This window comes from Pseudomonas sp. GL-R-19, assembly GCF_019956375.1.
Taxonomy (GTDB): Bacteria; Pseudomonadota; Gammaproteobacteria; order Pseudomonadales; family Pseudomonadaceae; genus Aquipseudomonas.
The window spans coordinates 1-57671 of sequence record NZ_JAHBDJ010000028.1 but is presented as its reverse complement, the minus strand read 5'-3'; the positions used below and the strand labels follow the sequence as shown (position 1 = coordinate 57671).

Genomic DNA, 57671 nt, shown 5'->3' with positions numbered 1-57671 from the left:
CATCGTCCAGCGCCGGTTGCAGGGCGACGCTTTCCGGGGCATGCCGGTCGCGTCGGGCAAAGGCGCGCAAGTGGGCGATGATCGAGGCCATGCGACCGGTCAATTCGCTGATCAGCTTGAGGTTGCCGCGGGCATCGTCGGTGCGCTGGTGATCGAGCAGCACTTCGGCGTTTTCCGCGTAGCTGCGAATCGCTGCCAGCGGCTGATTGAGTTCGTGGCTGATGCTCGCCGACATGGTGCCCAGTGCCGACAATTTGCCGGCCTGCACCAGATCATCCTGGGCGCGTACCAGCTCCTGCTGAGCCTGTTCGCGCTCCAGCACTTCCTGTTTCAGGCGCCGGTTCAGGCCTTCGAGATCGCTGGTGCGCTCGGCGACCCGACCTTCCAGCTCGCGCCGGGCCTTGGCTTCGAAAGCAATGCGTTCGAGGTAATGGCGGCGGCGCTGCATCATCAGGCCGAGCAGCAACATCAACACCAGCAACGTTGCACCACCGATGGCCACCACCGTGCGCACCGGGCGGTCGATCAAGGTGCGCGGGGCCAGGATGCTGACGTCCCAGCCGGTTTCGGCGATCTGCTGGGTCTGGGTCAGCCAGGCATTGGGATTGAGTTTCAGCGGTTTTGGCTCGCGGGTTGGATAGGGTTGAATCGCGGTGATGGCTTTGCCTTCTTCCTCGTTCAACGGGCGGGTCGAGCGGAATCGCCACTCCGGTCGCGAGGTGAGAATGACCACGCCGTTGTGGTCGGTCAGCAGCAGTTGTTCCGGGGTTTTTCCCCAGAGGCTTTCGGTGTGGTCGAGGTCGACCTTGACCACCAGCACGCCGACGATTTTTTCGCCATCACGCACGCCGGCGGCGAAGAAGTAGCCGCGCTTGGCGGAGGTGGTGCCCAGGCCGAAAAAGCGCCCGAGCCGCCCGGCCATGGCTTCGCTGAAATACGGACGGAAGGAAAAATTGCGCCCGACGAAACTGTCGTGCTTGTCCCAGTTGGAGGCGGCCAGGGTCTTGCCGTTGGCGTCCATCAGGTACATGACTTCGGCGCCGGTCTGGGTGGCGATGTTTTTCAGCAGGCGGTTGGCGTTGCCTTGGGTGACGCCATCGTCCGGTGCGCCAAGAACGGCACGCAAGGCCGGCAGGTCGCCGAGGATCTGCGGCAGCACTTCATAGCGATGCAGGGTACCCAGCAGGTTGGCGACGTAGAGGTCGAGGGTCTGACGATTCTGACTGGCCAGCTCGCTGCGGTAGTAACGCTCGGCGAGATGCTGCAGCGGCCACAGCAACGGCGCCAGGCACAGTGCCAGCAGGGCCAGGCTGCGCCAACGGGGTCTGGGAGGGAGAGTCGGTTTCATGAGCAGCATGCGCCTGTGGGTACAGGCGCATTATGCCTAGGCTTGCCCGCCTTGGGTCAGGTGCATCTTGATAGGCGAGCTTCAGCCGGCCTTTCAGGCAAAAACGTCGGCGTCCTTGAAAAATACGCCGGCCTGATCTTTCGCCGACAGCTGCGGCGTGCCCTGCAGTTGCCAGTCGATGGCCAGGTCCGGGTCGTTCCAGCGAATGCTGCGCTCGGCGGAGGGCGTGTAGTAGTCGGTGGTTTTGTAAAGGAACTCGGCAAACTCGCTCAATACGACGAACCCGTGGGCGAAACCTTCCGGGACCCAGAGCTGACGATGATTGTCGGCAGACAGGCGCACAGCAACCCACTTACCGAAGTGCGGTGAGCTGCGACGGATGTCTACGGCCACGTCCAGCACTTCACCGACCGTGACGCGAACCAGTTTTCCCTGGGTATTTTCCAGTTGGTAGTGCAGACCGCGCAGCACGCCCTTCTGCGAACGGGAGTGATTGTCTTGAACGAATTCAGTGTCCAGTCCGGTGGCCTCTTTGAAGGCCCGGGCGTTGAAACTCTCATAGAAGAAACCACGTTCGTCGCCAAAGACCTTGGGTTCAAGGATCAGAACACCGGGCAGGTCGGTGGTCACTACATTCATGGTGGCTCTCCAGCAGTGTGCGTTGAATGGCCGCCATTCTTGCGCAAAGCGCCGACCGGGGCGAGTGCTCAAGTAAAAATCTACCGGCCTGTTCCAGCCCCTGCAAATGACCATTACCGGTTCCAGGGGGTTGCGTATCGCCCGAACCAGTGGCGATATAGGCGCCTAATAAAATTTCAGGGGTCGTTGTATGCCGCTCGCCACGTTGATTCATCGCGCCAGTTTGCCCAGCCCGCAGGTGTCTGCGGAGCAAGCGCTAGAGGTGCTGGAAGAACATTACGGGTTCAGCGGCAGGTTGCAGGCCCTTGGCAGCCAGCAAGACCTGAACTACCGCGTCGACAGCGAGCGGGGACGTTTCGTCCTGAAAATCTGCCGTGGCGACTACTCGGTACTGGAGCTTCAGGCACAACATGCCGGGCTCAGGCACTTGGGCGAGTACCCCGACGTGCATGTGCCGCGTGTTATCCCGGCGAAAAACGGTGCAGACCTGCTGTCGCTGGACGTGGGTGGCCAGGCCGTGCACGTTCGCCTGCTCGACTACATCGAAGGCCAGCCACTGACGAGCCTCGGTCATTTCAATCCGACGGTGGTGTCTGGCTTCGGTCGTCTGTGCGGTGAAATGGACCTGGCCCTGGCGGATTTCGACCATCCGGGTCTGGTGCGAACCCTGCAATGGGACGCCCGCCATGCTCACGCCCTGATCGCGCATTTGCTGCCGGTGATCAAGGATGAGGCCCAACGCAAACTGATCGTCGAAGCGTCTGCGCAAGCCGAACGGCATTTGCAGCCACTGCAAGACAGACTGCCGGTGCAGGCCATTCACATGGACATCACCGATGACAACGTGGTGTGGCAGCGCGATGCGCAGCGCCATTGGCAGCTGCAAGGCGTGATCGATTTCGGTGACCTGGTGCGCACCTGGCGCATTACCGATCTGTCGGTGACCTGCGCCGCGCTGCTGCATCATGGCGAGGGCGATCCGTTCTGTATTTTGCCGGCGGTACAGGCCTATCACGCGGTCAATCCATTGCAACACGAAGAACTGCTGGCGCTGTGGCCGCTGATCGTCGCCCGCGCGGCGGTGTTGGTGCTCAGCGGCGAACAGCAGGTCAGCATCGATCCGGGCAATGCCTACAGCCGCGACAACCTGGTCCATGAATGGGAGATCTTCCGTGTGGCCACGTCAGTGCCGTTGGCGTTGATGGAAGCGGCAATCCTCACGGCCGTCGGCCAGAACCTGCCCAGCATCGGCAGCGAAGGCTTCGCGCCGCTGTTGCCGAGCCTGGTGGGGCGTGAGTTCGCGCTGATCGACCTGGGCGTGCTCAGTCCGCATTTCGAGGCCGGGAACTGGGAGCAGGAAGGCGTCGATCAGCGCCTGCTGGATGAAGCCGCTGCGGCACATGGCCTGGCGGCCAGTCGCTACGGACAATACCGCCTGTCCCACACCCGCCCGGACAGCGCCACTGAACCTGACACTTGCCCGTTGCACGTCGAATTGCGCGTGCTCCAGGGCACAGCGGTCGAAGCACCGTTTGCCGGGGTGGTGCATCACCCGTCGGCGGGTGTGCTGCAACTGGACGGCCCGCAATTGAGTGTGCGGCTTTGGGGCGTCACGCCGTCGCTGCATAGCGGCGCGGCACTGGTCAAAGGCCAGGTACTGGGCTCGGTCAACGGGCCATTGATCGTACAACTTTGCCGTGGCGCGTCGATCAATGCGCCGTTGTTCTGTGCACCTTCGCGCGCAGCGGCGTGGCAAGCGTTGTGTCCATCGCCGGCAGCGTTGCTGGGGCTGGCCTGTGACGCCGAAGCCGAGCTCGACGGACCGACCTTGCTGGCCCGGCGCGACGCCAGTTTCGCCCGTACGCAAAAACATTATTACGTCGACCCGCCGCGCATCGAGCGCGGCTGGCGCAACCATCTGATTGACATGCAGGGTCGTTCCTACCTCGACATGCTCAACAACGTGGCGGTGCTGGGCCACGGCCATCCACGCATGGCCGCCGTCGCCAGCCGCCAGTGGTCGTTGCTCAACACCAACTCGCGCTTCAACTACGCGGCCGTGGCCGAGTTCTCCGAACGTTTGCTGAAGCTGTCCCCTGACGGTATGGACCGCGTGTTCCTGGTCAACAGCGGCAGCGAGGCCAACGACCTGGCGATTCGCCTGGCGTGGGCCTACAGCGGCGGCCGCGACATGCTCAGCGTGCTGGAGGCCTATCACGGCTGGACGGTCGGGGCCGACTCGGTGTCGACCTCGATCGCCGACAACCCCAAGGCCTTGAGCAGTCGCCCGGACTGGGTGCACCCGGTGACCGCGCCAAACACCTATCGCGGTGAATTCCGTGGCCCCGACAGCGCGCCGGATTATGTGCGCAGCGTCGAACACAACCTGGCGAAAATCGCCGAGCAGAATCGCCAACTGGCCGGTTTCATTTGCGAGCCAGTGTATGGCAATGCCGGCGGTATCTCGCTGCCACCGGGCTACCTGAAACAGGTTTATGCAATGGTGCGCGCCCAGGGCGGCGTGTGCATCGCCGACGAAGTACAGGTCGGCTACGGGCGCATGGGCGAGTTCTTCTGGGGCTTCGAAGAGCAAGGTGTGGTGCCGGACATCATCACCATGGCCAAGGGCATGGGCAACGGCCAGCCACTGGGCGCGGTCATCACCCGCCGGGAAATCGCCGAGGCGCTGGAGGCCGAGGGTTACTTCTTCTCGTCCGCCGGCGGCAGCCCGGTCAGTTGTCAGGTCGGCATGGCCGTGCTGGATGTGATGGAAGAAGAAAAACTCTGGGAGAACGCCCAGGTCGTTGGCGGGCACTTCAAGAAGCGCCTCGAAGCGTTGATCGATATTCATCCGTTAGTGGGCGCGGTGCATGGTTCCGGTTTCTACCTGGGCGTCGAACTGATCCGCAACCGCGAAACCCTGGAGCCGGCCACCGAAGAAACCACTGCACTGTGCGATCGCTTGCGTGAGCTGGGGATTTTCATGCAGCCGACCGGTGATTACCTGAACATTCTCAAGATCAAGCCGCCGATGGTCACTTCGCGCCAGAGCGTGGATTTCTTCGTGGACATGCTGTCGAAGGTGCTCGCAGAAGGGCTGTAAACACGCCCTTTGTGGGAGCGAGCCTGCTCGCGATAGCGGTCTTCCAGTCAAAAAAATGGTGACTGATATGGCCTCATCGCGAGCAGGCTCACTCCTACAGGGCAGCGTTGTGGTAGTTCGATTGATATCGGCTTTTTATCGATTGTTTTTGTAACTCTGGATGTAAGGCGCTTTAAAAGCCGATATTTATCGGATATAAAGTGGCCAGTCCACGGCGTGTACCAATGCGCTTCCATTTCTGTCAGGCATCAATGCCACTCCGGAGTCCTGAGCCATGACCACGTTGAACAGCACCCCTCGCGCCGACGGCTTCTACATGCCAGCCGAATGGGCACCCCAAACCCAGACCTGGATGATCTGGCCCGAGCGCCCGGACAACTGGCGCCTGGGTGGCAAACCGGCACAATCCGCGCATGTGGCAGTGGCCAAGGCCATCGCCCGTTTCGAACCGGTGACCGTGGCGGTTTCCGCCGGCCAGTACGAAAACGCCCGTGCCCGTCTGGACGTGCCGAATATTCGTGTGGTGGAAATGTCCAGCGACGACGCCTGGGTCCGCGACTCCGGTCCGACCTTCGTCATCAATGACAGTGGCGAAGTCCGTGGCGTGAACTGGGACTTCAACGCCTGGGGCGGCTTTGACGGCGGCTTGTATTCGCCGTGGAACCGCGACTCGCAGGTTGGTGGCAAGATCCTCGAGATCGAGCGCAGCCCGCGCTACCGCACTGAAGGCTTCGTGCTGGAAGGCGGCTCGATTCACGTCGACGGCGAAGGCACCCTGATCACCACCGAAGAATGCCTGCTCAACCGCAATCGCAACCCGCACATGAATCGCGCTGAAATCGAAGCGGTCCTGAGTGCGAACCTGGCTGTGGATAAAATCATCTGGCTACCGGATGGCTTGTTCAACGACGAAACCGACGGCCATGTGGATAACTTCTGCTGCTACGTGCGTCCAGGTGAAGTGCTGTTGGCCTGGACCGATGATCCACAGGACCCTAACTACCCGCGCTGCCAGGCGGCGATGAACGTGCTGCAAAGCAGCACCGATGCCAAGGGTCGCCCGTTCACGGTGCACAAAATGCCGATCCCGGGTCCGCTGTTTGCGACCGAGCAAGAGTGCGCCGGTGTCGATCCGGTCAATGGTACGCAGGAGCGTAACCCGACTGTTCGTCTGGCCGGTTCCTACGTGAACTTCCTGATCGTCAACGGCGGCATCATCGCGCCGAGCTTTGACGACCCGCAGGATGGCCCGGCGAAAGAGATCTTGCAGAACCTGTTCCCACAGCATGAAGTGGTGATGGTGCCTGGTCGCGAACTGTTACTGGGTGGCGGCAATATTCACTGCCTTACCCAGCAACAACCCGCACCACACAAGGAGTGAGTGCGGTCGTAACAGCTTGAGTTGATTGCGAAATTCCTCAAGCTGTCGATCAGCCACCAATGTTGCACGGAGCCCGCGGCCCTACAGGCCTGCGGGCTTTTTTGTATCCGCTTGGCCACACTTCAGAGACCTTGGCACAGCTCTTGTATCTCTGCTGTTGTACTCGGGGTGGGGAGGACTTCGATGTTCTGTCATAAACCTTGGATAAGTTAGCCGCTCACAAACCGGGAGAGAGCGCTGAAATGAACGCCGAAGTGAACATAGTGAGCGACAAGGCGTTGCATCCCCTGGCAGTAAATAGCGAATCGCTCCAGATCCTGGCGCACTGGTTCAAGTCCAATGGAATGCGTCAGATCAGCGAAACTGATCCGCGCCGGACAATGATCGAGCGTTACCCAGCTGGTTTATTCAGCGAGGCGGAACTGGATGCGTTGTGGGATGTAATGGAAGGATAAGAAGAACAACGGATTGAACAAAAAAAAGCGCTGCCGGGATGGCAGCGCTTTTTTTTGCGCGTGTTTTGTATGAACGACTGTAGGAGCTGGCTTGCCAGCGAAGGCCATCGGTCATGCACCATCAATGTTGAATGTGCAAACCTCTTCGCTGGCAAGCCAGCTCCTGCAAGTTTTGTAGTGTTCAGGTGACGGTCCCCCAGGCTACGCGGCGCCCGGCTCGTTCCTGCGGGAGCATTCGACCGATTCCTGAAACAGACTGAAAGCCGTTCCAGTGTTTTTCAGACATGAACTCAGGACTAATCTGCCGGCATCGATTTTTTGCCGGAGCCTTGCCATGATCCTCCACTACATCTACGACCCCTTGTGCGGTTGGTGCTACGGCGCCAAACCGCTGGTGCAGGCCGCCCAGGCTGTGCTGCCCGTGATTGCCCACGGCGGCGGCATGATGACGGGGGCCAATCGGCAAAAGGTTTCGCCACAACTGCGCAATTACGTGATGCCCCACGACCGGCGCATTGCCGAATACAGCGGGCAGCCGTTCGGTGAAGCCTATTTCGAAGGTTTGCTGCGTGATCACAGCGCCGTGTTCGACTCGGCGCCACCCATCACTGCGGTGCTGGCGGCCGAGCAAATGACCGGACGCGGGCTGGAGTTGTTGGGGCGTTTGCAAAGTGCTCACTACGCGGAGGGGCGTCGCATCGCCGACGAATCGGTACTGTTTGAACTGGCCCATGGCATGGGGCTGGACCGTCAGGCCTTCGAAAGCGCCTTCAGGGCGGCCGACACCGATGGACATATCAGGAAGAGCCGGGCTTTGTTGGCCAAGGTCTGCGGGCAAGGCTTTCCGACCCTGGCGCTTGAGCACAATGACCAATTCACCCTGATCGATATCGGGCCATGGCTGGGCAAACCCCAGGCATTTGCGCAGTGGCTGAGTCAGTCGCTGCCCGATCAGGACTCATCCAATTCCGTAGCAGTCTGTGGTCTCGAAGGCTGCGCTGATTGAATATTCCTGCCGCGTAAAGCAATTTTTTAGACGTTTTTTGCCTATTTAAAGACGATTCATGAAATTGACACATCATTGAGGGCGCAGCTACGATTCGACCCAACGCCTGTGGCCGACCGCCACGACTCAAAAAAAATAAAAGGCCCGCCGCGAGAAATCGTGGGTGGGCCTTTTTGTTTTCGCATTGAAATAAGAGCGCGATAGCGCCGTTTCGGCCGTTCGACACAGCGCGTATCAACCGTATTAAGGAAAAAAACAAAATGTTGAACAAGCGAATCAGCCTGATCGCTCTGGGGATGTTGAGTGCTACACAAGCCATGGCGAACGACCAGGCCGAATCCAAGGGTTTTGTTGAAGACAGCAGCCTCAAAGTGCTGCTGCGCAATGCTTACATGAACCGTGACTTCAAAGACGGCAACCCGGATAAATCCGAGTGGGGCCAGGCGGTCATCGGCACGTTCTCGTCCGGCTTCACCCAAGGCACCGTGGGTGTGGGTGTGGACGCTTTCGGGCTGTACGCACTGAACCTGGAACGCAGCGAAGACCGTAGCGGCGCGCAAGGCATCGACTTCTTCAAAAAGGGCGACAGCGGCCAGCCGGCTGACGACCTGTCCAAGGGCGGCGCAGCGATCAAGTTCCGCCTGTCCGGCACCACCCTGACCTACGGCGACCAGATGCCGACCCTGCCGGTGCTGAGCTACGACAACTCGCGCCTGCTGCCGGAAAGCTACACCGGCACCTTGATCACCTCCAAAGAGATCAAAGGCCTGCAACTGGACGCCGGGCGCTTCACCGCCGAATCGCGTAAAAGCGCTGAAGGCCGTGACAGCGGTGGCTTGAAGTCGATCAACGTATTGGGCGGTAGTTACCAGTTCACCGAGCAATTCAAGGCCGCGCTATATGCTTCCGACGTCGAAGACGTGCTGAAAAAACAATACGTGAACGCCAACTACGTGTTCCCGATCGACAAGGATCAGTCCCTGACCCTGGACTTCAACGGCTACCGCACCAAGCTGGAAGATTCCTACGTTCGCGAAAATGGTATCACCGGCGACGACAACAAAATCTGGAGCCTGGCGGCCACCTTCATCACCGGCCCGCACTCGTTCACCCTCGCGCATCAGCGCAGCACCGGCGACAGCAACCTGGGCTACGCCTACGGCGGCTACCAGAAAGACCAGGGTCGCGTCGGCGACGGTGGCAACACCATCTTCCTGGCTAACTCCTACTGGTCCGACTTCAACGCCGAAGACGAACGCAGCTGGCAGGTGGGCTACGGCCTGGACTTCAGCACCTTCGGTGCACCGGGCCTGAGCTACAACGTGGCCTACGTGCGCGGCGACAACATCACCACGTCCACCAGCGAAGGCGGCACCGAGCGCGAGATCTTCAACCAGATCAAATACGTCGTCCAAAGCGGACCGGCCAAAGACCTCAGCGTGAAACTGCGCAGCTCGGTCCTGCGCGTGTCGCAGAAGTCGAGCGAGTACAACGTCAGCGGCAACGAAGTGCGTGTGTTCGTGGATTACCCGATCGATATCTTTTGATGATCGGTTGCGGTGTCGAGGCCTGATGCAAGGCTGAGAATGAAGAAGCCCCGGTTGGTTCGGGGCTTTTTTGTGGCTCATTGTCCCGTCCTGAAACAGGTTTACACCTGTTTCAGGACGGGACAGCACACCAAAGTGGAATTATTCTGGCCGTTTAAATATAAAGCAGCTGGAATAATGGCAGCTAGCAGGTCTTCCTAAAGGAAATCAGCGTCACGAGAATGGTGTCTTTTTCAATGCCCCAATCGCCGCTCATTTTTTCCCTTAAGTGCTATTATTCTGGCAGTTATAGCGCCTTAATGAAGGAATATTGGCATATGGCCAAGAAGACAGCTCCACTCTTGCCCGCCGCTTCCAGACTACTTTCCGAGTTCGGCGAGCGACTGAAACTCGCTCGCCTACGCCGCAAACTCACAGCTAAACAAGTCGCTGAGAGGTCGGGCATGTCACTGACAACCTTGCGCTCTCTGGAATCAGGTGGCTCAGGGGTGACCATCGGCGCCTACCTGTCTGTCATGCAAGTTCTGGGTCTGGAAAAAGACTTGAACAAACTCGCGGCAACCGATGAGGTGGGGCGGCAACTGCAGGACGCACAACTCAAACCCAAGGCAACCTCAGTCAAAGACTCGAACCCACGAGTACGCCGAATAAGCGCAGTAAAAAAAGCCTCCCCAATACCTGAAAAAGATACTGGAGTGATTGAAAGTACCACCCACACAGAAGAGCTATCCGCTGATTTCCCCTTCAACACCCACTCACTTTCCAGTCTGTTGACCAAGAAAAAAGCCAAGCCCGGGACAGGTGAAAAATGACGCAGATTGCGGTGTATGCCGATTGGGAATCCTTGAATGGGCCCAGACGTCTCGGTTTCTTGCATGCCCGAAAGACCCGCTCCACGGACGTCTTCGAGTTTGAATACGACGCCGCTGCGTTAGCTGACCCCGAGTTGAACTTCACACCCCTGGACCCTCGAATCGGGCTCTATGAGGGTCGTCAGTTCCCGGGGCAACATCAAAGCCGATTTGGCGTGTTCGCTGATTCAAGCCCTGATCGGTGGGGTCAACTGTTGATGAAGCGGCGACTGGAGCGCGACATCCGCGAAGGCTTGGCTGCCAAAGGCAGCAAGCTCCACGAGTCGGATTTCCTGTTAGGCGTACATGATCTCTATCGGGTTGGCGCGATCCGCTACAAGCTCAATGACCAAGGCAACTTTCTCGATGATCGCGATGGCGTGGCCGCCCCACCCTTCATTGAGTTGCGGGCGTTGGAACAAGCAAGCCGAGCTCTGGAAAACGATCCGGACAACACCTCACTCGATGGCCGCGAGTGGCTGAGAATGCTGATCGCACCTGGAGGCTCACTGGGTGGCGCCCGCCCCAAGGCCAGCGTTGCAGACGAGCACGGTCACTTGTGGATAGCCAAGTTCCCCAGCACCCGCGACGACTATGACATTGGCGCTTGGGAACTGGTGGTGAATGCCTTGGCCAGTCATTGTGGCCTGCGAGTCGCGACCGGTATCGCCCGACGCTATGCCAGTGATCATCACTGCTTCATGGTCAAGCGATTCGATCGTACTGAACGGGGTGGCCGACTGCATTTTGCCTCAGGCATGACCATGACTGATCGCGTTGACGGTGACGATGCCTCCGTCGGCGCAAGCTACCTTGAGTTAGCCGAAGTGCTCATGGAACATGGCTCGCAAACCAACGCTGACCTTCGAGAGTTGTGGTCTCGGATTGTTTTCAACATCCTGGTCTCCAACACCGACGACCACCTGCGCAACCATGGTTTTATCCTTGATCCGGATCGTGGATGGCGATTGTCTGCCGCCTATGACATGAACCCGGTGGCCCACGCCGACGGCTTGAAGCTCAACATCACCGATACCGATAACGCACTGGATCTGGAGCTGGCCCGGGAAGTGGCAGAGTATTTTCGGGTCGGTCGTGCGGATGCAGAAAACATCATCGACAGCTTCAAGGAAGTTGTCAGCCAATGGCCAACACTAGCGGGGGCTTTGGGGCTATCGAAACGTGAGCAGGATAATATGGCGCCTGCATTTCGATTAGCGGAGCCTATGCAATGAACCTCGCCCCCAACCTCCCTGACGACCACTTGATGCAGCAACTCATGCAACTGCTGCATGAAGAACTCGGCTTCCCCGAACGCAAAACCATCAGCCTCGGCACCTCGATCAACTTCGACCTGGGTTGCAACGGCGCCGATGCTCAACACCTGATCGAAACCCTGGAAAACCACTTTGCCATCGATTTCGTGGATTTCGACAGCTATCGCTATTTCCAGCCCGACGGCTTTGACGTGAATCTAAAGCGAAAAGCCAAGGGTCGCGGCGAGAAGGTGCCATTGACCATCGGCATGCTCTACCGGGCCGTTCAGGCTCAGCGCTGGGACACGCAGGAGTTGGAAGGCCTGTAACGACGCGCACGAAAAAGCCGCCCCGAAGGGCGGCTTTTTCATTGCATCAAACCAACGCTTACAGCTTTGGACCAGCAGCCTTGATCGCGTCGCTCACTTCGAACTTCTTGAAGTTCTCGATGAACAGGCCGGCCAGTGCTTTGGCGGCTTCGTCGTAGGCGGCTACGTCGGCCCAAGTGTTGCGCGGGTTCAGCAGGCCAGTCTCAACGCCCGGTACGGCCACTGGCACGTCGAGGTTGATGGTGTCCAGGTGCTCGGTCTCGGTACCGATCAGCGCGCCGCTCTGGATCGCTGCGATCACGGCGCGGGTGGTCGGGATGTTGAAGCGCTTGCCGACGCCGTAGCCACCGCCGGTCCAGCCGGTGTTGACCAGGTAGACCTTGGAGCCGAAGCCGCGAATGCGCTTGATCAGCAGCTCAGCGTATTCACCGGCCGGACGCGGGAAGAACGGTGCGCCGAAGCAGGTGGAGAAAGTCGACTTGATGCCGCTGCCCGAACCCATTTCGGTCGAACCGACCAGCGCGGTATAACCGGACAGGAAGTGGTAAGCGGCTTGTTCTTCGTTGAGGATCGACACTGGCGGCAGCACGCCGGTCAGGTCGCAAGTCAGGAAGATCACAGCGTTCGGCTCACCACCGAGGTTCTTCTCGGAACGCTTGGCAACGTGCTCCAGCGGGTAGGCGGCACGGCTGTTCTGGGTCAGGCTGACATCGGCGTAGTCGGCGTGCTTGGCGTCATCGATGACGACGTTTTCCAGGACTGCGCCGTGCTTGATGGCTTTCCAGATAACCGGCTCGTTCTTCTCGGACAGGTCGATGCACTTGGCATAGCAACCGCCTTCGATGTTGAACACCACGCCTTCGCCCCAACCGTGCTCGTCGTCACCGATCAGGTAACGGCTTTCGTCGGCCGACAGGGTGGTTTTACCAGTGCCGGACAGACCGAAGAACAGGGTCACGTCGCCCTCTTCGCCGATGTTGGCGGCGCAGTGCATTGGCAGTACGTCGGCAGCCGGCAGCAGGAAGTTCTGCACCGAGAACATGGCTTTCTTCATTTCACCGGCGTAACGCATGCCGGCGATCAGCACTTTCTTCTGTGCGAAGTTGAGGATCACGCAGCCGTCGGAGTTGGTGCCGTCACGCTCTGGCACGCATTCGAAGTTGGCAACGTTGAGCACCTGCCACTCGTCACGACCCGCCGGGTTGTACTGGGCCGGGTTGATGAACAGGCAACGGCCGAACAGGTTCTGCCAGGCGGTCTGGGTAGTCATCTTCACGGCCAGGTAGTGCTCGGAAGCCGCACCTACGTGCACGTGGGAAACGAAATGCTCTTGCGCGTTGTTGAACGCCTCAACGCGAGCCCACAGGGCGTCGAACTTGTCGGCCGGGAACTTGCGGTTGATCGGGCCCCAGGCGATGGCTGCCTGGGTGCTTGGCTCTTCAACGATGAAACGATCGACTGGCGAACGGCCGGTACGGTGACCGGTACGAACAACCAGTGCGCCGGTATCGGCAAGCTCGCCTTCACCACGGTTGAGGGCTTCTTTAACCAGATCATCAACACTCAGATCGGTGTACACGGCGTTATTGGCTTGCGTCATGAGGTTCCCCGTCGGCCAGTGGCCGAGTGCTCCAAACGTTTTTGTAGTAGAAAGTCGTGCACTACTACCGCGAAAAAAGTGGGCCGGATTATGCCAGAAAAGCCCAAAAAGAGTAGGCCCCTCCTGTCGTAACGGCATTAATCCGGCGGCAGCCAGTGAATTCACCTGAGCTGAATCGTTTTAGTGACGAGTATCTGACGGCGTCTCGATGCCCGCACCGGCGAATAATTGAGTCACGTCGGCGGCATCGAACAGGTAGCGCTGGTTACAGAACTGGCAATCGATTTCAATGTTGCCACCGTGCTCGACGACCAATTGCTGCGCGTCTTCCATACCCAGACTGACCAGCGCATTGGCTGAACGTTCGCGCGAGCAGCTGCAGCGGAAGCGCAACTTCTGCACATCGAACAGACGCACCTGCTCTTCGTGGTAGAGGCGATGTAACACGGTTTCGTTGTCCAGGCCCAGCAGCTCATCGGCGGTCAGGGTGGTGGCCAATGCGGTGAGGTGCTGCCAGCTGGCAGCGCGTTCCTCTTCGTCTTTAAGGCGGTCGGCGGGCAGTTGCTGCAGCAACAGGCCACGGGCGCGACGGCCATCGGCGCAGAGCTTGATACGCGTGCCAATCTGCTGCGACATGACGAAGTAGTTGGTAAAGCAGTCGGACAACGTTTCGCCATCCAGATCGACGACGCCCTGATAGCGTCGGCCCTGTTTCGGGTCGACGGTCAATGTCAGCGAACCATCCGGCATCAGATCGGCCAGGGTAGCGTCGGGGGCAACGCGGTCCGCTTCGTAACGGGCCAGGCCACGGATATCGCGCTCGCTGGAGCACTCGATCATCAGCAGCGGGATCGGGCCTTCGGAGCGGGCCTGCAGGATCAACAAGCCATCGAACTTCAACGTGCCGACCAGCAACGATGCAGCCGCCATCAGCTCGCCGAGCAGTTGCGCGACCGGCTGCGGGTAGGCGTGTTTGGCCAGGACTTCGGCGTAGCTGAGCTCCAAGGAGACCAGCTCGCCACGGGTGTCGCTGTCATCGAAGATGAAGCGTTGGGTGAAGTCGTTATCCGGTAGGTCGGTCATAAGTCTGGGTATCTGAAGTGGTGACAAAAGTGATTACAGAATTCGAGGTTACGCCTTGGCCATAGCGTCTTGCTGTCTGGTTATGGCCTACAGGCCGGCGACTGTGTGCGCTTTACGACGAATGGCACTGCCAATGGCTCGTGCAGGGCAGGCGAACTACCCCATATGGCTACGCGCAAGCACAATTACAAGTCGTTGCCTGTTTGAGTGATCGACGGACCCGGTCAATCATTCGTTGCTGCTGCCACGAAACTTGAACAGATCCCGCCGCTGTTTCTTGCTCGGTTTGCCGTCGGTGCTCACGCCCAGAGCGCCCGCTTTGCGCTCGGCGGCGGCGTTTTCGCGCTTGGCGATGCTGGCTTCGGTTTCGGCGTACAGCATCTGTGCTTCCGGCGCGCCACGGCGCACGATCGACAGCGCCTGGACCACCACCGTGCGCTCGTCGAAACCAGTACGAATCACGAATTCATCGCCGATACGTGGTTCCTTGCCGGGCTTGCAGCGCTCACCCCGGCAATGCACCTTGCCGCTTTCAATCGCTGCTTTGGCCAAGGCCCGGGTTTTGTAAAATCGTGCAGCCCACAACCATTTATCGAGGCGGACTTTGTCGTCCTCTTCGTTTTTTTGTGCCATGGAATTTCCTCATTCTGAAATATTGGTGAACTGTACTACCGTTTCTGTCGTACCAAGAATTTCACCGGCCCGAGCTACAATGCTGACATTCCATAACCTCCTTGCGGGGCTGGAAATCCGGGCCGTAGATATCTGTCGCCTTTTAACCATTATTCTGCGTGAATACCGCGAATTCGGCCGCCTGCGGCCACCGCGGTTTCTACCGGTTGAGCAATTTTGAAGACATTTGACCATTTGACCGTTGTCGGTCTGCGCGAGTGGGTGGCGCTCCCTGATTTGGGAGTCGCCGGCCTTCGGGCAAAAATCGACACCGGTGCCAGCACCTCAAGCCTCCACGCTACCGAAATCGAGCCGTTCGAGCGCGACGGCGAGCAGTGGGTGCGTTTCACGGCACACCTGGGCACGGTAGTCCAGTTGCGTCACCGTCGCTGCGAAGCACCGCTGGTGACAAGGAAAACCATTAAAAGCTCAAACGGTCACGCGCAGGTGCGATACGTGATCAGCACCACCCTGGCCCTTGGTGATCGGGTCTGGCGGGTCGAGTTCACGCTCGCCTGCCGCAAGTCCATGCGTTATCGCCTGTTGCTCGGCTCCAAAGCCCTGATCCACGGCCAGTTGGTGGTCAATCCGGGCATCAAGTATGTACAAGACAAGCCGGTGTTCCCGGTATCTACCTCCTCCACAGGTGTTGCATGAAGATCGCTGTGCTGTCGCGGAACCCGCGTCTGTATTCCACCCGTCGTCTGGTCGAAGCCGGTACCGAGCGTGGCCATGAAATGGTGGTGGTCGACACCTTGCGCGCCTACATGAACATCGCCAGCCACAAGCCGCAGATCCACTATCGCGGCAAACCGTTGGAGGGTTTCGATGCGGTGATTCCACGGATCGGTGCGTCCGTGACCTTTTATGGCTGCGCAGTGCTGCGCCAGTTCGAAATGATGGGGGTATTTCCACTCAACGAATCGGTGGCCATTGCCCGTTCACGGGACAAGCTGCGTTCGCTGCAATTGCTGTCCCGTCGCGGGATCGGTTTGCCGGTGACCGGCTTTGCCCACTCCCCCGACGACATTCCCGACCTGATCGAAATGGTCAACGGCGCGCCGTTGGTGATCAAGGTGCTGGAAGGTACCCAGGGCATCGGCGTGGTGCTGTGCGAAACCGCCACGGCCGCGGAATCGGTGATCGAGGCATTCATGGGCCTCAAGCAGAACATCATGGTTCAGGAGTACATCAAGGAGGCTGGCGGAGCGGATATTCGCTGCTTCGTCGTCGGTGACAAGGTGATTGCGGCGATGAAGCGCCAGGCCAAACCCGGCGAGTTTCGCTCCAACCTGCATCGCGGTGGCAGCGCGAGCCTGATCAAGATCACCCCGGAAGAACGCATGACGGCGTTGCGTGCGGCGAAGGTCATGGGGCTGGCGGTGGCGGGAGTGGATATCCTGCGCTCCAATCACGGGCCGCTGGTGATGGAAGTGAACTCGTCGCCGGGGCTTGAAGGGATCGAGACCACCACCGGGAAGAATGTCGCGGGGATCATCATTGAGCATCTGGAGAAGAATGGTGGGCCGAATATGACGCGGACCAAAGGTAAGGGTTGAGCCTGAAAAGATCGCAGCCTCGCTTCGCTCGACAGCTCCTACAGAAAAATGCGATCCCCCGTAGGAGCTGTCGAGCGAAGCGAGGCTGCGATCTTTTCAGCCGTTAAACGGCATCCCGCGGCAGCAGCAACCCCAACGGCAACCGCACCCGCGCTTCCAGCCCACCGCCCGAGCGGTTACGCAGCTCAACGTTGCCGCCATGCATCGAAGCAATCCGCTTCACGATTGCCAACCCCAACCCGGTGCCCTTGCCACCCCGAGCACGATCCCCCCGGGTGAACGGGTTGAAAATCGCCTCCAGCTCTGACGGATCGATCCCCGCGCCACGGTCCATGACACTCAGGACCACATACGGCGCACTGGTATCCCCGGACACATATGCCGCCACTTCCACCCCGCTGCCGGCGTGATGCAGAGCATTACCGATCAGGTTGTTCAGCAGCCGCTTCATCGATACACGACGCAGCGGGAACGGCTGGATCGGCTCCAGGCGCAAATGCACTTTCTCTTCGTTCTGGTTGTACGGCGCGGCGACTTCACGAACCAGATCGCTCAGGTCCACTTCTTCCACCGACTCATCACGTCCGTCACGAATGAACGCCAGGAACTGGTCAAGAATCGCGTCCATGTCTTCGATGTCACGGATCATGTCGTCCGTCAGGTCACTGTGGTCGCCCATCAGCTCCAGGGACAGGCGCAAGCGGGTCAACGGCGTACGCAAGTCGTGGGACACCCCGGCCAGCATCAACTCGCGTTCGCGACCGGCCTGCTCGACGTCTTCGGCCATCTGGTTGAAGGCGCGGTAAACCTCGGTCATCTCACTCGGCGTATCGCTGATCGGCAGGCGCACGCTACGGCCCTGGCCGAGTTGCCGCGCGGCATACACCAGACGCTTCAAAGGTTGATTGAGCTGGCTGACGAAGATCCAGGCCGAAGCGGTGGACAGCAGGCCAATAGCGAGGAACCAGCCGAGCACGTTCCAGATTTTCTGGCCGCGCAACGGATGGGGATACAGCGGCACTTTCAGCCAGCCTTCACCCAGGCTCGGGGCACGAACCCACAGTGCCGGGGGAGAATGCATGCGTAGTCGCACTTCGGTGTCTGGCCCCAGCTCGGTCTGCATCTGTCGCTGGTAAATCTCACTGTATGGCCAATGTTGCTCGCCTTCAGGGACACCGGCGCCCACTACCCGAATCAGGGGTGCACTATCGGCAATCTTTGCGCGGTTCTCTTCATCGGCCGCCCAGTAGGCACGCAGCACCAGGGCGACACCGTGGCTGTATTGGCGGTCCACCAGCACGTCTTCGTTCATCAGCAGATAAACCAGGGTCAGCGCCTTGGAGAAGAGAACGACGATGAGCACCAGCCAAAGGGTGCGAGAGAAGAAGCTCTGGGGAAACCAAACGGGGGTTTTCATGTTTAGCCGTTAAACACTTGCAGGAGCGAGCAATGCTCGCATATTGCGGATCGCGAGTCTGCGGACAGGATCGTTTGATCCGTTGTCCGCATGACCCGCTCCTACAAATCGCCAATCACTTGGTGGCGGTACCATCCGGAACAAACACATAACCCACGCCCCAGACGGTCTGGATGTAACGCGGTTTGGAGGGATCGGGTTCGATCATCCGGCGCAGACGGGAAATCTGCACATCGATGGAACGCTCCAGGGCATCCCACTCGCGGCCACGGGCCAGGTTCATCAATTTGTCGCGTGTCAGCGGTTGACGCGCATTCATCACCAGGGCCTTGAGCACCGCGAATTCACCGGTGGTGAGCATGTGCACTTCTTCGCCGCGCTTGAGCTCGCGGGTGGCCAGGGACAACTCGTAGTCACCGAAGGTCACGCTTTCGTCTTCGCTGCCCGGGGCACCCGGCACCGGAGCCGACTGTCGACGCAATACCGCCTTGACGCGAGCCATCAGCTCATCGGGGTTGAACGGCTTGGCCAGGTAATCGTCGGCGCCCAGTTCCAGGCCCTTGATGCGGCTCAGCTCGTCGCCCTTGGCGGTGAGCATGATGATCGGAATCTGGTTGTTCGCGTTGCGCAGACGGCGGCAGGCGGTCAGGCCGTCTTCGCCGGGCAACATCAGGTCGAGGACGACCAGGTTGAACACTTCGCGCGCCAGCAGGCGATCCATTTGCTCGGTGTTCGGTACGGCGCGGGCGCGGTAGCCCTTGCTGACGAAAAAACGCTCCAGCAGGCTGCTCAGCCCCGGATCGTCGTCAACGATAAGAATTTTTTCGCCTTCAGCAGTTTGTGCAGTGCTGCTCATTGGATGCTCCCTTTGATCTCGGCGCGCATTATGGCGTAGCTGCCGTTATACGCACCGTGTGCATTGTTAGCAGATTTTTCCTATACCGCCAGAAAACCGGCCATTGCACCGGCAACCCGCGATGCCCCCCGAATGCCGTAACGCTGGTTATAATGCCCGGCCTTTTGTGTCAGGCAACATCAGACAGGTACTACAGACGGACGCGATTTATTTTTATCGCGTCAGCAGTAATTGTTCGATTTCACGGGTCAACGCAATGCCTGTTGACCCAGGCAGCGGCGCTGGCCAGGCCGCTCAACCAGACTCGCGAAGGCCCTATTTCCGCGCCTGCGAGCCTGCTTTCACAATTTGTCAGGTGGTTTTATGGACAGCATCAACAGCCGCATCGCCGAGGAACTCGGTGTACGCCCACAACAGGTCGAAGCGGCCGTCGCGCTACTCGATGAAGGCTCTACCGTTCCCTTCATCGCCCGTTACCGGAAAGAAGTGACCGGCAGCCTCGACGATACGCAATTGCGTCATCTGGAAGAGCGCCTGCGCTACCTGCGAGAACTCGACGAACGGCGTATCAGCATCCTCGCCAGCATCCAGGAACAGGGCAAGCTGACCCCTGCACTTGAACGCGACATCAAGCTCGCCGACACCAAGACCCGCCTCGAAGACTTGTACCTGCCGTACAAGCAAAAGCGTCGCACCAAGGGCCAGATCGCCCTGGAAGCCGGCCTCGGCGACTTGGCCGACGGCCTGTTCAACGATCCGTCCCTGAGCCCGGAAACCGAAGCCGCACGCTTCATCGACGCGGAAAAAGGCGTGGCCGATGTGAAGGCAGCCCTTGAAGGCGCCAAGTACATCCTGATGGAGCGCTTCGCCGAAGATGCCAGCCTGCTGGAAAAGCTGCGCAATTACCTCAAGCAGGAAGCCACCCTCAGTGCCCGCGTGATTGCCGGCAAGGAAGAGGAAGGCGCCAAGTTCCGCGATTACTTCGAACACGACGAACCGCTCAAAAGCATGCCGTCGCACCGCGCGCTGGCGATTTTCCGTGGCCGCAACGAAGGCATCCTCAGCTCCGCGCTGAAAGTCGGCGACGAACTGCCGGGCACCATGCATCCATGTGAAGGCATGATCGGCCAGCAATTCGGCATCCAGAACCAGAACCGCGCCGCTGACAAATGGCTGGGCGAAGTGGTGCGCTGGACCTGGAAGGTCAAGCTCTACACCCATCTGGAAACCGACCTGCTGGGTGAGCTGCGCGATGGCGCGGAAACCGAAGCGATCAACGTCTTTGCCCATAACCTGCACGACCTGCTGCTGTCGGCCCCGGCCGGCCCGCGCGCCACCCTGGGCCTCGACCCGGGCCTGCGCACCGGTTGCAAGGTCGCCGTGGTCGACGCCACCGGCAAGCTGCTGGATCACGCCACGGTTTACCCGCACGTGCCGCACAACAAGTGGGACCAGACCCTCGCCGTGCTCGCCGCCTTGTGCGCCAAGCACTCGGTGGACCTGATCGCCATCGGCAACGGCACCGCCAGCCGCGAAACCGACAAGCTGGCCGCTGAACTGATCAAGAAATACCCGGCCATGAAAATGACCAAGGTCATGGTTTCCGAGGCCGGTGCATCGGTTTACTCGGCGTCGGAACTGGCTTCCAAGGAATTCCCTGACCTCGACGTGTCGATCCGTGGCGCCGTGTCGATTGCCCGTCGCCTGCAAGACCCGCTGGCCGAGCTGGTGAAGATCGATCCGAAATCCATCGGCGTCGGCCAGTACCAGCACGACGTGTCGCAGCTGAAACTGGCCCGTGGCCTGGACGCGGTGGTCGAGGACTGCGTGAACGCCGTCGGCGTGGACGTGAACACCGCTTCCGTGGCGCTGCTGGCACGGATCTCCGGCCTCAACGCGACCCTGGCGCAGAACATCGTCAGCCACCGCGACGAGCACGGCGCGTTCAAAACCCGCGCTGCGCTGAAGAAAGTCGCCCGCCTGGGTGAAAAAACCTTCGAACAGGCCGCCGGATTCCTGCGCGTGATGAATGGCGACAATCCCCTGGACGCCTCCGCAGTGCACCCGGAAGCCTATCCGCTCGTGCAGCGTATCGCCGCCGAGACTGATCGCGATATTCGTTCGCTGATTGGCGACAGTGGTTTCCTCAAGCGCCTGGACCCGAAAAAATTCACCGACGAAACCTTCGGTTTGCCAACTGTCACCGACATCCTTCAGGAACTGGATAAGCCAGGCCGCGACCCGCGCCCCGAGTTCAAGACCGCCGAGTTCCAGGAAGGCGTCGAAGACCTCAAGGACCTGCAACTGGGCATGATCCTCGAAGGCGTGGTGACCAACGTGACCAACTTCGGTGCTTTCGTCGATATCGGCGTGCATCAGGACGGTTTGGTGCATATCTCCGCACTTTCGGAGAAATTCATCAAGGATCCGCGCGAAGCGGTGAAGGCCGGTGACGTGGTGAAAGTGAAGGTCATGGAAGTCGACATCCCGCGCAAACGCGTGGGCCTGTCGATGCGCATGAGCGACACCCCAGGCGAGAAAATCGACGGCGCTCGCGGCGCGCGTCCGGGATCGGCGCCACGCCAGTCCCAGAACACCGCACCGCGCAAGGAAACCACGGCGGCAGCACCGGGCAACAACGCCATGGCTTCGCTGTTCGCCAATGCCAAGCAGTTGAAGAAACGCTGATGGACATTCCCGCCGGGCTGACCGAAAGCGCGTTTTTCAAGCTGCTGGGCTGTCGTTTGCACAGCCTGGAAACCGGGGTGGCGCAAGTCGCCCTGGCGCTGGAACCCGAACTGCGCAATCGCGGCGGCAAGCTGCACGGCGGGGCCTTGTTCAGCCTGGTGGACATTGCCATGGGGCTGGCCTGTTCCAGCACCCACGGCTTTGACCAGCAGAGCGCGACCATCGAGTGCAAGATCAACTACATCCGCGCCGTCGCCGACGGTGAGGTGATGTGCACGGCGCGGGTGATCCACCCGGGTCGTCGCACATTGGTAGTCGAGGCCGATGTGATGCAGGGCGACAAGCTGGTCGCAAAAGCACAAGGCACGTTCGCTGTCCTGTAGATGGATGTCATCGATTTGAGTTAATTTCGGCGCAATGACCTGTAGGAGCGAGCTTGCTCGCGATGAACGTCAGGGCGCCGTTTTCACTCAGGCACCCCTCGTCATCGCTAACCTCCATCGCGAGCAATCGAGCTTCGACCGGCTGCCCCTACAAAACAAGGCGAAAACGCCAGTTTTAACTTCACCCTTGTAGACCGTCTTGCCCACCCCCATATTGGGGCGACTGACGCGTGAAGGAATCCAACTTGAGCGAACTTCTCAACCGCCGCCTGGCTCTGCTCGGCGAGCGCGCTAACCTCTCTCTGCTCGAACAGTGCCTTCACGGCATCGAACGTGAATGCCTGCGCGTGACCGACGAAGGTCGCCTGGCGCAAACGCCGCACCCGGAAAGCCTGGGTTCCGCGCTGACCAATGAACAGATCACCACCGACTACTCCGAGTCGCTGCTGGAGTTCATCACTCCGGCCCTGCCCGACCCGGCGGACACGTTGGCGAGCCTGGACAGCATTCACCGCTTTGCCTACAGCAAGCTCGGCAACGAGTACCTGTGGAGCCCATCGATGCCGTGCCCGTTGCCGGCCGAGGAAGACATCCCGATCGCCTGGTACGGCACGTCCAATATCGGGCAGCTCAAGTATGTGTACCGCAAGGGCCTGGCCCTGCGTTATGGCAAGACCATGCAGTGCATTGCCGGCATCCACTACAACTTTTCCCTGCCGGAAAAACTCTGGCCGCTGCTCAGGCAGGCCGAGGGTTTTGTCGGCACTGACCGCGACTTTCAGTCATCGTCCTACATCGCCCTGATCCGCAACTTCCGCCGCTACAGCTGGCTGCTGATGTACCTGTTCGGGGCATCGCCAGCACTGGACGCCGGCTTCCTGCGCGGTCGTTCGCATCAGCTGGAGCAACTGGACCCGCAGACTTTGTACTTGCCTTACGCCACCAGCCTGCGCATGAGCGACCTGGGTTATCAGAGCAGCGCCCAGGCCGGCCTGACGCCGTGCTACAACGATCTGAACAGCTACACCGACAGCCTGCGCAAAGCGGTGGCCACGCCGTATGCACCCTATGTCGAAGTCGGCACCCACCAGGATGGCGAGTGGGTACAGCTCAACACCAACATCCTGCAGATCGAAAACGAGTACTACTCCAACATCCGCCCGAAACGCGTGACCTACACCGGTGAACGCCCGATCCAGGCACTGATGGCCCGGGGTATCCAGTACATTGAAGTGCGCTGCCTGGACATCAACCCGTTCCTGCCGATGGGCATCGACCTCACCGAGTCGCGTTTCCTCGATGCGTTCCTGCTGTACTGCGCGCTCAATGACAGCCCGTTGCTGACCAACACCAGTTGCGGCAACGCGACCTCGAACTTCCTCAGCGTGGTCAAGGAAGGTCGTCGTCCGGGCCTGCAACTGCAGCGGGATGGCCAGCCGGTTGACCTCAAGGAGTGGGCCGGCGAGTTGCTGGAGAAAATTGCTCCGCTGGCGGCGATGCTCGACCAGAGCCATGGCGGCGATGCCCACAGCAAGGCGCTGGACGCCCAGATGGCCAAGGTCCTGGACCCGTCCCTGACGCCGTCGGCCCAGGTATTGGCGGCGATGGCCGAACACAATGAAAGCTTCGCCCAGTTCTCCCTGCGCCAGAGCCAGGCCCATGCCGAGTTCTTCCGCAGCGAGCCGTTGCCGGCTGAGGAACAGGCGAAATTTGAAGAGCGAGCGCGTTCGTCGCTGGCTCAGCAGGCTGAGCTGGAGCAGAACGAAGTCGGTGATTTCGATGTGTTTGTCGGGGCGTACCAGGCGAGCATTCTGGCGATCAGCAACTAACCTTCGAAGGTCCTGCGGACCTTATCGCGAGCAGGCTCGCTCCTACAGAGGACCCTCGGTGTGGTCACAATTGTGAAATCACCATAGAACCCTGTAGGAGCGAGCCTGCTCGCGATGACCGCGTAGCGGTCGCTCCTCAATTCCTCACTTCATAAGCTAATTCGAAAAAGTTATTTATTTTCGAATTCTTAGATCATTTAGTCTCTTTCTCACGCCGACATTCGGTCGCCTGACAAGGAGCTTTCTGATGAAACTGACTTCCCCTCTTCGCTTGCTGGCGGCCGTTTCCTTGGCTACCGCAAGTTTTTTTGCCCAGGCGGCCGACTTCACCGTCGCCTACCAGACCACCGTTGACCCGGCGAAAGTCGCCCAGGCCGACGGCACCTACGAAAAAGCCACCAAGGCCGATATCAGCTGGCGCAAATTCGACAACGGGGCCGATATCATCGCTGCCATCGCCTCCGGCGACGTGCAGATCGGCTACCTCGGCTCCAGCCCTCTGACCGCCGCCATCACTCGCAAAGTCCCCGTAGAAACCTTCCTCATCGCCACCCAGATCGGCGCCGCCGAAGCCTTGGTCGCCCGCGACGGTTCGGGGATCAAGACCCCGCAAGACCTGATCGGCAAGAAAATCGCCGTGCCATTTGTGTCCACCGGCCACTACAGCCTGCTCGCTGCGCTGAAGCACTGGAACATCGACCCGTCGAAAGTCACCGTTCTCAACCTCGCCCCACCCGCGATCATCGCCGCCTGGAAACGTGGTGACATCGACGCCACTTACGTGTGGGACCCAGCCCTCGGTGTCGCCAAGGAAAACGGCAAGGTACTGATCACCTCCGGCGAGCTGGCCAAGTTCGGCGCACCGACCTTCGATGCCTGGATCGTGCGCAAGGATTTCGCCGAGAAGCACCCGGAAATCGTCACCGCGTTCGCCAAAGTGACCCTGGACGCCTACGCCGATTACCGCAAAGACCCGCAAGCCTGGCTCGCCAACCAGGGCAACGTCGACAAATTGGTGAAGCTCTCCGGCGCCAAGGCCAGCGACATTCCGTTGCTGCTGCAAGGCAACGTCTACCCGCTGGCGGCTGACCAGGTCATCACCCTCGGCGCACCGACTACCAAAGCCATCACCGACACCGCGGCGTTCCTCAAGGAACAAGGCAAGGTCGAGGCGGTGCTGCCGGACTACGCGCCCTACGTCAGCGCCAAGTTCATCACCAACTGATCGGGAGTCAATGCGATGGCCTTGCTACAGCTGGAGCGCATCAGCGCACAGTACCCCGGCACCCCGGAACCGGTGTTGGCGGATATTTCCCTGAGCCTGGGACCCCGGCAATTGCTGGTCGCCCTTGGCCCGTCCGGCAGTGGCAAGACTTCGCTGTTGAACCTGATTGCCGGTTTCGTCGAGCCCAGCGCCGGGCGCATCACCCTCGACGGCGTGCCCGTCAAAGGCCCGAGTGCCGAGCGCGGCGTGGTGTTCCAGGACGACGCGTTGCTGCCGTGGCAGGATGTGTTGGCCAACGTTGGCTTCGGCTTGGAACTGGCCGGCGTCGCTCGGGACAAACGCGAAGCCCGCGCCCGGGAAATGCTCGCCCTGGTCGACCTTTCCGGTTTTGAACAGCGCCGCATCTGGCAGCTTTCCGGTGGCCAGAAGCAACGTGTCGGCCTGGCCCGCGCACTCGCCGCCGACCCGCGCGTATTGCTGATGGACGAACCTTTCGGCGCCCTCGACGCCTTCACCCGCGAGCAGATGCAGGAGCTGTTGCTGCAAGTCTGGCAACGCACCGCCAAACCGGTGTTCCTGATTACCCACGACATCGAAGAAGCCGTGTTCCTCGCCACCGACCTGATTCTGCTGGCACCCAACCCAGGGCAAATCGTCGAGCGCCTGAGCCTCGATTTCGGTCAGCGTTATGCCGCCGGTGAGTCGGCCCGCTCGATCAAGTCCGACCCGCGTTTTATCGAAACCCGCGAACACGTACTCGCCAAAGTGTTCTCCCAACGCAGTGCCGCCCAGCGGCAGGAGCGCGCATGAGCAGCTACGAAATTCCCGTCGCGGCGGTTAAATCGGCTTCTACCTTGACGCCGGTGCGCCGCAATTTGAGCACGCGCTGGATCAGTGTGCTGACGCTGGTCACTCTCGTTGCTGTTTGGTGGGCCGTGACGGCGACCGGCTTGATCGAACCGCTGTTCCTGCCACCGCCCTCCGCCGTGTTGCAAAAAGGCTGGCAGCTGGCGACTTCGGGCTACATGGATTCAACACTGTGGCAGCACCTCGGCGCGAGTCTGGGCCGCATCGGCCTGGGCCTCGGCTTTGCGATTCTCACCGCCGTGCCGGTGGGAGTCGCCATCGGCGCCAACCGTATCGCCCGTGGTGTGCTCGACCCGCTGATCGAGTTCTACCGGCCGATTCCGCCGCTGGCTTATCTGCCACTGATCGTGATCTGGTGCGGCATCGGCGAATTGTCGAAAGTGCTGCTGATCTACCTGGCGATCTTCGCCCCGATTGCCATCGCCACCGCCACCGGCGTGCGCACGGTCGACCCGGCCAAATTGCGTGCCGCGCAGTCGCTGGGGGCGACCCGCGCGCAGTTGATTCGCCACGTCATTTTGCCCAGTGCCTTGCCGGATATCCTGACCGGTGTGCGCATTGGCCTCGGAGTGGGTTGGTCGACGCTGGTCGCCGCGGAATTGATCGCCGCCACCAGCGGTCTGGGCTTCATGGTGCAATCGGCTGCGCAGTTTTTGGTCACCGATGTGGTGGTGCTGGGGATTCTGGTGATCGCGCTGATCGCCTTCGCCATGGAATTGGGCCTGCGTGCCCTGCAACGCAAACTGGTGCCATGGCATGGCCAGGCCCACTGAATATTGAACAACCCTGTAGGAGCGAGCCTGCTCGCGATAGCGGTACATCAGTCAAAGACATATTGCCTGACACACTGCAATCGCGAGCAGGCTCACTCCTACAAAAAGCATGGACTCCGGATTGAAGAGAACCACCATGAGCCACCTGACCATCGTCCCCTTAAGCTCCGCCCTCGGTGCGCAAATCAGCGGCGTCGACATCAGCCAGCCGCTGAATCTGGAGCAGCGCGATGCCATTGAGCAGGCGCTGCTCAATCATCAAGTCCTGTTCTTCCGCGACCAGCCAATCACGCCACAGCAGCAGGCGCGATTCGCCGCGAATTTCGGCGACCTGCACATTCACCCGATCTACCCCAACGTGCCGGAACAGCCGCAGGTGCTGATCCTCGACACCGCCGTCACCGACGTGCGCGATAACGCGATCTGGCACACCGACGTGACCTTCCTGCCGACGCCGGCCATGGGCGCGGTACTCAGTGCCAAGCTGTTGCCGGAGTTTGGCGGCGACACGTTGTGGGCCAGCGGGATTGCCGCGTATGAAGCCCTGTCGGCGCCGCTGAAAACCTTGCTCGAAGGCCTGACCGCCACTCATGACTTCACCCGTTCGTTCCCGTTGGAGCGCTATGGCAACACGCCCGAGGCGCTGGCCCAGTGGGAAGAAGCACGACGCAAGAATCCGCCGCTGTCGCACCCGGTGATCCGCACGCACCCGGTGAGTGGGCGCCGCTCGCTGTTCGTCAACGAAGGTTTCACTTCGAAGATCAACGAGCTGTCGGAAACCGAGAGCGAGGCGATTCTGAAGTTCCTGTTCGCCCATTCAACGCGACCGGAATTCACCATTCGCTGGCGCTGGCAGCAGGATGACATTGCGTTCTGGGATAACCGCGTGACTCAGCATTACGCGGTGGATGATTACCGGCCGGCGCGGCGGGTGATGCAGCGGGCGACGGTGTTGGGGGATGTGCCATTTTAAGATCTTTTGCTTTTCAGGGTTACTCCGCCGTCGAAGGCTTCTCCCAAAGATTGACCCCACCCTCCCGGGCAAAGCGGTCAATCTCCGCCAGTTCCTCTGCACTGAAGCTCAGGTTCTTCAACGCCCCGACGTTCTCGACGATCTGCTCCGGCCGGCTCGCACCAATCAATGCCGAAGTCACCCGCGGATCGCGCAACGTCCAGGCCAGCGCCAGCTGCGCCAGGCTCTGGCCACGACGTTTGGCGATTTCGTTGAGTGCTCGCACCTGGGCAATGTTGGCCTCGGACAAATGCGATGCCTGCAATGAACCACCGCCCGGACGGTTGACCCGCGCATCCGCCGGCACGCCGTTGAGGTATTTATCGGTCAACAAACCCTGGGCCAGCGGCGTGAAGGCAATCACACCGGTACCGAGTTCGTCAGTAGTGTCGAGCAGGTCTTTTTCCACCCAGCGATTGAGCAGGTTGTAGGCCGGCTGGTGGATCAGCAGCGGCACTTTCCACTCTTTGAGCAACGCCGCCATTTCGCGAGTCTTCACCCCAGAGTACGAAGAGATGCCGATGTACAACGCCTTGCCCTGTTGCACCGCTGTCGCGAGTGCGCTGGCGGTTTCTTCCAGCGGCGTATCCTGATCGAAACGGTGGGAGTAAAAGATGTCGACGTAGTCCACGCCCAGGCGTTGCAGGCTCTGGTCGAGGCTGGCCAGCACGTACTTGCGTGAACCACCGCCCTGACCGTAAGGGCCGGGCCACATGTCCCAACCGGCCTTGGTGGAAATGATCAGCTCGTCGCGGTACTGCTTGAAGTCTTCACGCAGTAAACGGCCGAAGTTGATCTCTGCGCTGCCGTACGGCGGGCCATAGTTGTTGGCCAGGTCGAAATGGTTGATGCCCAAGTCGAACGCCGTGCGCAACAACGTGCGCTGGGTATCGATCGGCGTGCTGTCGCCGAAGTTGTGCCACAGGCCCAACGACAGCGCCGGCAGCACCAGCCCGCTGCGGCCCACGCGGCGGTAAGGGATGGAGTCGTAGCGGTTTTCGGCAGCGGTGTAAGTCATCGAATCCTCTCTTATCGGTCTTGAATCTGGTATCGACTGCTTCGCAAGTCGCCCAGCATACGCCCGGACAAACGCCAGAAAACCCCGGATTCGACTAATGGCTGAAACGTTTCACATATTTTCATCTTCGCCGTCAGAACCATCGCCAAGATCGCAGCCTTCGGCAGCTCCTACATTGACCGCGTGCACTTTTCACCTTCACGTGGCCCCCGTAAACACCTCTCCCAACCAATCCACAAATACCCGAACCCGTGGCGACATGTGTCGATTGTGTGGATAAAGCACCGATACCGGCATTGACGGCGGCGGTGTCTCGGTGAGGATTTCCTGCACCAGCCCTTGGGCGATCTGCGTTTCCATCCGGTAATGCGGGCACTGGATCAAGCCCAGTCCGGCAATCGCCGAGGCGGCGTAGACTTCGGCGCCGAACACCGAAACGGCGCCATCGATGGTCACTTCCCTGAGTTCGCCGTCCACCATGAATTCGAACGGGAACAACTTGGCGGTGGTACGCGAAACGTAGTTCACCGCACGGTGCCGGCTCAGGTCGGCGAGGCTTTTCGGTTCGCCGTATTTGCGCAGATAGGCGGGGCTGGCGCAGGTGATCTGACGCAGGTTGGCGACACGTTTGCCGATCAGCGTGGAGTCGCCCAATGTTCCCGCCCGCAACACGCAATCGATACCTTCGCTGATCAGGTCGACCTGGCGGTCAGCCTCGCTGATGGACAGCTCGATGTCGGGATAACGCGCCATGAATTGCGGCAAAGCCGGGATCACGAAGTGCTTGGCCAATGTCCCGTGCAAGTCCACCCGCAGCCGCCCCTTCGGTGCCACACCACGAAACGCCAATTCCGCTTCTTCCAGCTCTGCCAGCAGTTGCACGCAACGCAGGTAGTACGCCTCGCCATCCAGCGTCGGGCGCACTTTACGCGTGCTGCGCTCCAACAAACGCGTACCCAGCCAAGCCTCGAACTGATTCAAGGTGTGGGTCAGCGTCGCGCGTGGCAGGTTCAGGTCATCGGCCGCCTGCGTGAAGCTGCTGCGCTCGTAGATCCGCACAAAAACCCTCATCGCCTTGACTTGGTCCACAGCTCACTCCAGGCACTCGATTGTTGGTGATTATTGAACAGTCAAGGCAACTCTCGTGCATTTATCACCCTGAGTAAACATGTGAAATTGGCTTCACACCCCGTCAACAGGAACACCAACATGACTCATCAAACTCCGAAAGTTGCCATCGTGACCGGCGCCTCCCGCGGCATCGGCGCGGTTATCGCCAAACAACTGGCCAGCGAAGGTTTCGCCGTTGCCATCAACTACGCCAGCAGCGCCACCGAAGCCTCGAAACTGGTGGTAGAGCTGCGTCAGGCCGGCCACCAGGCCATGGCGATCAAGGCCGACGTGGCCAATGCCGACGACGTGCGCCGGATGTTCGACGAGACGGAAACCCAACTGGGCAAGGTCGATGTTTTGGTGAACAACGCCGGCATCCTCAAAGTGCTGCCGCTGGCGCAACACAGCGATGAACTGTTCGAGCAGAACTTCAACATCCACGCTCGCGGTACCTTCAATACCCTGCGTGAAGCGGCGACCCGCCTGAACAGCGGTGGCCGGATCATCAACTTCTCCAGCAGCACCGTCGGCATGAACCTGCCGGGCTACGCGGTGTACATCGCCAGCAAAGCGGCAGTGGAATCCCTGACTCAGGTATTCGCCAAGGAAATGCGCGGGCGCAACATCACCGTCAATGCGGTGGCCCCCGGCCCGGTGGCGACTGAGCTGTTTTTGCACGGCAAGAGTGAGGAGCAGATTCAGAATTTCGCGAAGATGGCGCCGCTGGAGCGTCTGGGGCAGCCGGAGGACATTTCCCGTGTTGTGTCGTTTCTGGCGGGGCCGGATTCGGCGTGGGTCAACGGGCAGACTTTGCGGGTCAATGGCGGGTTGGTTTAACTATGCTCAGACAAACACCGCAGTGCCCCCAATCGCGAGCAAGCTCGCTCCCACATTGATCTTGGTTGCTCACAAAATTTGTGCTCAAAGGAGATCCCCCTGTGGGAGCGAGCTTGCTCGCGATGGCTGCCTCCAAAGCAATACACATCTGAAGGGCGGGACAGTTCATGCACACCACCATCATCATCACCTTCGGCCTGATCCTCCTGGCGCTGATGCTCTACATCGGCGAGAACATCGGCTTCACCCACCAGACGATGGCCTACAGTTTTATCGTGCTATGGCTGGCGCTGACGCTGATCAACGGCGCAGTCGGCATCGTGCATGCCGGCCAGCCATTGAGCACCGAACTGGTGATCGGTAGCGCCGTGTTCGGTGTCCCGGTGGCGGCGCTGGTGTTGTTCATGGTGTTGACCACCGAGACATGAAGACCCTGATCAACGCACCAGATGCAGAAACTGCATGTGCCTTTCGTACTGGTCGAGGATATCGTTGATGATCTGCTCCTTGGTGTAGCCCACCAGGTCGTAATCCTGGCTGCCCTCGCTCAAATGCACTTCGGCCCGGTGGTAGCGGCGATTGTTGAGTTGCTTGGAACCCATGCCGCCACGGGCAAACGACGGCGTGAAGTAACCGCGCATCTGCACCTGATAAACGAACGAATGTTGATCGCCGTGGCCGATCTCCAGGCTGACGCTGTCAGTCGCCGGATCGGGATGCGTCACCACATGCAAGCCCTTCTCCCGGAACACGGCAGACACTTCTTCAATCGCCGGGCGCACCATCGTATCGAGAAAGCGATAAACCTCGTCCCGCGAAGGGAAATGCACCGCCTGACTCAAACGTTGCCTCCAGCCGCCCCGCCGTGATCCGGACACCGGTGCCAGTGAATGCATCTGCGCAATCTGCTTCTGCGATTCCAGATAAAACGCCTTGTGCAGCCCCCACATCATCAACAGCAGAATCAACGAGAACGGCAGCGAGGTCAGGACCACCGCCGACTTCAACGCATCGATGCTGCCCGAGAACAGCAATGCACTGGTCACCAGCGCAGTCATCGCGCCCCAGAACACTCGCAACCATTTCGGCCCGTCTTCATCGGGGTTGCCGCCCTTGGCGGACAGTGTCGACAGCACTACGGTGCCGGAGTCGGCGGAGGTGACAAAAAACACGAAGCTGATGAACACCGTGACCGCGATGACGGTTTTGCTCCACGGGTAGGTTTCCAGCAGCAGGTACAGCGTCATCGACGGATTATCGATGGCCGACATGCCGAGCGCGCTCATGCCGTGGTTGAGCACTTGGTCGATGGCGCTGTTACCGAAAATCGACATCCACGCCAGGGTGAAACCGAGCGGAATCAGCAGCACGCCGAAGACGAATTCACGGATCGTCCGGCCACGGGAAATCCGTGCGATGAACAGGCCCACAAACGGCGACCATGCGATCCACCAGGCCCAGTAGAACACCGTCCAGCCGCCCAGCCAGTCGCTGGGTTTGTCGTAGGCGTACAGGTCGAAACTCTTCATCGGCAAGGCGCCGAGATAGTCGCCGAGGTTCTGGATCAGCGTGTTGAGCAAGTGCTGCGTGGGGCCGGCGAACAACACAAACAGCAACAGCGCACAGGCCAGCAGCATGTTGATGTCGGACATGACCCGCACACCCTTGTCGACGCCGGATACGGCAACGATGATCGCTGCCCCCATCATCAAGGTGATCAGGCCGACCTGAATCCATTGGGTGTGGGCGATGCCAAACAGGTAGTCCAGGCCCGAGTTGAGGTGCAACACGCCGAAGCCCATGTCGGCGCCGAGGCCGAACACCGTGGCGATGATGCCAAAGCCGTCCACCGCGTAACCGATCGGGCCGTTGATGCGCTTGCCGATCAGCGGATACAGCGCCGAACGCAGGGCCAGTGGCAGGTTATGCCGGTAGGCAAAGTAAGCCAGCGCCATGCCGACAAAGGCGAACACGCCCCAGCCATGCAGGCCCCAGTGCAGAAACAGAATCTGCATCGCCTGGCGCGCCGCATCTGCCGTACCAGCCTCGCCTTGGGGCGGTTGCAGCATATGGGTCAGCGGCTCGGACACACAGAAGAAAAACAGAGTGATGCTGATCCCGGCGGCGAACAGCATGCCGGCCCAGGATAGATAGCTGAATTCGGGTTCGTCGTGGTCGGCACCGAGCTTGATCTTGCCGTAGCCGGACAAGGCGGTGACCACCACGAAGACCAGATACAGGGTCATCGCCAGCATGTAATACCAGCCGACTGTGTTGGCCGCCCAGTTTTGCGCCGCCAGCAACCAGGCACCGGCCTGCTCGGGCATGGCGATGACAACGACACCAAACAACAGAATGAAACTCGCCGAGAACCAGAACACCGGCGGATTCATGCGGATCAGACCGCTTGGAGGGATGGACGATGCACTCATGTACGGTGCACCTCGAGGGGGAAAAACGTGGCTGTAGAAATCGGACTCAGCAAAGGCAAGCCTCCTGTTGTGAGCGGGCAGCGAACCGCCGGTTTAACTTGAATGAACGTTCAAGTTAAACATAGATAGGGGGCTAAGGACTAATCGCAGGGCTCGGCGGTAGCTTTCGTACACTCGCTTAAGGAAGGGGATGAGGCGGGGATTGGGGGGATTCTGTAGGAGCTGCCGAAGGCTGCGATCTTTTGACTTTTGCGGCGCACTTGAAAAGATCGCAGCCTCGTTTCACTCGACAGCTCCTACGGCTCCTACAGTCAGCAGAAATCGAGATTACTTCTGCGCCCCATCATCATGCTGCAGATTCGCCTGGGTCAGGTTGCTCCCCGCCGGCACGCTGCGGGTCAGCCAGACGTTACCGCCAATGGTCGAGCCCTGACCGATGGTGATCCGCCCGAGAATCGTCGCCCCGGCATAAATCACCACGTCATCCTCGACAATCGGATGCCGTGGCTGGCCTTTCTGCAACTGACCATCTTCGTCCGCCGGGAAGCGCTTGGCGCCCAAAGTCACCGCCTGATAAATCCGCACGCGTTCGCCGATGATCGCGGTTTCGCCGATCACCACGCCGGTCCCGTGGTCGATGAAGAAACTGCGGCCGATCTGCGCGCCGGGGTGAATGTCGATGCCGGTGGCCGAGTGGGCGATTTCCGCACTGATCCGCGCCAGCAACGGCAGCCCGGCGCGGTACAAATGGTGGGCCAGGCGATGATGAATCACCGCCAGAATTCCCGGATAGCACAACAGCACTTCATCGACACTGCGCGCCGCCGGGTCACCGTGATAGGCAGCCAGTACGTCGGTGTCCAACAGGCTGCGCAACCCTGGCAGAGCGAGGGCGAAGTCCTGAATGATCTGGATGGTCCGGGCTTCGACTTCGGTATCGGCCTGGGCACTGTGGCGCGCGGCGTAGCGCAATTCGAGTCGCGCCTGGGCCAACAGCGCATTTAGCGCCACATCCAGCGTATGACCGACGTAGAAGTCTTCGCTTTCTTCGCGCAGGTCAACCGGCCCCAGGCGCATCGGGAACAGCGCCCCGCACAGGGCTTCGAGAATCTCTGCCATGGCCGCCCGGGAGGGCAGTTCGCGACCGCCCTGCTCGCCGCTGGCCCGGCCGTTTTGTGCACGCCACTGCTCACGTGCCGTGCGCAGCTGGCTGACGATGGTCTGCAATTGCCAATGGCTGGAACGCTCACTCACGGTAAAAACTCCTCACGGGCGGCCGGACAGTCTGGCCGCACTGACGGCGATTACTTTACGGCAAGGGTCGCGAGGCAAATTAAGAACCAATAGTGCTGTGCTCAGTTCGATTGGCTATAAGCGATTGATGGTTGCCCAGGCTTTGGGGCCTGCCTATAGTCCTGAAATCCTCCACGGCCAGTACGGACCCATGATCAAACAACAACTCGCCCGCTTTAACCGCCTCGACCTGCTCGGTCAACCCACCGCCCTGGAAAAACTCGAACGCCTGTCGACCTGGCTGGGCCGCGACGTGTACGTCAAGCGCGATGACCTGACGCCGCTGGCGATGGGCGGCAACAAGCTGCGCAAACTCGAGTACCTGGCCGCCGATGCCTTGGCCCAAGGTGCCGACACCTTGATCACCGCCGGCGCGTTGCAATCGAACCACGTGCGCCAGACCGCCGCCATTGCCGCCAAGTTGGGCCTGGGCTGCGTAGCCCTACTGGAAAATCCTCTGGGCACTGACGACAGCAATTACACCGGCAACGGCAACCGGCTGCTGCTCGACCTGTTCGATGCCAAGGTCGAACTGGTGGAAAACCTCGACAACGCCGATGAACAACTGCAAGCCCTGGCTGGCCGACTGCGCAGCAACGGCAAGAAGCCGTACCTGGTACCGATCGGTGGCTCCAATGCCTTGGGCGCCCTGGGTTACGTGCGCGCCGGGCTGGAACTGGCCGAGCAGATCAAGGACACCGGCCTGAAGTTCGCCGCCGTGGTCCTGGCCTCGGGCAGCGCCGGCACTCACAGCGGCCTGGCACTGGCCTTGAGTGAAGTACTGCCGGATCTCCCAGTGATCGGCGTGACGGTTTCGCGCAGCGATGAAGATCAGCGGCCAAAGGTTCAAGGCCTGGCCGAACGCACTGCCGAGCTGCTGGGCGTGAACCTGCCGGACGCTTTCAAAGTCGAGTTGTGGGATGAGTATTTCGCCCCGCGTTATGGCGAGCCGAATGCCGGAACACTGGCGGCGGTGAAGCTGCTGGCGGGTCAGGAAGGCTTGCTGCTGGACCCGGTCTACACCGGCAAGGCCATGGCGGGCTTGCTGGACGGGATCGGGCGTCAGCGTTTCGACGAAGGCCCGATTATCTTCCTGCACACCGGTGGGGCGCCGGCGTTGTTTGCCTACAAAAATTTTCTGTAGGTAATTCAGAAGATCAAAAGATCGCAGCCTGCGGCAGCTCCTACAGGGATCGCCATGTACCTGTAGGAGCTGCCGCAGGCTGCGATCTTTTCCTTTGGCACCACATATTCAATTAATGAATAATAAATAGAATATTTATTATTTTCTTATCTAACTGTGTCGTCTTATAGTCACGCCGCAGGCGAATTTGTAACGAGACGCATACGCTGCTTTAGTGCAGGATATTGCAGTCTTCAAAATCCCGAATTTGCCAACTTTCCTAAAGCGTCTTCCATAAGAAAACACAGGGGCTTGTCATGAATTTTTCCGCACTACGTCGCAATCTGCTGGTGGGCTCGCTGGGCCTGGCACTGGGCGCCGGCCTGATTGGCCAAGCGGTTGCCGGTGAGCAACTGCAACAAATCAAGGACAAAGGCGTGATCAACGTCGGCCTGGAAGGCACCTACCCACCGTTCAGTTTCGTCGACGCCGACGGCAAACTGGCCGGCTTCGAAGTCGAGTTCTCCGAAGCCCTGGCCAAAGAGCTGGGTGTGAAAGTCAAACTGCAACCAACCAAATGGGAAGGCATCCTCGCCGCCCTGGAATCCAAGCGTCTGGACGCAGTGATCAACCAGGTGACCATCACCGAAGAACGCAAGAAGAAGTATGACTTCTCCGAGCCCTACACCGTTTCCGGGATTCAGGCACTGGTGCTGACGAAGAAGGCCGCCGAGCTGAACATCAAGTCCGCCGCCGACCTGTCTGGCAAGAAAGTCGGCGTAGGCCTGGGCACCAACTACGAAGAGTGGGTCAAAGCCAATGTGCCGACCGCTGACATCCGCACCTACGAAGATGATCCGACCAAGTTCCAGGACCTGCGTGTCGGCCGTATCGACGCCATTCTGATCGACCGCCTGGCCGCGCTGGAATATGCCAAGAAGGCCAAGGACACCACCGCCGCCGGTGATGCGTTCTCCCGTCAGGAAGCCGGCATTGCCCTGCGCAAAGGCGAGCCTGAACTGCTGGCCGCAGTGAACAAGGCCATCGATAAGCTGCGTGCCGACGGTACGCTGAAAAAGCTGTCGGAAAAATACTTCAGCGCTGACGTCACTCAATAATGGGAGACGCTTTCCAACTCGCACTGGACTCCGTGCCCTTTCTGCTCAAGGGCGCGTACTACACGGTGATCCTCAGCCTGGGCGGGATGTTCTTCGGCCTGGTGATGGGGTTCGGCCTGGCGCTGATGCGCCTGTCGCGCTTCAAACTGGTGAGCTGGATCGCCCGCATGTACGTGTCGTTCTTTCGCGGCACGCCGTTGCTGGTGCAACTGTTCGTGATCTATTACGGCTTGCCGCAATTGGGTCTGGAACTCGATCCGCTGCCGGCGGCCCTGATCGGCTTCTCGCTGAACATGGCCGCCTACGCCTGTGAAATCCTGCGTGCCGCGATCAGCTCCATCGAGCGCGGCCAGTGGGAAGCGGCTGCCAGTATCGGCATGACCCGTGCGCAGACCCTGCGCCGGGCCATCCTGCCGCAGGCGATGCGCACCGCATTGCCGCCGCTGGGCAACAGCTTCATTTCGCTGGTCAAGGACACCGCACTGGCAGCCACCATCCAGGTGCCGGAACTGTTCCGCCAGGCGCAGCTGATCACCGCCCGTACCTTCGAAATCTTCACCATGTATCTTGCCGCCGCACTGATCTACTGGGTTTTGGCTACGGTGCTGTCGCACCTGCAGAACCAGTTGGAAGCGCGGGTCAATCGGCACGACCAGGAGTCCTGACCCGATGATTGTCGTGGAAAAACTGACAAAGCAGTTCAAGGGTCAAGTCGTGCTCAACGGCATCGATCTTGAGGTCAAGGAAGGCGAGGTGGTTGCGATCATCGGCCCAAGCGGTTCGGGCAAGACCACCTTCCTGCGCTGCCTGAATTTTCTGGAAGAACCCACCAGCGGCCGGATCAAGGTCGGCGATATCGAAGTCGATACCAGCCGTCCCCTGAACCAGCAGCAGAGCCTGGTGCGGCGTTTGCGCCAGCACGTAGGTTTCGTGTTCCAGAACTTCAACCTGTTCCCCCATCGCACGGCTCTGGAAAACGTCATCGAAGGCCCGATCGTGGTCAAGAAGACCCCGCACGCCGACGCCGTGGCCCTGGGTAAAAAACTGTTGGCCAAGGTCGGCCTGGCAGGCAAGGAGGACGCTTACCCGCGTCGCCTCTCCGGTGGTCAGCAACAGCGCGTGGCGATTGCCCGGGCGCTGGCGATGGAGCCGGAAGTGATCCTGTTCGATGAACCGACCTCGGCCCTCGACCCGGAGCTGGTGGGTGAGGTATTGGCGACCATCCGCGGCCTGGCCGAAGAGAAGCGCACCATGGTGATCGTCACCCACGAAATGGGCTTTGCCCGGGACGTGGCCAACCGTGTGGTGTTTTTCGACAAGGGTGTGATCGTCGAGCAAGGCGAAGCGAAGGCGTTGTTTGCCAACCCGAAAGAAGAGCGGACAAAACAGTTCCTGAGCAAGTTCCTTAATAACGTTCACAACTAATAACCCTGCGCAACAACGGTAAACTTCCATGGATGGAAGTGACCGTCCCCTCGAAATACACCTCATCAATACCAAACTAAACTCATCTATTGAACATGCAAATCCTGTACGCGCGCACGGTACAAATACATGCATCACAACAATTAAACAGTGCCAAATCGATCAGATCCTCTATCGCAGGTCCGAGCCGATGGTTTTCACCAACCTGCCCATATCCCCCCGATTTCAGCAGACAAATTCGACGCACAGACATGGTTTAATTACTTGGGGTCGTAGGAACTTTCTGAATAACATCACACTTCACTCATTACTAACAAAACTTATTGACACCTGATCTTCCTGACTCTTATCTAGTCTCCACCCAGCGACACTCATCACGCCTAACTCATTATTTCAACTCGAAGTAATGAATGGTTTTTTGTTCGATTTTCAGTTTTTGCTATTCCAGAAACGGACTTCGTTGCAAGACTTCAAGGAGACTTCATGAACAGCACCTCAAACAAATCCGGGCTTGCGGCCCCGACCCTGGCGCAATCCAACAAGACCGGTATCAACGTCACTTGCGCGGCGCACCTGCTGATCGATGTGGCACCCTACCCCGCCATGGACGCAGGTGACCTGATCGAACTGTTCTGGGACAACTGCTACGTGGCCTCCCGCGTGCTGACGGCCTGCGATGTCGGCCAACCGGTGCAGCTGCGGGTGCCTGAAAGTTTTGTCGCCAACGGTACTTCGCGCATTCACTACCGGGTCATGCAAGTTGGCCGGGGCCCGGCGGTATCGGCCAGCCGCAACGTGCAGATCAAACTCGACTGCCCCGGCGGCCAACCCTCCGCACTGTGCGGCGATGAAAACCAGTGCCTGGCACCGGTGGGCATTCCCGAGGCGATTCGCCGTCAGGGGGTCAATCCGAGTCAGGTCAAACGCGGTGTTCCCTTGACCATCGAGCCATACCTGAACATGGCCGTCGACGACGAAATCACCCTGCGCTGGGGCGACTTGCGCATGGATCTGCCACGGCTCAAGTCCGCTGATGTGGGCCAGCCGATCCAGGTCTGGATACCGCCGGCCATCATCCTCGAAGCCGGTGAAGACCTGCGGCTGGAAGTGACGTACTGCATTCTCGACCGGGTGGGCAACAACTCTCGCTGGGCGCCGGCTCGCACGCTGAAGATCGGTTGTGCCAGTCCTTATCTGAAAGTCCTCCCGAAAAAAGTGCTCAAGGCTGCCGAATCCCGCAAGCAATGAGTCCTGGCTTGAAATCAAAGGATCGCAGCCTGCGGCAGCTCCTACGCGCATCGTCGTCAACCTGTAGGAGCTGCCGCAGGCTGCGATCTTTTGACCTTCTATGCATATTCCTAAAAGTTAGTTCATAAAATATTTATACACGTTTAGGGTATATACACCGGACCACCGGACATCCTTGTTTTCATGCGCGGCCACAAGCGGCGCTTCCATAAGATGTGAGGTAGGTATGGTCCGGAACACAATCACCCCAGTGCAGATCGCCAGGGCATTGCGTGCAGCCAAGGAGCGGCACTGATGTCCAGTCTGGCAGATGCAATCGTCCAGAGTGACCTGGACATCGCCCCCCCGTTGTTGCCCGCAAAAGTCTTGAGCAACGATGCTCAAGCCATCAGAGCGGCCCACGAACTGGCGCAAGTCGCCCGTCTGCAAGCAGCCAAACGTGACCGGCAGCGCAAGCTCCCATGGTCTGAAATCGAACAGTTCACCCGCAGCGGCCTGGGCAGCATTTCCATCCCCCGCGAGTACGGTGGCCCGCAAGTTTCGTTCGTCACCCTGGCCGAGGTTTTCGCGATCATTTCCGCGGCAGACCCGGCGCTTGGGCAGATCCCGCAAAACCAGTTCGGCATTCTCAACCTGGTGCTCGGCAGTGCCACCGAAGCACAGAAAAGACAACTGTTCAAAAGCGTCCTGGATGGCTGGCGCATCGGCAATGCCGGGCCGGAACGCGGCACCAAAAACACCCTGGAGCTGAAGGCGCGCATTACCGCTGACGGCGTCCTCAATGGCCAGAAGTTCTATTCCACCGGTGCACTGTTCGCCCACTGGGTCGCGGTCAAAGCGTTGAACGACGATGGCAAACAAGTGTTGGCGTTCGTCCGGCGCGGCACACCGGGATTGCGCATCGTCGATGACTGGTCCGGCTTTGGTCAGCGCACCACCGCCAGCGGCACGATTTTGCTCAACAACGTGCAGGCCGATCCTGAGTTGGTGGTGGATAACTGGCGGATCAACGACACGCCGAACATCCAGGGTGCCGTCTCGCAACTGATTCAAGCGGCCATCGACGCCGGTATCGCCCGAGGCGCCATCGACGACGCCATCGACTTCGTGAAAACCCGCGCCCGACCATGGATCGACGCCAAGGTCGAGCGGGCCAGCGATGACCTTTACGTGATCGCCGATATCGGCAGGTTGAAAATCGAACTGCACGCCGCCGAAGCGCTGCTGCGCAAGGCCGGGCAAGTGCTCGATGACGTCAGCGCCGCACCCTTCACCGCCGAGTCCGCCGCCCGCGCCTCGATCGCCGTGGCCGAAGCCAAAGTGCTGACCACCGAGATTTCGTTGCTGGCCAGCGAAAAGCTGCTCGAGCTGGCCGGCAGCCGCGCCACCCTCGCCGAATTCAACCTCGACCGCCACTGGCGCAACGCCCGGGTGCACACCCTGCACGATCCGGTGCGGTGGAAGTATCACGCGGTCGGCGCCTATCGCCTCAACGGCACGCTGCCGAATCGCCATTCCTGGATCTGACGACCAGAACACTTTTTACCAGAGCTCTGGAGAAACACATGACAAGTTCTCACCACGTCGCGGTCATCACCAGCGATGAACAAGCCCTGATCGTCGCCAGCGACCTTGCCGAAGACTTCAAGCGCGACAGCGCCGCACGCGACCGCGAACGCCGCTTGCCACACCCGGAACTGGAAGTGTTTTCCCGCTCGGGCCTGTGGGGCATCAGCGTGCCGAAGGAATACGGCGGCGCCGGTGTTTCCAACGTCACCCTGGCCAAGGTCATCGCCTTGATCGCCCGGGCCGACGGCTCCCTGGGGCAGATCCCGCAGAACCATTTCTATGCCCTCGAAGTACTGCGGGTGAACGGTAGCCACGAGCAGAAAAAACGCCTGTACGCCGAAGTCTTGGCCGGCCAGCGCTTCGGCAATGCGTTGGCCGAACTGGGCACCAAAACCGCACACGATCGCATCACCAGCCTGACTCGCGACGCCAGCGGCTATCGCATCGATGGCCGCAAGTTCTACGCCACCGGCGCGATCTACGCCCAGCGCATTCCCACTTCGGTGGTGGATGAAAACGGCGTGCAGCAACTGGCGTTCGTCCCGCGCAACAGCAAGGGCCTGAGCGTGATCGACGACTGGAGCGGCTTCGGCCAGCGCACCACCGGCAGCGGTTCGGTGGTGTTCGAAGATGTCTACGTCGCTGCCGAAGATGTCATCCCCTTTCAAAGCGCTTTCGAGCGTCCGACCCCGGTCGGCCCGCTGGCGCAGATTCTCCATGCTGCCATCGACACCGGCATCGCCCGCGCCGCGTATGAAGATGCGCTGCACTTCGTGCGCAGCAAAACCCGGCCGTGGATCGACGCCACCCACGAAAAAGCCACGGACGATCCACTGACCCTCAAGAGCTTCGGCCACCTGAGCATTCGCCTGCACGCCGCCGAGGCGCTGCTGGAGCGTGCCGGTGAATACCTCGACCAGGCCCAGGCCGACACCCATGCCGAGACCGTCGCGGCCGCGTCGATTGCCGTCGCCGAAGCCCGCGCCCTCAGCACCGAAATCTCCCTGGCCGCCGGCAGCACGCTGTTCGAACTGGCCGGCAGCCAGGCGACCTTGATCGAATACGGCCACGACCGCCACTGGCGCAACGCCCGGGTGCACACGCTGCACGACCCGGTGCGCTGGAAGTACCACGCCGTCGGCAATTACTACCTCAACGATGAAAACCCGCCATTGCGGGGGACCATTTGATGACCGCCGCGAAAAAGAAAATCCTGCTCAACGCGTTCAACATGAACTGCATCGGGCACATCAACCACGGTTTGTGGACGCACCCGCGCGACACATCAACCCGCTACAACACCCTCGAATACTGGACCGAACTGGCGCAGTTGCTGGAGCGCGGGCTATTCGACGGCCTGTTCATCGCCGACATCGTCGGGGTCTACGACGTCTACCAGAACTCGGTGGCCGTGCCGTTGAAAGAGTCGATCCAGTTGCCGGTCAACGATCCGCTGCTGCTGGTTTCAGCGATGGCGGCGGTGACGAAAAACCTCGGTTTCGGCCTGACCGCCAACCTCACCTACGAAGCGCCGTACCTGTTCGCCCGCCGCCTGTCGACGCTGGATCACCTGAGCCGCGGGCGTGTCGGCTGGAACATCGTCACCGGCTATCTCGATAGCGCCGCCAAGGCCATGGGCCTGAGCGAACAGGTCGAGCATGACCGCCGCTATGACCAGGCCGACGAATACCTGGAGGTGCTCTACAAACTCCTGGAAGGCAGTTGGGAAAACGGTGCGGTGCTCAACGACCCACGGCAACGGATCTATGCGCAGCCGGACAAAGTGCACAAGGTCGAGCACAAGGGCGAGTTCTATCAGGTCGAGGGTTATCACCTGTGCGAACCCTCGCCGCAGCGCACGCCGGTACTGTTCCAGGCGGGCAGCTCGGATCGCGGTTTGCTGTTCGCCGGGCGACATGCCGAGTGCGTATTCATCAGCGGCCAGACCAAGGCATCGACCAAGGCCCAGGTGGACAAGGTACGCGCCGCGGCCGCCTCCGCCGGGCGCAATCCAGAGGACATCAAGGTGTTCATGGGCCTGAACGTGATCGTTGACGCCACCGAAGAACTGGCCTGGGCCAAGCACGCCGAGTACCTGAGCTACGCCAGCGCAGAGGCCGGTGTTGCGCACTTCTCGGCGTCCACCGGGATCGATTTTTCTCAGTATGAAATCGACGAGCCGATCCAGTACGTGAAGAGCAACGCGATCCAGTCCGCCACCCAACACCTGCAAAACAACGACTGGACCCGACGCAAACTGCTGGAGCAACACGCCCTCGGCGGTCGCTACATCACCGTAGTCGGCTCACCGCAGCAAGTGGCTGATGAGCTGGAATCCTGGATCGCCGAAACCGGGCTGGATGGCTTCAACCTGACCCGCATCGTCACGCCGGAAAGCTATGAGGATTTCATTGAGCTGGTGATTCCCGAGTTGCAACGGCGGGGCTCGTACAAGACCGCTTATGACAATGGCACCTTGCGTGAAAAGCTGTTTCAGCGGGAGGCGCATTTGCCTGAGCAACATACCGGCTCGGCTTACCGCCGCTAAAAAGCTTCGCGAGCAGGCTCGCTCCCACAGGGGTTTTGTGAACACCCAAGATCCACTGTGGGAGCGAGCCTGCTCGCGAAGAGGCCCGACCAAGCACCACAAATTCTATGCACTGACTGGATAACTCATCATGAAAAAGCACTACCTCTCCCACCCAGTCAAAGCACTGGCCCTGACCCTCGGCCTGTTCAGCTCGGTGACTTTCGCCGCCGACGCGCCACTGAAAATCGGCACCACCGCCGCCTTCGCCATTCCCCTTGAAGCCGCTGTCGAAGAAGCCGGCAAACAAGGCCTGAAAGTCGAGCTAGTGGAGTTCAGCGACTGGATCGCGCCGAACGTCAGTCTCGCCGCCGGCGACATCGACGTGAATTACTTCCAGCACATCCCGTTCCTGGAAAACGCCAAGGCCGCCTCGGGTTTCGATCTGGTGCCATTCGCGCCGGGGATCATCAACAACGTCGGTCTCTACTCGAAGAAATACAAAAGTTTCGACGAACTGCCGCAAGGCGCCAGCGTGGCCATCGCCAACGATCCGATCAACAGCGGTCGTGGCTTGCAGCTGCTGGCCAAGGCCGGCCTGATCACCCTCAAGCCCGGCGTCGGCTACAAGGCCACCGAAGAAGACATCATCGCCAACCCGAAGCACATCAAGATCCTCCAGGTCGAAGCCGTGCAACTGGTACGCGCCTATGACGACGCCGATCTGGTGCAGGGCTACCCCGCCTACATTCGCTTGTCGAAAACCTTCGATGCCGGCTCCGCGCTGCTGTTCGACGGCCTCGATCACAAGGAGTACGTGATTCAGTTCGTGATCCAGCCCAAGAGCAAAACCGACCCGCGCCTGATCAGGTTCGTCGACATCTACCAGCATTCGCCGGCAGTGCGCGCCGCGCTGGATAAGGCTCACGGCAAGCTCTATCAAGCCGGTTGGGAAAGCTGAACATGACCGCCGCCATCCAACGGCGACTGGAGATTCCAGAGCCGCGCCTTTTATCAGAGCATGCTGAACAAACCGAGCTGCATCCCGAGCTCAATCGCGCTCATGTGCGCTTCATCAATCTGGGTAAAACCTACAACGGCCAGCAAGGCCCGGTGGCTGCGTTGCACGGCATCGACCTGGCAATCCAGCGTGGCGAAGTGTTCGGCATCATCGGCCGCAGCGGCGCCGGCAAGTCGTCGCTGATCCGCACCATCAACCGCCTGGAACAACCGAGCAGCGGTCGGGTGCTGATCGATCAGGTGGACATCGGCGGGTTCGACGAAGACCGCCTGGTGGCGCTGCGTCGGCGCATCGGCATGATCTTCCAGCACTTCAACCTGATGTCGGCAAAGACCGTTTGGCAGAACGTCGAGCTGCCGCTGAAAGTCGCCGGTGTTCCCAAGGAACAACGCGAACAGAAGGTACGCGAACTGCTGGAACTGGTCGGCTTGCAGGCCAAACACAAGGCTTACCCGGCGCAATTGTCCGGCGGGCAGAAACAGCGCGTGGGCATCGCCCGGGCGCTGGTGCATGACCCGGAAATTCTGCTGTGTGATGAGGCCACCTCGGCGCTGGACCCGGAGACCACGCAATCGATCCTCGGCCTGCTGCGCGAGATCAATCAGCGTCTGGGCCTGACCATTGTGCTGATCACCCACGAGATGGCGGTGATCCGTGAGATCTGTGATCGGGTCGTGGTGCTGGAACACGGGCGCATCGTCGAGCAGGGACCGGTCTGGGAAGTGTTCGGCAATCCGCAGCATGAGGTCAGCAAGACGTTGCTCGCGCCATTGCAACATGCATTGCCCAAAGAGCTGCAAAGCCGTTTGCAGCCGCAACCAAATTCCTCGGACGCCGCCGTAGTCCTGCGCTTGCAGTTCACCGGCAGCCAACGTGACGAACCGGACCTGGCCGCGCTGTTCAGCGCCCTCGGTGGCCGCGTGCGGCTGTTGCAGGGTGGCGTGGAACGGATTCAGGGGCATGCCCTCGGGCAACTGCTGCTGGCGGTGACAGACTCACCCCTCGCTGCCGAAGAGTTGCGTCAGCGCGCCAGCCCATGGGCGCAACAGGTGGAGGTATTGGGCTATGTGGTTTGATCGCTTGCTGCAGGGTTTCATCGACACGTTCTTGATGGTCGGCGTGTCGTCATTGATCGCGCTGTTGGCGGGCATTCCGCTGGCGGTCATTCTCGTCACCAGCTCCAGGGGCGGCATCTACGAAGCGCCAGCGTTGAACCGTGCTTTGGGCGCATTCGTGAATTTATTCCGCTCAGTCCCTTTTTTGATTCTGATGGTGGCGCTGATTCCGTTCACCCGATTGATCGTCGGTACCACCTATGGCGTATGGGCGGCCGTGGTGCCGCTGACCATTGCCGCCACGCCGTTCTTTGCGCGTATTGCCGAGGTCAGTCTGCGCGAGGTCGACCACGGTTTGATCGAAGCGGCACAAGCCATGGGCTGCCGACGCTGGCACATCGTCTGGCACGTTTTGCTGCCGGAAGCGCTGCCCGGGATTGTCGGGGGGTTCACCATTACCCTGGTGACGATGATCAACTCATCAGCCATGGCCGGGGCGATTGGTGCGGGCGGGTTGGGGGACATTGCGTATCGATATGGGTATCAGCGGTTCGACAGCCAGATCATGCTGACGGTGATTGTGCTGCTGGTGGCGTTGGTGGCGGTGATTCAGTTGGGTGGGGACCGGTTGGCACGGGGGTTGAACAAGCGCTAGCCCTGTAGGAGCGAGCCTGCTCGCGATGGAGGTCAACGATAACGCGGGAAACCAGATTCCCAGTGGCGCCCTCAGGTTTTTCGCGAGCAAGCTCGCTCCTACACGAGTGGCGATCTTGATGATATTTCGTACAGGAAAATCAGCGGTTTTGCAGGCCTGTTCCCTTTCTTTTGCAGGACGTTTCCTAGATCATTTTGCTCGCTTGCGCCTGCCGAATTCGGTGGCTAGTCTCGGTCCGTCACTGCTCATCAGTGATCGGGTTTAGTCGCCCGGATCCGCGCCGGGCGCACAGCGTCACCTTTTGTCAGGTGTTTTTTATTGCCTGAATTTTATGGTGGCTGTGCGCAGGGCACCCTCGTGGTGCGCCGGTTTTGCCTGGCGGCCGGTCGACTAACCTGTGTGCAGCCGCCACCCCCTATTCGTTTAGTCGCGAAATCGGTTGGCTCCAACTAATAGTCAGGAGTTTTACCAATGAAGAAACCCGTTCCCGATCCACCTCCCGAAAATCCCTCCACCGAAACCGGCACTGAAGACCCTCTCAGGGATCGATCAGCGCTTTACCGAGCCATCGATTTTTATCTCACCGGCAAGCAACCCACACCAACCGATGAAATGCGCTTCTACAACGTCAGCAAGGACGTGAGCTTTGAAGACACCCAGCTCTATGTCGCCGACCTGCTGCGCTGCGCTTCGGTCACCGCGTATCAGTGTGGCGATCAACTCGAGGGCGCCGACCGGGCGATGGTGTACTCGATCTGGCATTTGCTGGAGATTGCCAAGGCGATGGTGGATCACTCCATTGAGTGTTTGGGGATGAAAAAGGATTGAGTCATTTGCTGTCTGTGCCACCGTCATCGCGGGCAGGCTCGCTCCTACAGTTGATCCTCGCCGCTCATTAAATTTGTGCACGGCACGATGTAGGAGCGAGCCTGCTCGCGATGGGCTGCGCAGCAGCCCCCGGCTCCATGGCGTATATTCGGTAAATCCAAATTGCCTGCGCAGCCGACCATGAAGCAAACACCCGACGACCTCGAACAGATCACCACCACGACCCTCGGCCATTACAACGCGGTCGCCGAGGACTTTCGTGAAGGCACGCGCGATCACGACGTCAGCCAGAACATCGATGCCCTGCTGCGGCATATTCAGGGTGAGGCGCCTTTCGACATTCTCGACTTCGGCTGTGGACCGGGACGTGATCTGCAAACCTTCACCCGCATGGGCCACAAGGCGATCGGCCTGGACGGTTCGGAAAAACTCGCGCAGATGGCCCGTGAGGACAGCGGGTGCGAGGTGTGGCAGCAGGATTTCCTGAAGCTTGATCTGCCGGCCGAGCGTTTCGACGGGATATTTGCCAATGCGGTGCTGTTTCATGTTCCTCGTCAGGAATTGCCTCGGGTGTTGAAGCAACTGCGCGCGGCGCTGAAACCGGGTGGGGTGTTGTTCAGTTCCAATCCCCGTGGCGAGAATCAGGAAGGCTGGAACGGGGCGCGTTATGGGTCGTATCACGACCTGGCGGCCTGGCAGCAATTGTTGATCGAGGCGGGGTTTGTGGAGCTGGAGCATTACTACCGGCCGGCCGGGCTGCCGCGGGAGCAGCAGCCCTGGTTGGCGAGTGTCTGGCGTAAAGCTGTGTAGCCCATTCGGACGCCATCGCGAGCAGGCTCGCTCCTACAGTTGATCGCGGTCAACCTGTAGGAGCGAGCCTGCTCGCGATGAGCGCGAAGCGCTCGCCTTACCGCACCTCCTTCTTCGGCTCGCGAATCTTGTACCAGGCCACATACAGCGCCGGCAAAAACAGCAGCGTCAGCAAGGTGGCGATGACGATCCCGCCGATCATTGCGTAGGCCATCGGCCCCCAGAACACTTCCCGGGCAATCGGGATCATCCCCATGCTCGCTGCCGCCGCGGTCAACAGGATCGGCCGACGTCGATGCTCGGTGGCCTGCACCACCGCATCCCACGGCGCGTAGCCCTTCAGCTCGTATTCCTCGATCTGGGTCACTAGGATCACCGAGTTACGGATGATGATACCGATCAGCGCCAGAATCCCGAGGATCGCCACGAAGCCCATGGGCGTGCCCGTCGGCACCAGCGCGATCACCACGCCGATCAGCCCCAGCGGCGCGACGCTGGCCACCAGGAACAGCTTCTGCACGCTGTGCAACTGGATCATCAGGAAGGTCGCCATCAAGAACAGCATCAGCGGCACGACCTTGGCAATCGGTCCCTGGGCCTTGCCGCTTTCCTCCACCGTACCACCGGTGGCGACCTTGTAGCCCGCGGGTAATTTGGCTGCGAAAGCATCGATGGATGGCTTGAGGATTTTCACCAGGTCGGTCGGCTGGATCTCGTCGCGTATTGCCGCCTTGATGGTGATGGTCGGCAAGCGATCCCTACGCCATACCAACGGCTGCTCCAGTTCGTAACGCACCGTGGCAAATGCCAGCAGTGGAATCGACGTGCCGCCAGGCGTGACGATCTGCAGGTTCTGCAGGGTTTCCGGCGTACCGCGCTCGGAATCCACCGCGCGACCGACCACGTTGATCAGGTAAATGTCGTCATCGACCTGGGTCACCGTCTGGCCGCTGACGATGCCATTCATCAGGTTGGCCACATCCTCGGAAGACAACCCCAACTGCCGCGCCTTGTCCTGGGCGATGTCGATGCGCAGGACTTTGCCCGGCTCGTTCCAGTCGTAGATGATCTCGCCAACGTGCGGGTTCTTGTCCAGCTCGGTGGCCAGGTCGATGGCATGCCGACGCACCTGATCGACGTCTTTGCCGCTGACCCGGTACTGGATCGGACGCCCTACCGGCGGGCCCATTTCCAGTGCCTGGACATAACTGCCGATGCCGACGAAGTCATTGCGCAAACGCTCACGAAGCTTCTGCATCATGGCCTCGCGGGTATGGCCTTTGCTGACGATCACCAACTGTGCGTAGAACGGGTTTTGCAGTTGCTGGTCCAGTGGCAGGTAGAAGCGGATGGCACCCTGACCGACGTAGGTGCTCCAGCGCACGATGTCCGGGTCGTCCTTGAGCGTAGCTTCGAGACGATCGACCGCCCGACGGGTTTCGTCGAGCGAGGCGTTTTGCGGAAGGTTCAGGTCCACCAGGATTTCCGGACGATCCGAAGACGGGAAGAACTGATTCTGCACAAAACGCATGCTGAACACCGCCAGTACAAAGCACAGCACGGTGATGCCAATGGCCCACCAGCGATTGCGCATGCACCACAGCAGCCCGCCGTTGAACGCCTTGCCGATGCGCCCGGGTTCGCCTTCGTGGGGTTTCACGTTGGTGCTGAGGATGTGCACGCCGATCACCGGCGCAAACAGCACCGCCACCACCCACGACACCAGCATCGCACAGGCAATCACCGCAAACAGGGTGTAGGTGTATTCACCGGCAGAACTGGCGTTCAAGCCGATCGGCACGAAGCCCGCCACGGTCACCAGCGTTCCGGTGAGCATCGGGAACGCCGTGGAGGTGTAGGCGAAGGTCGCCGCCTGCTCCTTGGTCTCGCCCAATTCCAGACGGGTGACCATCATTTCCACGGTGATCATCGCATCGTCCACCAGCAGGCCGAGGGCGATGATCAGTGCCCCGAGGGAAATCCGCTGCATGGTGATGCCGCTGTACTCCATGAACACGAACACCATCGCCAGCACCAACGGGATCGAGCACGCCACCACCAGCCCGGCGCGCACACCGAGGCTGACGAAGCTGACCAGCAGCACGATCACCACCGCTTCAAACAACGCGCTGGTAAAGCCGCCGACGGCTTCTTCCACCACTACGGCCTGGTCGGAGACGTTGTAGATGCCGACACCGACCGGCAGGTCGGCGGTCAACTCGTCGATACGGGTGTGCAAAGCCTTGCCGAATGCCTGGACGTTGCCACCCTTCTGCATGGCGATCGCCAGGCCGATGGCCTGCTTGCCGTTGTAGCGGAATTCCGGCGAGGCCGGATCGACGTAGCCACGGCTGATTTCGGCAATGTCGGCCAGACGATAGTAGCGGTCGTTGAGCTTGAGGTTGACCTCGGCCAGGTCTTTCTCCGAAGCGAACTTCCCTGAGGTCCGCACCGATATCCGCTCCGGCCCGGCCTCGATGACACCCGCCGGGGTCACGGCGTTCTGGGTTTGCAGGCTCTGCACCACCTGACGCTCATCAATGCCCAGCGCTGCGAGTTTGCGTGTGGAGAAGTTCAGGTACAGCACTTCGTCCTGCTGGCCGACCATTTCGATCTTGCCCAACCCCGGCACACCGCGAATTTCCATGCGCGCCTGTTCCACGTAGTCGCGCAACTGACGCAGCGTCAGGCCGTCGGCGGTGAAGGCGTAGATCGAGCCGAAGACGTCACCGAACTCATCGTTGAACGACGGCCCCTGTATGCCTTGCGGGAACTGGTATTTGATGTCGTTGATCTTCTTGCGCACCTGGTACCAGATTTCCGGAATGTCCTTGGCACTGGTGGTGTCGCGCAGGTACACGTACACCGTCGATTCACCGGGGCGCGTGTAGCTTTTCACGTAGTCGAGGGAGTCGAGCTCTTCGAGCTTTTTCTCGATCCGGTCAGTGATCTGCTTGAGGGTTTCCTCCTGGGTCGCCCCCGGCCATTTGCTCTGGATCACCATGGTTTTGATGGTGAACGAAGGGTCTTCTTCGCGTCCCAGGTTGAAGTACGAGAACACACCCATCAGCAACGCAACGAACATCAGATACCAGATGAACGACTGATGCTTGAGAGCCCATTCCGAGAGGTTGAAAGGCCCTTTCATTGACTGTCCTCGTCGATTTTCACTTGTTGCCCCGGCTTGAGACTGTTCACACCGGCACTGACCACTCGCTCGCCGTTCTTCACGCCGTCGGCCAGCACCACAGTGCTGTCGGTGCGGCTGATCACGGTGACGTCACGGGGGGAGACGGTTTTACTCTGTGCATCGATCACCCAGATGCGTGGCTTGCCATCGACCTCCTGCAGCGCGGTGACAGGCAACTCGATGCGCGGCTTGATCGCCGAGCTCAGGGTGACGCTGATGGCCGTACCCAAGCGAAAGCCTGGTGGCGTTTCGGCCAGGGTCAGGCGGGCGCGACGGGTGCGTGTGGCGCTTTGGGCCTGAGGTTCGATTTCACGGATGATGGCGGTGGTGTTGATGCTCGGATCGAGTTGCGCCGCGACCAGGAACACCACATCGCTGGGCAGTTGATCGACCAGGGTATCGGGCAGGTCGATCACCGCTTCCTTGATGTCCGGTTGCGCCAGGGTCACCACTTGCTGACCGGCCGTGACCACTTGCCCGGCCTCGGCGCTCCACGCGGTGACTACGGCTTTATGGTCGGCGCGCAGCTCGGTGTAGCCCAGTTGGTCCTTGCTCTGGTTGACGGCTGCCCGGGCCTGATCGAGGGAGGCCTGGGTGGTTTTCAGGTCCGTGTTGGCCTCGTCGAGCTGCGCTTGCGCGCCGACCCCGCGGTCAAACAAGGCTTGCTGACGCTGGGCAGTGGCCTTGGCGTTGATCAGTTGCGCCTGGATTTTCGCCAGATCGCCCTGGGCCGAGCGCAATTGGTTCTGCTGATCCGAAGGATCAAGGGTGGCGAGTAATGTGCCCTTCTCGACCTCGGCGCCGACATCGACGTTACGACTGGCGATTCGCCCGCCCACGCGGAACCCGGTATTGCTTTCATAGCGTGCCTGGATACTGCCGGCGAAGCGACCCAGGTCCTCTTCGCTCAAGGCCTGGACCTTGATCGACAGCACCGGCCGTACTGGCGCCGGCGGCGGTTCGTTTTTGGAACAGGCGCTCAGCACCAGCCCGATGGACAACGCCCATAAAGGCTTCATGGCTTTGCTCCCCACGTGAGGTCCTTGTAAGTGTTTTCGGCAATCTCGACTTCCATGTCCGGGTGCAACAGTTGCCCGCCCGCGATGATGACTTTGTCCCCGTCCTTCAACCCGTCGCTGATGATGACCTTGCCCGTCAGGTAGCGGCTGACCGTCACCGAATGCAATTGCGCCTTGCCCTTGTCGTCTACAATCCAGACAGCAGGATTGCTGATGTTTTTGGTCAGCGCCGACCACGGCAACTCGATGACCGGTTTGCCCGATCCCCTGGCAGTGGCACTCACCACCGAACCCAACTGCATGCCGTCGGGCAGTTTGTCGAGGCCGACCTTGACCTGTACGGTTCCGGATTGCGCCGACACCGACGGGGTGATTTCGCGTACGGTGCCGGTGGTTTTGATCGCAGGGTTGTCGAGCAAGCTGAGGACAATGGTGTGATCTCGCGGCTTCTCGGCCAGCAGCGATTCATAGACATTGAACACCGCATCGCGGTCGCCGTCCCGGGCCAGGCTGAAGATCGGCATCGTCGCCTGCACCACCTGGCCGACTTCCGCCTGACGCTCGGTAATGATCCCCGGCGCATCGGCAATCAGCGCCGTATAGCTCAACTGATCCCGGGCATTGGCCAGCTGCGCCTGGGCTGCACTCAGAGCGCTCTGGCTGCTGTGCAAGGCGGCCTCAGCAGAGTCGTATTCGCTCTGGCTGGTGTAGCCCTTGGGCAAGAGTTTTTGCTGACGTACGAACGCCTGCGCGCTCTGTTTCACCCGCGCCTGTTCGGCGACCACTTGTGCCTGGGCCGAGTCGACATTGGTCTGCAGATCCTTGGGATCGAGCCGGGCGAGCACTTGCTTGGCGGTCACACGATCACCGACGTCAACCGAGCGCTGGATGATCTTGCCACCGACGCGGAAAGACAGCTCCGTCTGTACCCGCGCCTGGATATCACCGGTGAGGGTGACCGAGGCCGCGTAATCCGCTGGCTTGACGACTTGTACGAACACCCGTGGCAGGTATTCCTGCACGGGTTTTTTCTCCTCGCAAGCCGTTAGCAGGGTGACGACACTCAAGGCCATGACTACTTTCAATCCCGGAACCGCCATGCAAACTCCTTGGCCTTTTTTATGGACAACTCGACAGAGAGCTTAGAACAGGATTTCAACCACGCACGCTCCCTTTATGAAGAAACAATTCATAACGTTTTCCCCCAAAAACACGTGTCATAGACGCCTGCACGTACCTGAAAATGAGCCCGCTCGATCTCGCCTCAGGAATCCATATGCTCAAGACCCTCGCGGTGGCCAATTACCGCTCGATCAACAAATTGGTGATCCCGCTGGGCCGGCTGAATCTGATCACCGGCCCTAATGGCAGCGGTAAATCCAACCTTTACCGTGCGCTGCGCCTGCTGGCGGAAACCGCTCAGGGCGGCGTGGTCAATGCGTTGGCCCGTGAAGGCGGGCTGAATTCGACCTTCTGGGCGGGCCCGGAAACCATCACCCGGCGTATGCAAAACGGTGAAGTGCCGATTGAAGCCAGCGTTCGACGGGGCGTCAAACGCCTGCGCCTGGGATTCGCCGGTGACGATTTCAGCTACTCGATTGCCCTCGGGCTGCCCGAGCAGAGCCAGTCAACGTTCTCCCTCGACCCGGAGATCAAAAAGGAATGCATCTGGTCCGGACCGTTCTACCGCCCCGCCAGCCTGCTGGTGGATCGCGACGGACCGATGATCCGCGCCCGCGTCGGTCGCGGTTGGGAAGTGTTGGCCCAGCACACGCCGATTTTCGACAGCCTGTTCGACCAGGTCGGCAGTTTTCGCACCTCGCCGGAAGTCTTGCAGATGCGCGAGTTCATCCGCCGCTGGCGCTTTTACGATCACTTTCGCAGCGACGCCGACGCCCCGGTGCGCCAGCCGCAACTGGGCACCCGCACGCCGGTGCTGCACCCCGACGGACGCGACTTGGCGGCGGCCTTGCAAACGATCATCGAAATCGGCGATCCCGAGGCATTGCGAGCCGCGATCAGCGACGCGTTTCCCGGCGCCAGGCTGGCCATCGAACCGCTGTCGGGCGGGCGCTTCGCCATCGAGTTTCATCAGGAGGGGTTGTTGCGGCCGTTGTCGGCGGCGGAGTTGTCGGACGGGACGTTGCGCTATTTGCTGCTGGTCGCCGCACTGCTGACACCACGGCCGCCGACACTGATGGTGTTGAACGAGCCGGAAACCAGCCTGCATCCGGATCTGCTGCCGGCGCTGGCGCGCTTGATCATCCGCGCCTGCGGGCAGTGCCAGGTGTGGGTGGTGTCCCATGCCCGGCGCTTGATTTCGGCATTGCAGCAAGACCCCGACTGCAACTGCATCGTGCTGGAAAAAAATCTTGGCCAGACCGCAATTGTCGGCCAGCGCATGCTGGATGAACCGGCATGGTATTGGCCAGATTGAACGGCGCTTGATTTGCCGGGACGATGGAGGACGTCTATTTTCCCTTGCGCCGTAGGAAGGATCTTTTTTTCGAAACACAGCTCCAGGGACGCACCCATTTTGGCCAGACTTGCGGCCAAACCTCACAAGGACGAGAACATGACAGACGCACCAACGCCGCAACGGCTGGATCCGCAGGACATTCTGAAATTATTGATGGCGTTGCGCAGGGCGTTGAAGGCCAGGCCGGCCTGAGCAATCCATCGCCCATAAAAAAACGCCGACGCTAAATCAGCCGTCGGCGTTTGAAACCTTAAAGGGGTTCGCTTCGCGAATCAGAACGCCGGCAGTACCGCGCCGCTGTACTTCTTCTCGATGAATGCTTTCACTTGCGGGCTGGTCAGGGCCTTGGCCAGTTTCTGGATGGCAACGCTGTCCTTGTTGTCCGGACGGGCCACCAGGTAGTTCACGTAAGGCGAATCAGCACCTTCAATGATCAGCGCGTCTTTCGCCGGGTTCAGGCCCGCTTCCAGTGCGTAGTTGGTGTTGATCATGTCCAGGTCGACCTGATCCAGCACACGCGGCAACATGGCCGACTCAAGCTCCTTGAACTTGAAGTTGTGCGGGTTCTTGGCGATGTCTTTCGGCGTCGACACGGCGTTATTCGGGTCTTTCAACTCGATCAGGCCAGCCTTCTGCAGCAGGATCAGGGCTCGGCCGCTATTGCTGCCTTCGTTCGGGATGGCGATGGTCGCGCCATCTTTGAGCTCAGCCAGGGTTTTGACTTTCTTCGAGTAGCCGCCGAAAGGTTCAACGTGCACGCCAATCACGGTTTCCAGGTGAGTGCCTTTACCTTCGTTGAAGCTCTTCAGGTACGGCAGGGTCTGGAAGTAGTTGGCGTCCAGACGCTTCTGGTCGACCTGCACGTTCGGCTGAACATAGTCGGTGAAGACTTTGATTTCCAGGTCCACGCCTTCTTTGGCCAGGGTTGGCTTGATCAGCTCGAGAATCTCGGCGTGTGGGACCGGGGTCGCGGCAACCACCAGTTTCTCGCCAGCCTGGGCCAGGCCCGCGGTCAGGGCAGCCGCCAGTGCGGTGAACAACAGAACCTTTTTCATGCAGTGTCCTTATCGAAAATCACAGTCGCTTGTGGCGACGGCTTGAATATGAGGGTGCCAGTGAAGTGCTATCGCTGGCGTGAAGCGGACAATACCGGGATTTTTTATTCCCGAACAATAACCTTTATTCACTTTCATATTCCATTTTGTTCACGTAGGAGCTGCCGCAGGCTGCGATCTTTTGATTTTGATAGCATTGAGGCCGCCGAGATCAAAAGATTGCAGCCTGCGGCAGCTCCTACAAAAGCCCGGTCGTAAGCAGCAATTGCTTCAGTGCCTGACGCTCCTCAGGCGTACCGCTGGAAAAGACACGCTTTATTTGCTGCTCAATTTGCCCCAAAGAAACCAACGCCTCGGGCAAATTCAAATGCTCCGGCAAAATCTCGTCGCCGGTGCTCACCAGCAGCGCAAAGTGAATGACGTTCTCCAGCTCCCGGGTATTGCCCGGCCAACTGTGGCGTTCCAGCACAAGCTGCGCCGCTTCGCTGATCAGCGGCACTGGCAGGTCCAGGCGTTGGCTGTAGATGCCGAGGAAGTACTCCGCCAGCGAGAGGATATCCCCCACCCTCTCACGCAACGCCGGCAGTTCGAGCGGGCCTTCGCTGAGGTAGTGATAGAGCCGTTCATGGAATTTTCCGGCGGCAACCGCCTGGGCCAGATCGATGCTGGTGGCCGCCACCAGTCGCACATCCACCGGGCTCGGCTGCTGGGCACCGACGCGGGTGACTTCGTGGTTTTCCAGCGCGGCGAGCAATTTGATCTGGATCGGCAGCGGCAGGTCGCCGATTTCGTCCAGATACAACGTCCCGCCGTTGGCCGAACCGAACCACCCGGCACGACTGCTCGCCGAACCGCTGTAACTGCCCGCCGCATAGCCAAATAACTCGGCGTCGGCGTAGGTCGGGCTGATGGCGCCGCAGTTGACCGACACGAACAACCCGCCGCGATCACTGGCGCGATGGATATGCCGCGCCAGCAATTCCTTGCCGGTGCCGGTTTCGCCACGGATCAGCACTGACACTGAACGCGCCGCCAGTTGCTCCAGGTCTTCACGCAATTGCCGCGAACGCGGATCGACAAACACCAGTGCCTTGGCGCGGATGCTCAGGGGACTTTTTTCGGCATCGGGAAAGGTCAGCAGCGGCTGACCGAAGGTTTCAAAGCTCATGGCAGACTCCCGCCCAAAACCGCCGGGAGACGGGGGCGTTAAATAAGGAAAGTGTTCAAGCGCGGCGCAGGGCGTGGTGTTCCATGCGGTTTTGCAGGCGATAGAGATAGGCAAAACCCTGCTCCCAACGCTGGTGACCGGACTTCACATTGATATGTCCCGCCCCCGCCAGAATCCCCGCCTCGGCGCCCCAATGGCGCGCCAGTTCCAGGGCACGCGGTGCGCTGACGGCGCTGTCGTTGTCGGAGCTGACGACCTGGCTGGGGAATGGCAGCAGGTCCGTCGGAATCGGCGCGAAGTTACGCAAGGCCGGCGCGCAGGCCGGGCGCTCGACATCCGCCGGCGCGACGAGCAAGGCACCGCGCACTTGACGCAAAAACTGCACGGGGGCGCTCGCGGCCCAATGGGCGACGGTGATGCAACCCAGGCTGTGGGCGATCAGGATGACCGGCGTGCTGTCGGCAGCAATCGCCTCGGCCAGCGCCGCGACCCAGTCTTCGCGACGTGGCGTCAGCCAGTCGGCCTGCTCCACCCGCGCACTGTTCGGCAGGCTGTTCTGCCAGTGGCTTTGCCAATGATCTTCCGGCGATCCTTGCCAGCCCGGCACAATCAGGTAGCGAATTGATTCGTTGCGCATGGGGAGCTCTCCTGCTGCGTGTCTGTTCCCGGTCGATTATAGGGACGCGAGATATATTCGCTAAGGAATAAGAAGCTATTTATTAAGATCCATATCGAATATTAAACAACCCCCCTGTAGGAGCTGCCGAAGGCTGCGATCTTTTGATTTTTAAAAACAAGATCAAAAGATC

The 57671-nt window shown here is 60.1% G+C and carries 50 protein-coding genes (1 of these 50 running past the window's edge); 33 read left to right on the top strand and 17 right to left on the bottom strand.

The genetic code is table 11. From position 1 onward, the window contains the following. Both KGA83_RS16000 and rfbC read right to left on the bottom strand, forming a co-directional pair. Nucleotides 1-1348: the 5' portion of an ATP-binding protein gene (locus tag KGA83_RS16000; protein WP_115948304.1), read on the bottom strand. Its footprint begins 461 nt before the window's first position; 1348 of the gene's 1809 nt are visible here — the first part of the coding sequence; the start codon lies at nt 1346-1348; its stop codon lies off the left edge, out of view. Nucleotides 1349-1441: 93 nt separating this feature from the next. Continuing rightward, nucleotides 1442-1987 (bottom strand): dTDP-4-dehydrorhamnose 3,5-epimerase, encoded by a 546-nt coding sequence (gene rfbC / locus KGA83_RS15995; RefSeq protein ID WP_108216142.1) that lies wholly within the window; start codon nt 1985-1987, stop codon nt 1442-1444. A 190-nt stretch (nt 1988-2177) separates the two neighbouring features. Between rfbC and KGA83_RS15990 the strand changes: the two genes are divergently transcribed. The 8 genes from KGA83_RS15990 to KGA83_RS15955 all read left to right on the top strand — a co-directional run bounded on the left by KGA83_RS15990 (nt 2178) and on the right by KGA83_RS15955 (nt 11915). Next, nucleotides 2178-5090, top strand: a complete 2913-nt coding sequence (locus tag KGA83_RS15990) for an aminotransferase (RefSeq protein WP_223530155.1) — start codon at nt 2178-2180, stop codon at nt 5088-5090. A 274-nt stretch (nt 5091-5364) separates the two neighbouring features. After that, a complete protein-coding gene (gene aguA, locus KGA83_RS15985) occupies nt 5365-6471 on the top strand; it encodes an agmatine deiminase (protein WP_108216140.1) in 1107 nt (368 codons plus the stop codon). Between the two features lie 242 nt (nt 6472-6713). Then, nucleotides 6714-6926, top strand: a complete 213-nt coding sequence (locus KGA83_RS15980; protein ID WP_108216139.1) for a hypothetical protein — start codon at nt 6714-6716, stop codon at nt 6924-6926. 334 nt (nt 6927-7260) lie between these two features. Next, the gene (locus KGA83_RS15975) at nt 7261-7932 is read left to right on the top strand and encodes a DsbA family protein (RefSeq protein ID WP_223530154.1); all 672 of its coding nucleotides are present in this window, start codon (nt 7261-7263) and stop codon (nt 7930-7932) included. 260 nt (nt 7933-8192) lie between these two features. After that, nucleotides 8193-9479, top strand: coding sequence for an OprD family porin (locus KGA83_RS15970; protein ID WP_223530153.1), 1287 nt, complete (start codon nt 8193-8195; stop codon nt 9477-9479). Between the two features lie 317 nt (nt 9480-9796). Further along, complete coding sequence (locus tag KGA83_RS15965; protein WP_108216136.1) at nt 9797-10291, top strand: helix-turn-helix domain-containing protein; 495 nt, start codon at nt 9797-9799, stop codon at nt 10289-10291. Continuing rightward, nucleotides 10288-11565 (top strand): type II toxin-antitoxin system HipA family toxin, encoded by a 1278-nt coding sequence (locus KGA83_RS15960; protein ID WP_223530152.1) that lies wholly within the window; start codon nt 10288-10290, stop codon nt 11563-11565. Before KGA83_RS15965 ends, KGA83_RS15960 begins: the two co-directional genes overlap by 4 nt. Then, on the top strand, nt 11562-11915 hold the full coding sequence (locus KGA83_RS15955; protein ID WP_223530151.1) for a DUF1493 family protein: 354 nt from the start codon (nt 11562-11564) through the stop codon (nt 11913-11915). The genes KGA83_RS15960 and KGA83_RS15955 overlap by 4 nt, the downstream gene beginning before the upstream one ends. A gap of 58 nt (nt 11916-11973) precedes the next feature. Here KGA83_RS15955 and KGA83_RS15950 read toward each other — a convergent pair whose 3' ends face one another. The 3 genes from KGA83_RS15950 to KGA83_RS15940 form a co-directional block, all read right to left on the bottom strand. After that, a complete protein-coding gene (locus tag KGA83_RS15950; protein ID WP_108216133.1) occupies nt 11974-13515 on the bottom strand; it encodes a phosphoenolpyruvate carboxykinase in 1542 nt (513 codons plus the stop codon). A gap of 180 nt (nt 13516-13695) precedes the next feature. After that, complete coding sequence (gene hslO / locus KGA83_RS15945) at nt 13696-14598, bottom strand: Hsp33 family molecular chaperone HslO (protein ID WP_108216132.1); 903 nt, start codon at nt 14596-14598, stop codon at nt 13696-13698. Nucleotides 14599-14826: 228 nt separating this feature from the next. Beyond that, on the bottom strand, nt 14827-15231 hold the full coding sequence (locus tag KGA83_RS15940; RefSeq protein ID WP_108216131.1) for an RNA-binding S4 domain-containing protein: 405 nt from the start codon (nt 15229-15231) through the stop codon (nt 14827-14829). A 234-nt stretch (nt 15232-15465) separates the two neighbouring features. On the opposite strand from KGA83_RS15940, the gene KGA83_RS15935 reads away from it, so the two are divergent. Together KGA83_RS15935 and rimK are read left to right on the top strand one after the other, a co-directional pair. Beyond that, nucleotides 15466-15927, top strand: coding sequence for an ATP-dependent zinc protease (locus KGA83_RS15935; protein WP_177413322.1), 462 nt, complete (start codon nt 15466-15468; stop codon nt 15925-15927). Next, complete coding sequence (rimK, locus tag KGA83_RS15930) at nt 15924-16829, top strand: 30S ribosomal protein S6--L-glutamate ligase (protein ID WP_007972871.1); 906 nt, start codon at nt 15924-15926, stop codon at nt 16827-16829. The genes KGA83_RS15935 and rimK overlap by 4 nt, the downstream gene beginning before the upstream one ends. A 103-nt stretch (nt 16830-16932) precedes the next feature. Here the strand turns inward: rimK and KGA83_RS15925 are convergent, their stop codons facing one another. Continuing rightward, nucleotides 16933-18246, bottom strand: a complete 1314-nt coding sequence (locus KGA83_RS15925; protein WP_108216129.1) for an ATP-binding protein — start codon at nt 18244-18246, stop codon at nt 16933-16935. A 115-nt stretch (nt 18247-18361) separates the two neighbouring features. Continuing rightward, the gene (gene ompR, locus KGA83_RS15920; protein ID WP_007972873.1) at nt 18362-19102 is read right to left on the bottom strand and encodes a two-component system response regulator OmpR; all 741 of its coding nucleotides are present in this window, start codon (nt 19100-19102) and stop codon (nt 18362-18364) included. A 363-nt stretch (nt 19103-19465) separates the two neighbouring features. Between ompR and KGA83_RS15915 the strand changes: the two genes are divergently transcribed. The 7 genes from KGA83_RS15915 (at nt 19466) to tauD (ending at nt 27840) form a co-directional block, all read left to right on the top strand. Then, complete coding sequence (locus KGA83_RS15915) at nt 19466-21790, top strand: Tex family protein (RefSeq protein WP_108216128.1); 2325 nt, start codon at nt 19466-19468, stop codon at nt 21788-21790. Next, entirely contained in the window at nt 21790-22173 is a 384-nt protein-coding gene (locus KGA83_RS15910; RefSeq protein WP_095127618.1) for a PaaI family thioesterase, read from the top strand. The genes KGA83_RS15915 and KGA83_RS15910 overlap by 1 nt, the downstream gene beginning before the upstream one ends. A 245-nt stretch (nt 22174-22418) precedes the next feature. Then, nucleotides 22419-24002 carry a glutamate--cysteine ligase gene (gene gshA / locus KGA83_RS15905; RefSeq protein ID WP_108216127.1) on the top strand — a complete coding sequence of 528 codons (1584 nt, stop codon included), beginning with the start codon at nt 22419-22421 and terminating at the stop codon, nt 24000-24002. Between the two features lie 247 nt (nt 24003-24249). Further along, entirely contained in the window at nt 24250-25227 is a 978-nt protein-coding gene (tauA, locus tag KGA83_RS15900) for a taurine ABC transporter substrate-binding protein (protein ID WP_108216126.1), read from the top strand. A 15-nt stretch (nt 25228-25242) separates the two neighbouring features. After that, nucleotides 25243-26037: a taurine ABC transporter ATP-binding subunit gene (gene tauB, locus KGA83_RS15895; protein WP_108216125.1), complete on the top strand. Its 795-nt coding sequence runs from the start codon at nt 25243-25245 to the stop codon at nt 26035-26037. Next, on the top strand, nt 26034-26867 hold the full coding sequence (gene tauC / locus KGA83_RS15890) for a taurine ABC transporter permease TauC (protein ID WP_108216124.1): 834 nt from the start codon (nt 26034-26036) through the stop codon (nt 26865-26867). Before tauB ends, tauC begins: the two co-directional genes overlap by 4 nt. Nucleotides 26868-27003: 136 nt before the next feature. Next, nucleotides 27004-27840 carry a taurine dioxygenase gene (gene tauD / locus KGA83_RS15885; RefSeq protein WP_223530150.1) on the top strand — a complete coding sequence of 279 codons (837 nt, stop codon included), beginning with the start codon at nt 27004-27006 and terminating at the stop codon, nt 27838-27840. Between the two features lie 19 nt (nt 27841-27859). Here the strand turns inward: tauD and mgrA are convergent, their stop codons facing one another. Both mgrA and KGA83_RS15875 read right to left on the bottom strand, forming a co-directional pair. Next, nucleotides 27860-28897, bottom strand: a complete 1038-nt coding sequence (gene mgrA, locus KGA83_RS15880) for an L-glyceraldehyde 3-phosphate reductase (RefSeq protein WP_115948279.1) — start codon at nt 28895-28897, stop codon at nt 27860-27862. A gap of 198 nt (nt 28898-29095) precedes the next feature. Beyond that, the gene (locus KGA83_RS15875; RefSeq protein WP_115948278.1) at nt 29096-29986 is read right to left on the bottom strand and encodes a LysR family transcriptional regulator; all 891 of its coding nucleotides are present in this window, start codon (nt 29984-29986) and stop codon (nt 29096-29098) included. A gap of 120 nt (nt 29987-30106) precedes the next feature. Between KGA83_RS15875 and KGA83_RS15870 the strand changes: the two genes are divergently transcribed. Further along, nucleotides 30107-30847, top strand: a complete 741-nt coding sequence (locus tag KGA83_RS15870; RefSeq protein WP_223530149.1) for an SDR family oxidoreductase — start codon at nt 30107-30109, stop codon at nt 30845-30847. A 167-nt stretch (nt 30848-31014) separates the two neighbouring features. Continuing rightward, nucleotides 31015-31275 carry a hypothetical protein gene (locus KGA83_RS15865; protein WP_108216119.1) on the top strand — a complete coding sequence of 87 codons (261 nt, stop codon included), beginning with the start codon at nt 31015-31017 and terminating at the stop codon, nt 31273-31275. A gap of 9 nt (nt 31276-31284) precedes the next feature. Here the strand turns inward: KGA83_RS15865 and betT are convergent, their stop codons facing one another. Continuing rightward, on the bottom strand, nt 31285-33240 hold the full coding sequence (gene betT / locus KGA83_RS15860; protein ID WP_178086782.1) for a choline transporter BetT: 1956 nt from the start codon (nt 33238-33240) through the stop codon (nt 31285-31287). A 366-nt stretch (nt 33241-33606) separates the two neighbouring features. After that, on the bottom strand, nt 33607-34533 hold the full coding sequence (epsC, locus tag KGA83_RS15855; protein WP_108216117.1) for a serine O-acetyltransferase EpsC: 927 nt from the start codon (nt 34531-34533) through the stop codon (nt 33607-33609). 190 nt (nt 34534-34723) lie between these two features. Here epsC and KGA83_RS15850 point away from each other — a divergent pair, with 190 nt between their 5' ends. From KGA83_RS15850 to KGA83_RS15790, 13 genes are all read left to right on the top strand, one after another. Beyond that, on the top strand, nt 34724-35716 hold the full coding sequence (locus KGA83_RS15850) for a D-cysteine desulfhydrase (RefSeq protein ID WP_108216116.1): 993 nt from the start codon (nt 34724-34726) through the stop codon (nt 35714-35716). A gap of 296 nt (nt 35717-36012) precedes the next feature. Beyond that, complete coding sequence (gene tcyJ, locus KGA83_RS15845) at nt 36013-36813, top strand: cystine ABC transporter substrate-binding protein (protein ID WP_223530147.1); 801 nt, start codon at nt 36013-36015, stop codon at nt 36811-36813. Then, the gene (gene tcyL, locus KGA83_RS15840) at nt 36813-37478 is read left to right on the top strand and encodes a cystine ABC transporter permease (RefSeq protein ID WP_108216114.1); all 666 of its coding nucleotides are present in this window, start codon (nt 36813-36815) and stop codon (nt 37476-37478) included. The genes tcyJ and tcyL overlap by 1 nt, the downstream gene beginning before the upstream one ends. Nucleotides 37479-37482: 4 nt before the next feature. After that, a complete protein-coding gene (tcyN, locus tag KGA83_RS15835) occupies nt 37483-38238 on the top strand; it encodes an L-cystine ABC transporter ATP-binding protein TcyN (RefSeq protein WP_223530146.1) in 756 nt (251 codons plus the stop codon). A gap of 483 nt (nt 38239-38721) precedes the next feature. Continuing rightward, nucleotides 38722-39486 (top strand): hypothetical protein, encoded by a 765-nt coding sequence (locus KGA83_RS15830; RefSeq protein WP_108216112.1) that lies wholly within the window; start codon nt 38722-38724, stop codon nt 39484-39486. Between the two features lie 294 nt (nt 39487-39780). Beyond that, nucleotides 39781-41013 carry an SfnB family sulfur acquisition oxidoreductase gene (locus tag KGA83_RS15825; RefSeq protein WP_108216111.1) on the top strand — a complete coding sequence of 411 codons (1233 nt, stop codon included), beginning with the start codon at nt 39781-39783 and terminating at the stop codon, nt 41011-41013. Nucleotides 41014-41051: 38 nt separating this feature from the next. Next, the gene (locus KGA83_RS15820) at nt 41052-42245 is read left to right on the top strand and encodes an SfnB family sulfur acquisition oxidoreductase (RefSeq protein ID WP_223530145.1); all 1194 of its coding nucleotides are present in this window, start codon (nt 41052-41054) and stop codon (nt 42243-42245) included. Continuing rightward, on the top strand, nt 42245-43603 hold the full coding sequence (locus KGA83_RS15815; RefSeq protein ID WP_223530144.1) for an LLM class flavin-dependent oxidoreductase: 1359 nt from the start codon (nt 42245-42247) through the stop codon (nt 43601-43603). Before KGA83_RS15820 ends, KGA83_RS15815 begins: the two co-directional genes overlap by 1 nt. A 130-nt stretch (nt 43604-43733) precedes the next feature. After that, nucleotides 43734-44543 (top strand): MetQ/NlpA family ABC transporter substrate-binding protein, encoded by an 810-nt coding sequence (locus tag KGA83_RS15810; protein WP_223530143.1) that lies wholly within the window; start codon nt 43734-43736, stop codon nt 44541-44543. Between the two features lie 2 nt (nt 44544-44545). Further along, nucleotides 44546-45679, top strand: coding sequence for a methionine ABC transporter ATP-binding protein (locus tag KGA83_RS15805; protein ID WP_223530142.1), 1134 nt, complete (start codon nt 44546-44548; stop codon nt 45677-45679). Beyond that, on the top strand, nt 45669-46313 hold the full coding sequence (locus tag KGA83_RS15800; protein WP_108216106.1) for a methionine ABC transporter permease: 645 nt from the start codon (nt 45669-45671) through the stop codon (nt 46311-46313). The genes KGA83_RS15805 and KGA83_RS15800 overlap by 11 nt, the downstream gene beginning before the upstream one ends. Nucleotides 46314-46784: 471 nt before the next feature. Further along, nucleotides 46785-47141: a DUF6124 family protein gene (locus KGA83_RS15795; protein WP_223530141.1), complete on the top strand. Its 357-nt coding sequence runs from the start codon at nt 46785-46787 to the stop codon at nt 47139-47141. 180 nt (nt 47142-47321) lie between these two features. After that, the gene (locus KGA83_RS15790) at nt 47322-47951 is read left to right on the top strand and encodes a class I SAM-dependent methyltransferase (protein ID WP_223530139.1); all 630 of its coding nucleotides are present in this window, start codon (nt 47322-47324) and stop codon (nt 47949-47951) included. Between the two features lie 97 nt (nt 47952-48048). Here KGA83_RS15790 and KGA83_RS15785 read toward each other — a convergent pair whose 3' ends face one another. Genes KGA83_RS15785 through KGA83_RS15775 form a run of 3 tightly spaced genes read right to left on the bottom strand, consistent with a single transcriptional unit; the run spans nt 48049 to nt 53260 of the window. After that, a complete protein-coding gene (locus KGA83_RS15785; RefSeq protein ID WP_108216102.1) occupies nt 48049-51099 on the bottom strand; it encodes an efflux RND transporter permease subunit in 3051 nt (1016 codons plus the stop codon). Further along, complete coding sequence (locus KGA83_RS15780; protein WP_108216101.1) at nt 51096-52160, bottom strand: efflux RND transporter periplasmic adaptor subunit; 1065 nt, start codon at nt 52158-52160, stop codon at nt 51096-51098. Before KGA83_RS15780 ends, KGA83_RS15785 begins: the two co-directional genes overlap by 4 nt. Beyond that, entirely contained in the window at nt 52157-53260 is a 1104-nt protein-coding gene (locus KGA83_RS15775; protein WP_108216100.1) for an efflux RND transporter periplasmic adaptor subunit, read from the bottom strand. Before KGA83_RS15775 ends, KGA83_RS15780 begins: the two co-directional genes overlap by 4 nt. Nucleotides 53261-53436: 176 nt before the next feature. Here KGA83_RS15775 and KGA83_RS15770 point away from each other — a divergent pair, with 176 nt between their 5' ends. Next, on the top strand, nt 53437-54597 hold the full coding sequence (locus KGA83_RS15770; protein WP_108216099.1) for an AAA family ATPase: 1161 nt from the start codon (nt 53437-53439) through the stop codon (nt 54595-54597). Nucleotides 54598-54911: 314 nt separating this feature from the next. On the opposite strand, the gene KGA83_RS15765 is transcribed toward KGA83_RS15770, so the two are convergent. The 3 genes from KGA83_RS15765 to KGA83_RS15755 form a co-directional block, all read right to left on the bottom strand. Continuing rightward, entirely contained in the window at nt 54912-55694 is a 783-nt protein-coding gene (locus tag KGA83_RS15765; protein ID WP_108216098.1) for a MetQ/NlpA family ABC transporter substrate-binding protein, read from the bottom strand. Between the two features lie 238 nt (nt 55695-55932). Beyond that, nucleotides 55933-56862, bottom strand: coding sequence for a sigma 54-interacting transcriptional regulator (locus KGA83_RS15760; protein ID WP_108216097.1), 930 nt, complete (start codon nt 56860-56862; stop codon nt 55933-55935). A 55-nt stretch (nt 56863-56917) separates the two neighbouring features. Then, nucleotides 56918-57499, bottom strand: a complete 582-nt coding sequence (locus KGA83_RS15755) for an alpha/beta hydrolase (RefSeq protein WP_108216096.1) — start codon at nt 57497-57499, stop codon at nt 56918-56920. Nucleotides 57500-57671 lie beyond the last annotated feature (172 nt).

What these genes read in the sequence shown, in the direction of transcription:
- rfbC (WP_108216142.1), bottom strand. Translation starts at nt 1,987, where the DNA reads ATGAATGTAGTGACCACCGACCTGCCCGGTGTTCTGATCCTTGAACCC.
- KGA83_RS15990 (WP_223530155.1), top strand. Translation starts at nt 2,178, where the DNA reads ATGCCGCTCGCCACGTTGATTCATCGCGCCAGTTTGCCCAGCCCGCAG.
- aguA (WP_108216140.1), top strand. Translation starts at nt 5,365, where the DNA reads ATGACCACGTTGAACAGCACCCCTCGCGCCGACGGCTTCTACATGCCA.
- KGA83_RS15980 (WP_108216139.1), top strand. Translation starts at nt 6,714, where the DNA reads ATGAACGCCGAAGTGAACATAGTGAGCGACAAGGCGTTGCATCCCCTG.
- KGA83_RS15975 (WP_223530154.1), top strand. Translation starts at nt 7,261, where the DNA reads ATGATCCTCCACTACATCTACGACCCCTTGTGCGGTTGGTGCTACGGC.
- KGA83_RS15970 (WP_223530153.1), top strand. Translation starts at nt 8,193, where the DNA reads ATGTTGAACAAGCGAATCAGCCTGATCGCTCTGGGGATGTTGAGTGCT.
- KGA83_RS15965 (WP_108216136.1), top strand. Translation starts at nt 9,797, where the DNA reads ATGGCCAAGAAGACAGCTCCACTCTTGCCCGCCGCTTCCAGACTACTT.
- KGA83_RS15960 (WP_223530152.1), top strand. Translation starts at nt 10,288, where the DNA reads ATGACGCAGATTGCGGTGTATGCCGATTGGGAATCCTTGAATGGGCCC.
- KGA83_RS15955 (WP_223530151.1), top strand. Translation starts at nt 11,562, where the DNA reads ATGAACCTCGCCCCCAACCTCCCTGACGACCACTTGATGCAGCAACTC.
- KGA83_RS15950 (WP_108216133.1), bottom strand. Translation starts at nt 13,515, where the DNA reads ATGACGCAAGCCAATAACGCCGTGTACACCGATCTGAGTGTTGATGAT.
- hslO (WP_108216132.1), bottom strand. Translation starts at nt 14,598, where the DNA reads ATGACCGACCTACCGGATAACGACTTCACCCAACGCTTCATCTTCGAT.
- KGA83_RS15940 (WP_108216131.1), bottom strand. Translation starts at nt 15,231, where the DNA reads ATGGCACAAAAAAACGAAGAGGACGACAAAGTCCGCCTCGATAAATGG.
- rimK (WP_007972871.1), top strand. Translation starts at nt 15,924, where the DNA reads ATGAAGATCGCTGTGCTGTCGCGGAACCCGCGTCTGTATTCCACCCGT.
- KGA83_RS15925 (WP_108216129.1), bottom strand. Translation starts at nt 18,246, where the DNA reads ATGAAAACCCCCGTTTGGTTTCCCCAGAGCTTCTTCTCTCGCACCCTT.
- ompR (WP_007972873.1), bottom strand. Translation starts at nt 19,102, where the DNA reads ATGAGCAGCACTGCACAAACTGCTGAAGGCGAAAAAATTCTTATCGTT.
- KGA83_RS15915 (WP_108216128.1), top strand. Translation starts at nt 19,466, where the DNA reads ATGGACAGCATCAACAGCCGCATCGCCGAGGAACTCGGTGTACGCCCA.
- KGA83_RS15910 (WP_095127618.1), top strand. Translation starts at nt 21,790, where the DNA reads ATGGACATTCCCGCCGGGCTGACCGAAAGCGCGTTTTTCAAGCTGCTG.
- tauA (WP_108216126.1), top strand. Translation starts at nt 24,250, where the DNA reads ATGAAACTGACTTCCCCTCTTCGCTTGCTGGCGGCCGTTTCCTTGGCT.
- tauB (WP_108216125.1), top strand. Translation starts at nt 25,243, where the DNA reads ATGGCCTTGCTACAGCTGGAGCGCATCAGCGCACAGTACCCCGGCACC.
- tauC (WP_108216124.1), top strand. Translation starts at nt 26,034, where the DNA reads ATGAGCAGCTACGAAATTCCCGTCGCGGCGGTTAAATCGGCTTCTACC.
- tauD (WP_223530150.1), top strand. Translation starts at nt 27,004, where the DNA reads ATGAGCCACCTGACCATCGTCCCCTTAAGCTCCGCCCTCGGTGCGCAA.
- mgrA (WP_115948279.1), bottom strand. Translation starts at nt 28,897, where the DNA reads ATGACTTACACCGCTGCCGAAAACCGCTACGACTCCATCCCTTACCGC.
- KGA83_RS15870 (WP_223530149.1), top strand. Translation starts at nt 30,107, where the DNA reads ATGACTCATCAAACTCCGAAAGTTGCCATCGTGACCGGCGCCTCCCGC.
- KGA83_RS15865 (WP_108216119.1), top strand. Translation starts at nt 31,015, where the DNA reads ATGCACACCACCATCATCATCACCTTCGGCCTGATCCTCCTGGCGCTG.
- betT (WP_178086782.1), bottom strand. Translation starts at nt 33,240, where the DNA reads ATGAATCCGCCGGTGTTCTGGTTCTCGGCGAGTTTCATTCTGTTGTTT.
- KGA83_RS15850 (WP_108216116.1), top strand. Translation starts at nt 34,724, where the DNA reads ATGATCAAACAACAACTCGCCCGCTTTAACCGCCTCGACCTGCTCGGT.
- tcyJ (WP_223530147.1), top strand. Translation starts at nt 36,013, where the DNA reads ATGAATTTTTCCGCACTACGTCGCAATCTGCTGGTGGGCTCGCTGGGC.
- tcyL (WP_108216114.1), top strand. Translation starts at nt 36,813, where the DNA reads ATGGGAGACGCTTTCCAACTCGCACTGGACTCCGTGCCCTTTCTGCTC.
- tcyN (WP_223530146.1), top strand. Translation starts at nt 37,483, where the DNA reads ATGATTGTCGTGGAAAAACTGACAAAGCAGTTCAAGGGTCAAGTCGTG.
- KGA83_RS15830 (WP_108216112.1), top strand. Translation starts at nt 38,722, where the DNA reads ATGAACAGCACCTCAAACAAATCCGGGCTTGCGGCCCCGACCCTGGCG.
- KGA83_RS15825 (WP_108216111.1), top strand. Translation starts at nt 39,781, where the DNA reads ATGTCCAGTCTGGCAGATGCAATCGTCCAGAGTGACCTGGACATCGCC.
- KGA83_RS15820 (WP_223530145.1), top strand. Translation starts at nt 41,052, where the DNA reads ATGACAAGTTCTCACCACGTCGCGGTCATCACCAGCGATGAACAAGCC.
- KGA83_RS15815 (WP_223530144.1), top strand. Translation starts at nt 42,245, where the DNA reads ATGACCGCCGCGAAAAAGAAAATCCTGCTCAACGCGTTCAACATGAAC.
- KGA83_RS15810 (WP_223530143.1), top strand. Translation starts at nt 43,734, where the DNA reads ATGAAAAAGCACTACCTCTCCCACCCAGTCAAAGCACTGGCCCTGACC.
- KGA83_RS15805 (WP_223530142.1), top strand. Translation starts at nt 44,546, where the DNA reads ATGACCGCCGCCATCCAACGGCGACTGGAGATTCCAGAGCCGCGCCTT.
- KGA83_RS15800 (WP_108216106.1), top strand. Translation starts at nt 45,669, where the DNA reads ATGTGGTTTGATCGCTTGCTGCAGGGTTTCATCGACACGTTCTTGATG.
- KGA83_RS15795 (WP_223530141.1), top strand. Translation starts at nt 46,785, where the DNA reads ATGAAGAAACCCGTTCCCGATCCACCTCCCGAAAATCCCTCCACCGAA.
- KGA83_RS15790 (WP_223530139.1), top strand. Translation starts at nt 47,322, where the DNA reads ATGAAGCAAACACCCGACGACCTCGAACAGATCACCACCACGACCCTC.
- KGA83_RS15785 (WP_108216102.1), bottom strand. Translation starts at nt 51,099, where the DNA reads ATGAAAGGGCCTTTCAACCTCTCGGAATGGGCTCTCAAGCATCAGTCG.
- KGA83_RS15780 (WP_108216101.1), bottom strand. Translation starts at nt 52,160, where the DNA reads ATGAAGCCTTTATGGGCGTTGTCCATCGGGCTGGTGCTGAGCGCCTGT.
- KGA83_RS15775 (WP_108216100.1), bottom strand. Translation starts at nt 53,260, where the DNA reads ATGGCGGTTCCGGGATTGAAAGTAGTCATGGCCTTGAGTGTCGTCACC.
- KGA83_RS15770 (WP_108216099.1), top strand. Translation starts at nt 53,437, where the DNA reads ATGCTCAAGACCCTCGCGGTGGCCAATTACCGCTCGATCAACAAATTG.
- KGA83_RS15765 (WP_108216098.1), bottom strand. Translation starts at nt 55,694, where the DNA reads ATGAAAAAGGTTCTGTTGTTCACCGCACTGGCGGCTGCCCTGACCGCG.
- KGA83_RS15760 (WP_108216097.1), bottom strand. Translation starts at nt 56,862, where the DNA reads ATGAGCTTTGAAACCTTCGGTCAGCCGCTGCTGACCTTTCCCGATGCC.
- KGA83_RS15755 (WP_108216096.1), bottom strand. Translation starts at nt 57,499, where the DNA reads ATGCGCAACGAATCAATTCGCTACCTGATTGTGCCGGGCTGGCAAGGA.